At 60.7% G+C, this 56,231-nt stretch carries 56 protein-coding genes (2 of these 56 cut by a window edge); 31 read left to right on the top strand and 25 right to left on the bottom strand.

The features are described from left to right. Nucleotides 1–907: the end of an SbcC/MukB-like Walker B domain-containing protein gene (locus U862_RS0117820; RefSeq protein ID WP_025111654.1), read on the top strand. It extends 2,735 nt beyond the left edge of the window; only the last 907 of its 3,642 coding nucleotides appear in the window; its start codon lies beyond the left edge, outside the window; the stop codon is at nt 905–907. Next, nucleotides 904–1,488 carry a glutathione S-transferase gene (locus tag U862_RS0117815; protein WP_025111653.1) on the top strand — a complete coding sequence of 195 codons (585 nt, stop codon included), beginning with the start codon at nt 904–906 and terminating at the stop codon, nt 1,486–1,488. The genes U862_RS0117820 and U862_RS0117815 overlap by 4 nt, the downstream gene beginning before the upstream one ends. A gap of 71 nt (nt 1,489–1,559) precedes the next feature. Here U862_RS0117815 and U862_RS0117810 read toward each other — a convergent pair whose 3' ends face one another. From U862_RS0117810 to U862_RS0117775, 8 genes are all read right to left on the bottom strand, one after another. Beyond that, nucleotides 1,560–1,817: a hypothetical protein gene (locus U862_RS0117810; RefSeq protein WP_025111652.1), complete on the bottom strand. Its 258-nt coding sequence runs from the start codon at nt 1,815–1,817 to the stop codon at nt 1,560–1,562. Continuing rightward, nucleotides 1,814–2,026 (bottom strand): hypothetical protein, encoded by a 213-nt coding sequence (locus tag U862_RS0117805; RefSeq protein ID WP_025111651.1) that lies wholly within the window; start codon nt 2,024–2,026, stop codon nt 1,814–1,816. Before U862_RS0117805 ends, U862_RS0117810 begins: the two co-directional genes overlap by 4 nt. Before the next feature lie 250 nt (nt 2,027–2,276). Then, nucleotides 2,277–2,456 (bottom strand): hypothetical protein, encoded by a 180-nt coding sequence (locus U862_RS0117800; RefSeq protein WP_025111650.1) that lies wholly within the window; start codon nt 2,454–2,456, stop codon nt 2,277–2,279. A gap of 156 nt (nt 2,457–2,612) precedes the next feature. After that, entirely contained in the window at nt 2,613–3,788 is a 1,176-nt protein-coding gene (locus U862_RS0117795) for a lactonase family protein (RefSeq protein ID WP_025111649.1), read from the bottom strand. Next, on the bottom strand, nt 3,775–4,083 hold the full coding sequence (locus U862_RS0117790; RefSeq protein WP_025111648.1) for a DUF5629 family protein: 309 nt from the start codon (nt 4,081–4,083) through the stop codon (nt 3,775–3,777). Before U862_RS0117790 ends, U862_RS0117795 begins: the two co-directional genes overlap by 14 nt. A 179-nt stretch (nt 4,084–4,262) precedes the next feature. Beyond that, on the bottom strand, nt 4,263–5,843 hold the full coding sequence (locus U862_RS0117785; protein ID WP_025111647.1) for an aldehyde dehydrogenase (NADP(+)): 1,581 nt from the start codon (nt 5,841–5,843) through the stop codon (nt 4,263–4,265). A gap of 9 nt (nt 5,844–5,852) precedes the next feature. Then, nucleotides 5,853–6,845: an AraD1 family protein gene (gene araD1 / locus U862_RS0117780; RefSeq protein ID WP_025111646.1), complete on the bottom strand. Its 993-nt coding sequence runs from the start codon at nt 6,843–6,845 to the stop codon at nt 5,853–5,855. A 132-nt stretch (nt 6,846–6,977) separates the two neighbouring features. Continuing rightward, the gene (locus U862_RS0117775; protein ID WP_025111645.1) at nt 6,978–8,285 is read right to left on the bottom strand and encodes an MFS transporter; all 1,308 of its coding nucleotides are present in this window, start codon (nt 8,283–8,285) and stop codon (nt 6,978–6,980) included. 193 nt (nt 8,286–8,478) lie between these two features. Between U862_RS0117775 and U862_RS0117770 the strand changes: the two genes are divergently transcribed. Together U862_RS0117770 and U862_RS0117765 are read left to right on the top strand one after the other, a co-directional pair. Further along, complete coding sequence (locus tag U862_RS0117770; RefSeq protein ID WP_025111644.1) at nt 8,479–10,215, top strand: IlvD/Edd family dehydratase; 1,737 nt, start codon at nt 8,479–8,481, stop codon at nt 10,213–10,215. 186 nt (nt 10,216–10,401) lie between these two features. Beyond that, nucleotides 10,402–11,121 (top strand): FadR/GntR family transcriptional regulator, encoded by a 720-nt coding sequence (locus U862_RS0117765; protein WP_025111643.1) that lies wholly within the window; start codon nt 10,402–10,404, stop codon nt 11,119–11,121. Between the two features lie 182 nt (nt 11,122–11,303). Here U862_RS0117765 and U862_RS0117760 read toward each other — a convergent pair whose 3' ends face one another. Further along, nucleotides 11,304–13,688 (bottom strand): RND family transporter, encoded by a 2,385-nt coding sequence (locus U862_RS0117760; protein WP_029977709.1) that lies wholly within the window; start codon nt 13,686–13,688, stop codon nt 11,304–11,306. After that, nucleotides 13,685–14,728 carry a YCF48-related protein gene (locus tag U862_RS0117755; RefSeq protein ID WP_025111641.1) on the bottom strand — a complete coding sequence of 348 codons (1,044 nt, stop codon included), beginning with the start codon at nt 14,726–14,728 and terminating at the stop codon, nt 13,685–13,687. Before U862_RS0117755 ends, U862_RS0117760 begins: the two co-directional genes overlap by 4 nt. 853 nt (nt 14,729–15,581) lie before the next feature. On the opposite strand from U862_RS0117755, the gene U862_RS0117750 reads away from it, so the two are divergent. The 7 genes from U862_RS0117750 (at nt 15,582) to U862_RS0117720 (ending at nt 20,915) form a co-directional block, all read left to right on the top strand. Next, nucleotides 15,582–16,172, top strand: coding sequence for an amino acid synthesis family protein (locus tag U862_RS0117750; RefSeq protein WP_025111640.1), 591 nt, complete (start codon nt 15,582–15,584; stop codon nt 16,170–16,172). Between the two features lie 31 nt (nt 16,173–16,203). Beyond that, on the top strand, nt 16,204–17,037 hold the full coding sequence (locus U862_RS0117745) for an alpha/beta fold hydrolase (protein WP_025111639.1): 834 nt from the start codon (nt 16,204–16,206) through the stop codon (nt 17,035–17,037). After that, a complete protein-coding gene (locus tag U862_RS0117740; protein WP_025111638.1) occupies nt 17,034–18,515 on the top strand; it encodes an aldehyde dehydrogenase in 1,482 nt (493 codons plus the stop codon). The genes U862_RS0117745 and U862_RS0117740 overlap by 4 nt, the downstream gene beginning before the upstream one ends. 12 nt (nt 18,516–18,527) lie before the next feature. Further along, nucleotides 18,528–19,013 carry a flavin reductase family protein gene (locus tag U862_RS0117735; protein ID WP_025111637.1) on the top strand — a complete coding sequence of 162 codons (486 nt, stop codon included), beginning with the start codon at nt 18,528–18,530 and terminating at the stop codon, nt 19,011–19,013. A 136-nt stretch (nt 19,014–19,149) separates the two neighbouring features. Next, nucleotides 19,150–19,539: a carboxymuconolactone decarboxylase family protein gene (locus U862_RS0117730; RefSeq protein ID WP_007968634.1), complete on the top strand. Its 390-nt coding sequence runs from the start codon at nt 19,150–19,152 to the stop codon at nt 19,537–19,539. A gap of 58 nt (nt 19,540–19,597) precedes the next feature. Beyond that, entirely contained in the window at nt 19,598–20,350 is a 753-nt protein-coding gene (locus U862_RS0117725; RefSeq protein WP_011334614.1) for a GntR family transcriptional regulator, read from the top strand. Between the two features lies 1 nt (nt 20,351). Then, a complete protein-coding gene (locus U862_RS0117720) occupies nt 20,352–20,915 on the top strand; it encodes an NUDIX hydrolase (protein ID WP_025111636.1) in 564 nt (187 codons plus the stop codon). 57 nt (nt 20,916–20,972) lie between these two features. Here U862_RS0117720 and U862_RS0117715 read toward each other — a convergent pair whose 3' ends face one another. Genes U862_RS0117715 through U862_RS29695 form a run of 4 tightly spaced genes read right to left on the bottom strand, consistent with a single transcriptional unit; the run spans nt 20,973 to nt 22,628 of the window. After that, nucleotides 20,973–21,374 carry a hypothetical protein gene (locus U862_RS0117715; protein ID WP_256214704.1) on the bottom strand — a complete coding sequence of 134 codons (402 nt, stop codon included), beginning with the start codon at nt 21,372–21,374 and terminating at the stop codon, nt 20,973–20,975. 49 nt (nt 21,375–21,423) lie between these two features. Next, nucleotides 21,424–22,122 (bottom strand): hypothetical protein, encoded by a 699-nt coding sequence (locus U862_RS0117710; protein ID WP_025111634.1) that lies wholly within the window; start codon nt 22,120–22,122, stop codon nt 21,424–21,426. After that, on the bottom strand, nt 22,122–22,373 hold the full coding sequence (locus U862_RS0117705; RefSeq protein WP_025111633.1) for a hypothetical protein: 252 nt from the start codon (nt 22,371–22,373) through the stop codon (nt 22,122–22,124). Before U862_RS0117705 ends, U862_RS0117710 begins: the two co-directional genes overlap by 1 nt. A 36-nt stretch (nt 22,374–22,409) precedes the next feature. Next, nucleotides 22,410–22,628, bottom strand: a complete 219-nt coding sequence (locus U862_RS29695) for a PAAR domain-containing protein (RefSeq protein ID WP_081794897.1) — start codon at nt 22,626–22,628, stop codon at nt 22,410–22,412. Between the two features lie 523 nt (nt 22,629–23,151). On the opposite strand from U862_RS29695, the gene U862_RS0117700 reads away from it, so the two are divergent. Further along, the gene (locus U862_RS0117700) at nt 23,152–23,418 is read left to right on the top strand and encodes a hypothetical protein (RefSeq protein ID WP_025111632.1); all 267 of its coding nucleotides are present in this window, start codon (nt 23,152–23,154) and stop codon (nt 23,416–23,418) included. A 117-nt stretch (nt 23,419–23,535) separates the two neighbouring features. Here the strand turns inward: U862_RS0117700 and U862_RS0117695 are convergent, their stop codons facing one another. Beyond that, the gene (locus U862_RS0117695; RefSeq protein ID WP_025111631.1) at nt 23,536–23,829 is read right to left on the bottom strand and encodes a DUF1330 domain-containing protein; all 294 of its coding nucleotides are present in this window, start codon (nt 23,827–23,829) and stop codon (nt 23,536–23,538) included. Between the two features lie 65 nt (nt 23,830–23,894). Between U862_RS0117695 and ribBA the strand changes: the two genes are divergently transcribed. The 5 genes from ribBA (at nt 23,895) to U862_RS0117670 (ending at nt 29,283) form a co-directional block, all read left to right on the top strand. Continuing rightward, nucleotides 23,895–25,004: a bifunctional 3,4-dihydroxy-2-butanone-4-phosphate synthase/GTP cyclohydrolase II gene (ribBA, locus tag U862_RS0117690; protein WP_025111630.1), complete on the top strand. Its 1,110-nt coding sequence runs from the start codon at nt 23,895–23,897 to the stop codon at nt 25,002–25,004. A gap of 322 nt (nt 25,005–25,326) precedes the next feature. Further along, on the top strand, nt 25,327–26,352 hold the full coding sequence (locus tag U862_RS0117685; protein WP_025111629.1) for an ABC transporter substrate-binding protein: 1,026 nt from the start codon (nt 25,327–25,329) through the stop codon (nt 26,350–26,352). Further along, on the top strand, nt 26,337–27,296 hold the full coding sequence (locus U862_RS0117680) for an ABC transporter permease (protein ID WP_115675179.1): 960 nt from the start codon (nt 26,337–26,339) through the stop codon (nt 27,294–27,296). Before U862_RS0117685 ends, U862_RS0117680 begins: the two co-directional genes overlap by 16 nt. 6 nt (nt 27,297–27,302) lie before the next feature. Next, a complete protein-coding gene (locus tag U862_RS0117675) occupies nt 27,303–28,112 on the top strand; it encodes an ABC transporter permease (protein ID WP_025111627.1) in 810 nt (269 codons plus the stop codon). 16 nt (nt 28,113–28,128) lie between these two features. Next, nucleotides 28,129–29,283, top strand: a complete 1,155-nt coding sequence (locus tag U862_RS0117670) for an ABC transporter ATP-binding protein (RefSeq protein ID WP_025111626.1) — start codon at nt 28,129–28,131, stop codon at nt 29,281–29,283. A gap of 559 nt (nt 29,284–29,842) precedes the next feature. Here U862_RS0117670 and map read toward each other — a convergent pair. Further along, the gene (gene map / locus U862_RS0117665) at nt 29,843–30,634 is read right to left on the bottom strand and encodes a type I methionyl aminopeptidase (protein ID WP_025111625.1); all 792 of its coding nucleotides are present in this window, start codon (nt 30,632–30,634) and stop codon (nt 29,843–29,845) included. Beyond that, a complete protein-coding gene (locus U862_RS0117660) occupies nt 30,631–30,858 on the bottom strand; it encodes a ParD-like family protein (protein ID WP_025111624.1) in 228 nt (75 codons plus the stop codon). The genes map and U862_RS0117660 overlap by 4 nt, the downstream gene beginning before the upstream one ends. Before the next feature lie 296 nt (nt 30,859–31,154). On the opposite strand from U862_RS0117660, the gene U862_RS0117655 reads away from it, so the two are divergent. After that, complete coding sequence (locus tag U862_RS0117655) at nt 31,155–32,090, top strand: Ppx/GppA family phosphatase (protein ID WP_025111623.1); 936 nt, start codon at nt 31,155–31,157, stop codon at nt 32,088–32,090. Nucleotides 32,091–32,643: 553 nt separating this feature from the next. On the opposite strand, the gene metE is transcribed toward U862_RS0117655, so the two are convergent. After that, the gene (gene metE, locus U862_RS0117650; RefSeq protein ID WP_025111622.1) at nt 32,644–34,932 is read right to left on the bottom strand and encodes a 5-methyltetrahydropteroyltriglutamate--homocysteine S-methyltransferase; all 2,289 of its coding nucleotides are present in this window, start codon (nt 34,930–34,932) and stop codon (nt 32,644–32,646) included. A 412-nt stretch (nt 34,933–35,344) separates the two neighbouring features. Here metE and U862_RS0117645 point away from each other — a divergent pair, with 412 nt between their 5' ends. The 5 genes from U862_RS0117645 to yecR all read left to right on the top strand — a co-directional run bounded on the left by U862_RS0117645 (nt 35,345) and on the right by yecR (nt 39,867). Further along, the gene (locus U862_RS0117645) at nt 35,345–36,721 is read left to right on the top strand and encodes a cystathionine beta-synthase (RefSeq protein ID WP_025111621.1); all 1,377 of its coding nucleotides are present in this window, start codon (nt 35,345–35,347) and stop codon (nt 36,719–36,721) included. Then, nucleotides 36,718–37,890, top strand: coding sequence for a cystathionine gamma-synthase (locus tag U862_RS0117640; RefSeq protein ID WP_025111620.1), 1,173 nt, complete (start codon nt 36,718–36,720; stop codon nt 37,888–37,890). The genes U862_RS0117645 and U862_RS0117640 overlap by 4 nt, the downstream gene beginning before the upstream one ends. 530 nt (nt 37,891–38,420) lie before the next feature. Next, complete coding sequence (locus U862_RS30910) at nt 38,421–39,026, top strand: hypothetical protein (RefSeq protein WP_025111619.1); 606 nt, start codon at nt 38,421–38,423, stop codon at nt 39,024–39,026. A 185-nt stretch (nt 39,027–39,211) separates the two neighbouring features. Beyond that, entirely contained in the window at nt 39,212–39,526 is a 315-nt protein-coding gene (locus U862_RS0117630) for a hypothetical protein (protein ID WP_025111618.1), read from the top strand. Between the two features lie 32 nt (nt 39,527–39,558). Further along, nucleotides 39,559–39,867: a YecR family lipoprotein gene (gene yecR, locus U862_RS0117625; protein WP_025111617.1), complete on the top strand. Its 309-nt coding sequence runs from the start codon at nt 39,559–39,561 to the stop codon at nt 39,865–39,867. Between the two features lies 1 nt (nt 39,868). On the opposite strand, the gene U862_RS0117620 is transcribed toward yecR, so the two are convergent. Further along, nucleotides 39,869–41,491 carry a hybrid sensor histidine kinase/response regulator gene (locus tag U862_RS0117620; protein ID WP_025111616.1) on the bottom strand — a complete coding sequence of 541 codons (1,623 nt, stop codon included), beginning with the start codon at nt 41,489–41,491 and terminating at the stop codon, nt 39,869–39,871. A 114-nt stretch (nt 41,492–41,605) separates the two neighbouring features. Between U862_RS0117620 and U862_RS0117615 the strand changes: the two genes are divergently transcribed. Then, the gene (locus U862_RS0117615; RefSeq protein WP_025111615.1) at nt 41,606–42,220 is read left to right on the top strand and encodes a response regulator transcription factor; all 615 of its coding nucleotides are present in this window, start codon (nt 41,606–41,608) and stop codon (nt 42,218–42,220) included. A 54-nt stretch (nt 42,221–42,274) separates the two neighbouring features. Beyond that, on the top strand, nt 42,275–42,469 hold the full coding sequence (locus U862_RS0117610; protein ID WP_025111614.1) for a PLDc N-terminal domain-containing protein: 195 nt from the start codon (nt 42,275–42,277) through the stop codon (nt 42,467–42,469). Nucleotides 42,470–42,552: 83 nt separating this feature from the next. Here the strand turns inward: U862_RS0117610 and U862_RS0117605 are convergent, their stop codons facing one another. Continuing rightward, a complete protein-coding gene (locus U862_RS0117605) occupies nt 42,553–43,551 on the bottom strand; it encodes a bile acid:sodium symporter family protein (protein WP_025111613.1) in 999 nt (332 codons plus the stop codon). A gap of 85 nt (nt 43,552–43,636) precedes the next feature. On the opposite strand from U862_RS0117605, the gene U862_RS0117600 reads away from it, so the two are divergent. The 3 genes from U862_RS0117600 to U862_RS0117590 all read left to right on the top strand — a co-directional run bounded on the left by U862_RS0117600 (nt 43,637) and on the right by U862_RS0117590 (nt 47,426). Further along, nucleotides 43,637–44,425 (top strand): helix-turn-helix domain-containing protein, encoded by a 789-nt coding sequence (locus U862_RS0117600; RefSeq protein ID WP_025111612.1) that lies wholly within the window; start codon nt 43,637–43,639, stop codon nt 44,423–44,425. A 139-nt stretch (nt 44,426–44,564) separates the two neighbouring features. Further along, entirely contained in the window at nt 44,565–46,277 is a 1,713-nt protein-coding gene (locus U862_RS0117595) for an amidase (RefSeq protein WP_025111611.1), read from the top strand. A gap of 183 nt (nt 46,278–46,460) precedes the next feature. Further along, on the top strand, nt 46,461–47,426 hold the full coding sequence (locus U862_RS0117590; protein WP_025111610.1) for a TerC family protein: 966 nt from the start codon (nt 46,461–46,463) through the stop codon (nt 47,424–47,426). A gap of 367 nt (nt 47,427–47,793) precedes the next feature. On the opposite strand, the gene U862_RS0117585 is transcribed toward U862_RS0117590, so the two are convergent. Together U862_RS0117585 and U862_RS0117580 are read right to left on the bottom strand one after the other, a co-directional pair. Then, complete coding sequence (locus U862_RS0117585; RefSeq protein ID WP_025111609.1) at nt 47,794–48,894, bottom strand: polyamine ABC transporter substrate-binding protein; 1,101 nt, start codon at nt 48,892–48,894, stop codon at nt 47,794–47,796. 249 nt (nt 48,895–49,143) lie between these two features. Beyond that, complete coding sequence (locus tag U862_RS0117580) at nt 49,144–50,550, bottom strand: cytosine permease (RefSeq protein ID WP_025111608.1); 1,407 nt, start codon at nt 50,548–50,550, stop codon at nt 49,144–49,146. A gap of 324 nt (nt 50,551–50,874) precedes the next feature. On the opposite strand from U862_RS0117580, the gene U862_RS0117575 reads away from it, so the two are divergent. After that, nucleotides 50,875–51,360 (top strand): flavin reductase family protein, encoded by a 486-nt coding sequence (locus U862_RS0117575; protein WP_025111607.1) that lies wholly within the window; start codon nt 50,875–50,877, stop codon nt 51,358–51,360. A 159-nt stretch (nt 51,361–51,519) separates the two neighbouring features. Further along, nucleotides 51,520–52,563 carry an LLM class flavin-dependent oxidoreductase gene (locus tag U862_RS0117570; RefSeq protein WP_025111606.1) on the top strand — a complete coding sequence of 348 codons (1,044 nt, stop codon included), beginning with the start codon at nt 51,520–51,522 and terminating at the stop codon, nt 52,561–52,563. Nucleotides 52,564–52,636: 73 nt separating this feature from the next. Here U862_RS0117570 and U862_RS0117565 read toward each other — a convergent pair whose 3' ends face one another. Continuing rightward, nucleotides 52,637–53,086, bottom strand: coding sequence for a helix-turn-helix domain-containing protein (locus U862_RS0117565; protein ID WP_025111605.1), 450 nt, complete (start codon nt 53,084–53,086; stop codon nt 52,637–52,639). Between the two features lie 174 nt (nt 53,087–53,260). Between U862_RS0117565 and U862_RS0117560 the strand changes: the two genes are divergently transcribed. Next, nucleotides 53,261–54,079, top strand: a complete 819-nt coding sequence (locus U862_RS0117560) for an alpha/beta fold hydrolase (RefSeq protein ID WP_025111604.1) — start codon at nt 53,261–53,263, stop codon at nt 54,077–54,079. A 29-nt stretch (nt 54,080–54,108) separates the two neighbouring features. Here the strand turns inward: U862_RS0117560 and U862_RS0117555 are convergent, their stop codons facing one another. After that, the gene (locus U862_RS0117555; protein ID WP_025111603.1) at nt 54,109–56,136 is read right to left on the bottom strand and encodes an LTA synthase family protein; all 2,028 of its coding nucleotides are present in this window, start codon (nt 56,134–56,136) and stop codon (nt 54,109–54,111) included. A 22-nt stretch (nt 56,137–56,158) separates the two neighbouring features. Beyond that, nucleotides 56,159–56,231: the final stretch of a hypothetical protein gene (locus U862_RS0117550; RefSeq protein ID WP_025111602.1), read on the bottom strand. It continues 539 nt past the right edge of the window; only the last 73 of its 612 coding nucleotides appear in the window; its start codon lies off the right edge, out of view — the gene reads right to left on this strand; it ends in the stop codon at nt 56,159–56,161.

Raw genomic sequence — 56,231 nt, 5'->3', positions numbered from 1 at the left:
AGAGCGTTTGCAAGCGCTGCACAGCGAAGATCAGGATCTGGCCGGCAAAATCGCCGACTGGCGCGCACGTCATCCGGAGCTGGATGACGGCGGTCTCGAAGACCTGCTGCGCGTCGATGATGCTGAGGTCAGCGAACTGCGCCAGCACTTGCAGCACAACGAAAAAGCCATCGAGCAGGCCAAGGTGCTGCTGCAGGAGCGTGATCGCTTGTTGCTCGATCATCAGGCGCAACACAACGGCAACCTCGATGCCGAACAACTCGCCACCGCCCTCGCCGACCTGCAAGACCAGTTCACCGCCAGCGAACAGCAATGCGCCGAATTGCGTGCCGAACAGGTCGAGGATCAGCGCCGGCAAAACGCCAATCAAGCACTGGCGCAGCAGATCGCTGACGCCTACGCCGAGTATCAGCGTTGGGCGCGGCTCAATGCGTTGATCGGCTCGGCCACCGGCGACACCTTCCGCAAGATCGCCCAGGCCTACAACCTCGACCTGCTGGTGCATCACGCCAACGTGCAGCTGCGCCAACTGGTCAAGCGCTATCGCCTGAAACGCGGCGGCAGCATGCTCGGTCTGCTGGTGATGGACACCGAGATGGGCGATGAATTGCGCTCGGTGCATTCGCTGTCCGGTGGCGAGACGTTCCTGGTGTCGCTGGCCCTGGCGCTGGGCTTGGCGTCGATGGCCTCAAGCACGCTGAAGATCGAATCGCTGTTTATCGACGAGGGCTTCGGCAGCCTCGACCCGGAATCCCTGCAACTGGCGATGGACGCCCTCGACGGCTTGCAGGCCCAGGGGCGCAAAGTCGCGGTGATTTCCCACGTGCAGGAAATGCACGAACGGATTCCGGTGCAGATTCAGGTACAGCGCCAAGGCAATGGCCTGAGCACCCTGGAGGTGAAATGAACACGCTGTACTCGTTCCGCCGCTGCCCGTACGCGATGCGCGCGCGGATGGCTCTGCGTTACTCGGGCGTGCCGGTAGACATCATCGAAGTCAGCCTCAAGGCCAAACCGGCCGCGATGCTGGCGATCTCGCCCAAGGGCACGGTGCCGGTGCTGGACGCCGATGGCCGGGTGATCGACGAGAGCCTGGAGATCATGCATTGGGCCTTGGCGCAGCATGATCCGCAGGGCTGGTTAATGGGGGGTGACGCACGGATTGCCGAGTTGATCGCAGCCAACGATCAAGGGTTCAAGGTGCAGTTGAATCGCTACAAGTACGCCGAGCGCTACCCCGAGCAGCCGATGGAGGTTTATCGGGCTGAGGGCGCCTTGTTCTTGCAGAGGCTGGATGAGTTGCTGACGGATCGCGATTACTTGCTGGCCGAGCACTTGAGCCTGGCGGATGTGGCGCTGCTGCCGTTCGTGCGGCAGTTCGCGCATGTCGATCGCGAGTGGTTTGCGCAAACGCCTTACGTGCGTTTGCAGGCGTGGTTGCAGCGTTTGCTCGAATCCGGGCTGTTTACGGCGATCATGAAGAAGTAACCCCGAATTTCTGCTACCGAACACTTTGTGGCGAGGGGATTCATTCCCTCGCCACAAGGTGTTCGCTCAGTCTAAGCCAGTGCGTCACACATCCCCAGTGCCGAGCAATCCACTTCAAACGGCCCAAGAAAATCGACTTCGGCCTTGATCGGCGGGTTACCGGCCAGCAGCCCCTGCGAGTTGGCCCGTTCGATGTTGTGCGCGATGGTGTGATTGGCCTCTATGGCCCGTGCCAGCGCGCCGACCGAGCCCTGACCGAAGCCCAGTAATGCCGCACCATTGGTCATCAGTGCCAGGGCGGCGATGACCCAGAGTCTGTAGCCTTTCATGCTGCGCCCACTCCTGCGAGTTCCGCCCGATCGACCAGCACGCCTTGCGCGCGGTGTTCGAACTGGATGCCGGGGTGTGCGACCTCGATCGGTGCGTCGAAGCTGTGTTGAGTGTGCGAGGCGACGCTGACGAACAGCACCAGGACCAGGTAAAGACCGATGGCCAGGTAGGCGCCGAGCTTGGCTGAGGTGATGATTGAACTGGCCATGATGTTCTCCGTGGGCATGTTTCAGTGCCGTCAGGATCAATCAAAAAAGCCGTAGCAACCACTCAGGGTTTGCCATAGTAAATATCAGCTTCGTTGATCATTAAGCCGATCTATAGGGGTATTACAGAATATTTATGGGAACCGAAAATGCGATATGCAGGAGCGACATCACTTCTCTGGCCGCCGATCGTGACAACGATCATCGACACAAGTGACTTCGCTCCTGCATATCGGATGCAGCGCGGGACGTTCAGTGTTGGATTTTGTGATCCAGAGCAGCGTAGAAGTTGGCGCTCTGTTGCAGGTATTTCTGGGTGTAGCTCTGGGTGTGAGCTTTTTTGCTGTTGATTTCCACGTTGGCACTGGCTGGCAGCGCAACGGTAGCGGAGATGGCGGAAGCGGCGATGACAGAGAAGAGATTGAAGTTCATGGCGGTAACCCTCGTGTTCGGTTGGCTTGCTTGCCCGGTTGGGCCGTGAAGCAAACTTAACGCTCGAGGGCTGATCGCTTGAAATGCTTTGTAGCATTACCGGATATCAGCGCGATTAATACAAAGAGACAGGCCCCGTAAACCGGGGCCTGTGGCTTATTGTCGCACCAGGAACTTGAGGTCGCTCGGGGCGTCCATTGGCAGTTTCTGCACGGTTTTGCCGAGCAGACCGGTCTTGGCATCGCGTTCGACGACGACAATTTCGTTGCTCTTCTGGTTGGCGATCAGCAGGAATTTGCCACTCGGATCGAGGCTGAATTCGCGCGGGTGATCACCTTCCACCGAACGCTTTTGCAGTTCTTTGAGCTGAGCGGTCGCCGGGTCAATGCTGAATACCACCAGTTGATTGGCGGTGCCGCGATTGCTGACGTAGAGGAACTTGCCATCGGCCGAGGCGTGCAGCGCTGCACCGGCCTTGTCCGAAGTCGGCTGACCGGCGGCCAGATCGACCAGTTGAGTTTGCGTCAGCACGCCGTCGTTGTAGTCGAACACCGCGACCTGCGCGCTCATTTCCATGGTCAGCCAGGCGTGCTTGCCGTCCGCGCTGAACAGCAGATGACGCGGGCCGCTGCCGGCAGGCATGGACACCGAAGCGGTTTTCGCCGGAGTCAGCGGCAGGTCCGGGTTGGCTTTCGGGTCGAATTTGTAGATGAAGACCTTGTCCGCGCCCAGGTCGTTGGAGAACACGTAGCGGCCATCCGGCGAGGACACCGTCGAATGCACGTGGTTGGACGCCTGACGCTCCGGGTTGACCCGGCTCGCCGGGTGCGCGCTCATCTGCACCACCGGTTTGAGCTTGCCGTCAGCGCCGACCGGCAACACCGCGAGGGTGCCGCCCGGATCTTCCATCACCGAGTAGTTGCTGACGAACAGGTGGCTGGCATCGCCGCTCAGGCTCGAATGGGTCGGCTCATTGCCCAGGCTCTGCACCTGATTGATCAGGCTCAGGACGTGGGTCTTGGGGTCGATCGAATAGCTGCTGACGCGGCCAACCGGGTCTTTCTGGCCGGGGCCGTTTTCATTGACCACGAACAGCCGATGCTGGTCCTTGGACAGGGTCAGCCACGACGGATTTTCGCTCTTCACCACTTGCAGCGGCTTGGCGGCGATCTGGCCGGTGGCACTGTCGAAATTCATTCGATAGATGCCTTGGCTGGTGCCGGCGGTGTACGAGCCGACCAGCAATTGATAGTTCTCGGCGCTGGCACTGGACAGGCCCATCGCGCCGACGCTGCCGGCCATCAGCAGCGGCCAGAATTTACGCATGTTCATCGGTTTCGTCCTCGTCATCGCTGCCGCCGAAGGCCTCGCTGCAGACCAGGCGGTGCTCGCCGGTGGTTTTGGTATCGCTGGCATAACCAATGATCAACCAGCTCTGCAGGTCATTATCAAAAGTTGCTGCTGCAACCTGCGCCGGCGTGAACTCCCAATGCTTGGCCGCTCGGCCATCCATGCATTCGATGTGCAGGTTGTCATCTTCGTCGAGGGCGAATTCGAAGGCGTGCAAGCCATCGATTTCGACCATATCGCAGTGTTCAAGGACGTCGAGAAGGGTTTGGGCAGTCATGGCAAACAGTCTTTCTTAGGGGGAAAGGGCCAATGATAGCTCAATGTGATCCAGAGGCCTTGCTGGAACCCCTGTGGGAGCGAACCTGCTCGCGAATGCGGTGTGTCAGACCATGAAAGGCTGACTGGCAGAATGCATTCGCGTGCAGGCTCGCTCCCACATGGAATGCTGGCTATCAGTTACAACGCGTCGCGTGAGGGTTTGCCGTCGACCAGACGCTGGATGCGCAACGGGTTGGCGTTTTTCAGCGGTTCGGGGAGCAAGAAGTCCGGGTAGTTCTGGAAGCACACCGGGCGCAGGAAACGGTCGATCGCCAGGGTCCCGACCGATGTGCCGCGTGCATCCGACGTTGCCGGATACGGCCCGCCGTGGACCATCGAATCACACACTTCGACCCCGGTTGGATATCCATTGAGCAAGATCCGCCCGACTTTCTGCTCCAGCAATGGCGTCAGTTCCGGGAAGCGTTCGAAGTCCGCCTGTTCGCCGATGATCGTTGCGGTGAGTTGTCCATGCAGCCCTTGCAACGCCGCGCTGAGCTGGGCCTTGTCCGCCACTTCGACGATCACCGTGGTCGGGCCGAATACTTCTTCCTGCAGCACTTCATCGCCCCCGATCAACAGGCTGACATCCGCTTTGAACAATTGCGGCTGTGCTTGATTGCCCTGCTGCGGGTTGCCTGCCAGATGTTCAATCCCGGAATGCGCCAAGAGCGTGTGCAAGCCGTTGCCGTAGCTGCCGAGTGTGCCGGCGTTGAGCATGGTTTGCGACGGTTGATCGCCGATCAGCCCGGCGACTTGCTGCACGAAGGCGCTGAATTGCGCTGAGCGGATACCGATCACCAGACCGGGATTGGTGCAGAACTGACCGCAGCCTTGCACCACCGACGCGGTCAAATCGCGGGCGATCGATTCCGAACGCGCGGCCAGCGCCTGCGGCAGGACGATCACCGGGTTGATGCTCGACATCTCGGCGAACACCGGAATCGGTTGCGGTCGCGCCGCCGCCATATCGCACAACGCCCGACCGCCTTTGAGCGAACCGGTAAAGCCCACCGCCTGAATCGCCGGATGTTTGACCAGCCATTCGCCGACGCCCCCGCCGTAGATCATGTTGAACACCCCGGCCGGCATCGCGGTTTTTTCCGCCGCGCGAATCAGTGCATCAGCGACCCGTTCTGCTGTAGCCATGTGGCCGCTGTGGGCCTTGAACACCACCGGGCAGCCAGCCGCCAGCGCCGCCGCCGTATCGCCGCCAGCGGTGGAAAACGCCAGCGGAAAGTTGCTCGCACCGAACACCGCCACCGGGCCGAGGCCGATGCGGTACTGGCGCAGGTCCGGGCGCGGAAACGGCTGGCGATCCGGCAGCGGCAGGTCGATTCGTGCGCCGTAGAAATCACCGCGACGCAGGACTTTGGCGAACAGGCGCATCTGGCCGCTGGTACGACCGCGCTCACCCTGAATTCGCGCCGCGGGCAACGCAGTCTCACGGCAAACCACGGCAATGAAGTCGTCGCCCAGCGCATCCAGTTCATCGGCAATTGCGTCGAGAAACTGCGCGCGGCGTTCGGCGCTGAGGCTGCGATACGCCGGGTACGCGGTAGCAGCTGCCTTGGCGGCAGCGTCGACTTCTTCAGCTGTGGCCTGGATGAAATCGTAAGGCAGGTGTTCGCCAGTGGTCGCGTCGACGCTCTGCAGTTTGACGTCGCCCGCTGCACCGCGCTGACCGCCGATGTAGTTGTGGCCGAGAATCTGAGTCATGGGAGCTCCTTAAAGGGTGCCGATGCTGTCGGGCTGAAAAGCCGCTACTGCGGGGGCGATGCCGTTGACCAGAGGTGCGCCGAATTCGGCCTGGGTGATTTCAAACACATCGCCCGGTTGCGTGCGGATGCCATCGGCGAACGACAGGGTCGCGGTGCCGAAGAAGTGAATGTGCACGTCGCCCGGACGCAGGAACTGGCTGTACTTGAAGTGGTGATATTCGAGGTTGGCGAGGCTGTGGCACATGTTGGCTTCGCCGCTGAGGAATTCGTTCTGCCACAGCACTTCGCCGTTGCGCAGGATGCGGCTGCTGCCGGCCAAATGTTGCGGCAGATCACCGGTGCGCAGCTCCGGGCCGTAGCTGCAACTGCGCAGTTTCGAGTGGGCCAGATACAGGTAGTTCTTGCGCTCCATGACGTGGTCAGAGAACTCGTTGCCCACCGCGAAACCGAGGCGATACGGTTTGCCGTCACGGCCGATGACGTAGAGGCCGGCCATTTCCGGTTCCTCACCGGCGTCTTCGGCGAACGGTGGCAGCGCAAACGCCTCGCCCGGGCGTACGACGATGCTGCCGTCGCCCTTGTAGAACCATTCCGGCTGCACACCCGCCTGCCCGGCTGCCGGTTTGCCGCCCTCCACGCCCCATTTGAAGATGCGCATGGTGTCAGTCATTTGTGCTTCGTCAGCGGCGTGCTGGTGCATTTTGTCGCGAGCCGAGGCACTGCCCAAGTGCGTCAGGCCGGTGCCGCTGACCAGCAGGTGCGCCGGGTCCGGATGATCCAATGGCGGCAGGATGCGTCGCGTGCCCAGCAGTTCGGCGTAGTCATGGCTGATGCCGAGGCCGAGGGTTTGCACTTGCTGCTCCAGAGTGCCACCGGCTTCGATGGCGGCCAGGGCCAGGTCACGCACGCTGCGAGCGTCCTGCACTTCGCGCACCAGACCGTGGTCGACCACGCCGACGCGGCGCTCGCCGTTAATCAATTCGAATTGAACCAGATGCATGTTTTTCTCCTATTCCTTCAAAACACCGCCGTTCCCCTGTGGGAGCGAGCCTGCTCGCGAAAGCGGTGTGTCAGTCAGCGAAAAAATTGAATGTGCCGGCCTCTTCGCGAGCAGGCGCGCTCCCACATTGGATTAGCGTGCACTGGCGGCAAATTGGTCTACCGGCAGCACATGCTTGCGCTCAAGCACGCGGTAAACCACGCCGGTCAACACCAGCCCGAACACCATCACCCCGCTGAGGAAATACAAGCCCGAAGCCAGATTCCCGGTGTACTCCTTCAGCGCACCAATCACGAACGGCCCGATGTAGCCGCCGAGGTTGCCCACCGAGTTGATCAAGGCGATCCCCGCCGCCGCACTGGCACCGGCAAAGAACCGCCCGGGCAAGGTCCAGAACACCGCCGTGCAGGAAAACAGCGCGAACGCCACCAGGCACAGCGCCGCCAACTGCGCCACCGGCAACGACAGCCAGGCACTCATGAACAGGCCAATCGCGCCCAGCACATACAGCACCGCCAGGTGCCCATAACGATCATTCATGCGATCGGAACTGCGCGGCACGATCAGCAGGCCGACGATGCCGAAGACATACGGCACCGACGAGACGAAACCGGTGACCAGATCACTGCCGCCGAACTGTTTGATCAGCGTCGGCAGCCACAGGCCGAGGCCATAAATGCTCAGGGTCACCGGCAGATAAAACAGCGCCAGCAGCAACACACGTTTGTCCTTGAGTGCATGCAACGGGTTGCCGTGACGGGTCTGGCCGTATTCCTGCAAGTCTTTTTTCAGCTCGCCGGTCAGCCAGTCTTTCTCGCTCTGATCCATCCACTTTACTTGCTGCGGGCCGTCCGGCAGCCAGCGCAACACCGGCCAGGTCAACAGGATCGCCGGGGTGCCGATGACGATGAACAGCCACTGCCAGCCGTGCAGGCCAAGGATCCCGTCCATGCCCAGCAAGCCGCCGGACACGGGACCGGTGATCATCATCGCGATCGGTTGGGAGAGGATGAACAGGCCGAGGATCTTGCCGCGATGGCGCACCGGGAACCATTGAGTGATGTAGTACAGAACACCGGGAAAGAACCCCGCCTCCGCCGCGCCGAGCAGAAAGCGCATCACATAGAAACTGTGCGGGCCCTGGACGAACGCCATGCCGATGGTGATCGCGCCCCAGGTGATCATGATCCGAGCGAACCAGCGCCGCGCGCCGAAGCGTTCAAGCATCAGGTTGCTGGGGATTTCCAGCAGAAAATAGCCGATGAAAAACAGCCCGGCACCGAGGCCATAGGCCGCATCACCGATGCCGATGTCGGCGCCCATGTGCAGTTTGGCGAAGCCGACGGCGGAGCGATCCACATAGGCGATCAGGTACAGCAGGATCAGGAAAGGAATCAGTTTCAGCGTGATGCGGCGAATAAGCCGCAGTTCCTGGCTCATGGGATCGGTCTCCGATTGTTGTTTTTATAGAACCTCGGGGGACGCCTCTCGCGGAAACCGCCAGGGCCGATCCCTCCGTCGAAAACGACTATATAGTAATACTAATTACCCAACAACACTTCCAAATCGCCGATTTTGAGCTTATGTTTAGCCGTGACTCGCAAACAATAGTCTTACAATAAGAGAATCGATCATGTCTGAGAAGAAACCCACTCTGCGCTCGGCCCAATGGTTTGGCACTGCCGACAAAAACGGCTTTATGTACCGCAGCTGGATGAAGAATCAGGGCATCGCCGACCACCAGTTCCGCGGCAAGCCGATCATCGGCATCTGCAACACCTGGTCGGAACTGACCCCATGCAACGCGCATTTCCGCCAGATCGCGGAGCACGTCAAACGCGGGGTGATCGAGGCCGGTGGCTTCCCGGTGGAATTCCCGGTGTTCTCCAATGGCGAATCGAACCTGCGCCCCACCGCCATGCTCACCCGCAACCTGGCGAGCATGGACGTTGAAGAGGCGATTCGTGGCAACCCGATTGACGGCGTGGTCTTGCTCACCGGTTGCGACAAAACCACTCCGGCGCTGCTGATGGGCGCGGCCAGTTGCGATGTGCCAGCGATCGTCGTCACCGGCGGGCCGATGCTTAACGGCAAGCACAAGGGCAAGGACATCGGTTCCGGCACGGTGGTCTGGCAGCTCAGCGAGCAGGTCAAGGCTGGCACCATCACCCTCGACGACTTCCTCGCGGCCGAGGGCGGCATGTCGCGCTCGGCGGGCACCTGCAACACCATGGGCACCGCGTCGACCATGGCCTGCATGGCTGAAGCACTGGGCGCGTCCTTGCCGCACAACGCGGCGATTCCGGCGGTGGATGCGCGGCGTTATGTGCTGGCACACATGTCCGGCATGCGTGCGGTGGAGATGGTTCGCGAGGATTTGAAACTGTCGAAAATTTTGACCAAAGCAGCCTTCGAGAACGCTATCCGGGTGAACGCCGCCATCGGCGGTTCGACCAACGCGGTGATTCACTTGAAAGCCATCGCCGGTCGCATCGGCGTCGAACTGGATCTGGATGACTGGACGCGCATCGGGCGCGGCATGCCGACCATCGTCGACCTGCAACCGTCCGGGCGTTTTCTGATGGAAGAGTTCTATTACGCCGGTGGTTTGCCGGCGGTGCTGCGCCGTCTCGGCGAGGCCAATCTGCTTCCCAATCCGAATGCGCTGACGGTGAACGGCAAAACACTGGGCGAGAACACCAGGGACGCGCCGATCTATGGCGAAGATGAGGTGATCCGCACCCTCGATAACCCGATCCGCGCGGACGGCGGCATCTGCGTATTGCGCGGCAATCTGGCGCCGCTCGGTGCTGTGCTCAAGCCGTCCGCTGCGACCCCGGAACTGATGCAGCATCGTGGGCGTGCGGTGGTGTTCGAGAACTTCGACATGTACAAGGCGCGGATCAACGATCCGGAGCTGGAGGTGGATGCCAACTCGATTCTGGTGATGAAGAACTGCGGGCCGAAGGGGTATCCGGGCATGGCCGAGGTAGGCAACATGGGCTTGCCGGCCAAACTGCTGGCGCAGGGGGTGACCGACATGGTGCGCATTTCCGATGCGCGGATGAGCGGCACCGCGTACGGCACCGTCGTTTTGCACGTGGCGCCGGAAGCCGCTGCCGGCGGGCCTTTGGCGGCGGTGCAGGAAGGCGACTGGATCGAACTCGACTGCGCCAGTGGGCGGCTGCATCTGGATATTCCGGAGGCCGAACTGGCGGCGCGCATGGCGGATCTGCAGCCACCGCAACAGTTGCTGGTGGGTGGCTATCGTCAGCTGTACATCGACCATGTGCTGCAGGCGGATCAGGGCTGTGACTTTGACTTCCTGGTCGGTTGCCGAGGCGCTGAAGTCCCGCGCCATTCCCACTAATCGCCATTCCCCCTGTGGGAGCGGGCTTGCTCGCGAATGCGGTGTGCCAGTCGAAATATGCATGACTGACACACCGAATTCGCGAGTAAGCCCGCTCCCACATTTGGCGTGTGTATCTGCCTCAAGATTGTGCCGTGCCTGCTATGATGCGCGGCATCTCCATCGCTCAGGATCGCGCCGTTCCCCATGGATTACCGCAAACCTTCCGACCGCAAAAGCATGCACTCGCGCATCGTCCAGGAACTGGGCATGCAGATCGTCTCCGGACGCTTTCTGCCCGACGACAAGCTGCCCGCCGAAGCCTTGTTGTGCGAGGAGTACGCGGTCAGCCGGCCGGTGTTGCGCGAAGCCACGCGGGTGCTGGTGGCCAAGGGGTTGGTGTATTCCAGGCCACGGGTCGGCACGGTGGTCAAACCGCGCCGGGAATGGCACATGCTCGATCCGGACGTGCTGCACTGGCTGATGCAAAGCAGCCCGCAGAATGAATTCTTCAATGTGCTGACCAGCGTGCGCAGCATCATCGAACCGGCCGCTGCCGCCCTCGCCGCCCAGCATGCGACCGAGGCCGATATTGCGGCCATCGGCGAAGCCTATCAACGCATGGAAGCAGCTCCGACCCCGGAAGCCTTGCTGCAGCCGGATCTGGATTTCCACAGCCGCATCGCCGATGCGACCCACAACGATTTGCTGGCGAACCTGTGCAACATGCTCTCGGTGGCGATCGCCGAGGCGTTGAAGCATTCGAACCAGCGACCGAACCTGCATGAGCTGGCGCTGCCACGGCACAAGGCGATTCTCACCGCTATCGAGAATCGGGATGCGTTGGGCGCGCGGCATGCGACGTTGGTGCAGCTGGATGATGCGCGGAGTGCTTTGAGTGTTGTGCTTGGTACTGAACTCTCCTGACACACCGCAATTCCCCTTGTAGGAGTGAGCCTGCTCGCGATAGCGGTCTATCAGGTAGAGAATCACTGACTGACACACCGCTATCGCGAGCAGGCTCACTCCTACAATGGATTGTGTGAAGTTCGCGGGATAAAAAAAGCCGCAACCCGAGGGTTGCGGCTTTGTCGTTTCAGGCCTGCCGATCAGTGGGCAAACAGCGAATTGCCCTTCTGCCCCGCCAGTTTCTCCGGCTTGATCAAGAACTTGGCCAGCGCTGGCAACAGCCACAGCGCACCGAACATGTTCCACAGCAGCATGAAGGTCAGCATCAGGCCCATGTCGGCCTGGAACTTGATCGCCGAGAAGATCCACGTGCACACGCCGATGGCCAGGCACAGACCGGTGAACAGCACCGCTTTACCGGTGGACTTCAAGGTCTGGTAATAGGCCTCCTGCAACGGCAGCCCCGCGCGCAGGAAACTTTCCAGGCGGCTGTAGATGTAGATGCCGTAGTCCACGCCGATCCCCACGCCCAGCGCCACCACCGGCAGGGTCGCGACTTTGACGCCGATGCCCATGAACGCCATCAGCGCGTTGCCCAGCACCGAGGTCAGCACCAGTGGCAGGACGATGCACAGGGTCGCCGCCCACGAGCGGAAGGTGATCATGCACATCACCGCAACACAGATGTACACCAGGATCAGGATGGTCAGTTCGGCCTGCTTGATCACCTCGTTGGTGGCTGCCTCGATCCCGGCGTTACCGGCAGCGAGGATGAATTCCAGACCGTCCTTGTTGTTGGCCTTGGCGAATTCCTGCACCGCATGCACTGCCCGGTCGAGGGTTTCGGCCTTGTGGTCGTTGAGGAAGATCAGCACCGGCGCCAGCGAACAGCTGTTGTTGTACAGGCCGTCGGCGCGGGCGATCGAGTTGTTCAGCACATCCGGGTTGCGCGACAGGGTTTCCCATTTCAGGTTGCCCTCGTTCATGCCCTTGATCATCTGCTTGGACACGGTCACCAGCGAGATCGCCGACTGCACGCCCTCGGTGTTCTGCATCTTCCACATCAGCTCATCGATCGGCGCCATCGCTTCGTAGCGCGAGCAACCTTCGGTGGCGGTCTTGACCATCACTACCAGCACGTCGGAGCTGGTGGAATAGTTGTTGATGATGAAGTTGTTGTCCTTGTTGTAGCGCGAGTCCGGACGCAGCTCCGGCGCGCCCTGGTCGAGGTCGCCGATTTTCAGGTTCTGGCTGTACCAGAGGCCGCCGCCGAAAGCGATCAGCGCCAGAGCAATCGAGATTGGTGCGACTTTCGGGCTGGCGAAGTTCGACAGCATGCGCCAGAACGGGTGTTCGCGATTCGCGTCCTTCTTGCTCTTGGCAATCGCACGCTTGCTGATACCGACATAGGAAATCGCCACCGGCAGCAGGATCAGGTTGGTGAACACGATCACCGCCACGCCGATGGACGCGCCAATCGCCAGTTCGCGGATCACCCCGATGTCGATGATCAGCAGAGTGATGAAGCCCACGGCGTCGGCGAGAATCGCGATCATCCCCGGCAGGAACAATTGCCGGAACGTGCGCCGCGCGGCGGTGAGGGCGTTGTCCGCCTCACTCGATTGCAGGGCGATACCGTTGATCTTTTGCACACCGTGGGAAATGCCGATGGCGAAGATCAGGAACGGCACCAGCATCGAATACGGATCCAGCCCGAAGCCGAAGAAGTGCATCAGCCCGAGTTGCCAGACCACCGCTACCAGCGTGGTGCTCAACACCGCGATGGTGCTGCGCAGGCAGTTGGTGAACCACAGCAGCAGGATCAGGGTGATGACGAAAGCGATGCCGAAGAACATCACCACCATTACCAGACCATCGATCAGGTCACCGACCTTCTTGGCGAAGCCGACGATGTGGATCTTGACGTTAGGGTTCTGCGCTTCGAATTTGTTGCGGATCTTGTCTTCCAGTTCGTGGGAGAACTGACGATAGTCCAGCGCCAGCAGCTTGCCCTGGTCCTGGGGGTCCGGGTAGGACTCCAGCAGCGGGATGTCGACGATGCTCGACTTGAAATCGTTGGACACCAGCCGCCCGACCTGCCCGGATTTGAGGACGTTGTTGCGCAGCATGTCGAGGCTGTCCGGCGAGCCGTCGTAGCTCTGCGGGATCACTTCACCGCCGGCGAAGCCTTCCTCGGTCACTTCGGTCCAGCGCACGCTCGGACTCCACAGCGACTTCAGCCCGGAGCGGTCGACGCCGGAGATGTAGAACACCTCGTCGTTGATCTGACGCAGGGTCTCCATGTACTCCTTGGAGAAGATGTCGCCGTCTTTGGCTTCCACCGAAATGCGCACGGTGTTGCCCAGGTTCGCCAGATCGTTGCGGTGCTCCATCATCTTCTCGATGAACGGATGCTTGAGCGGGATCATTTTTTCGAAACTGGTGGACGGCCGGATCAGCGTGGCCTGCCAGAACAGGAAGACGCTGACCACCAGGCAGATCAGGATCACTGCCGGGCGATTGTTGAAAATCAGACGTTCAAGAAACGTCGCCTTGTCCTGATGATGAGTGCTCAAGGAAGTCATAGCCCCGCCTTCTTATTATTGATCTCGGCGCCGTTTGGCTGCGTGGTGTGAACGCCACCCTGCCCGGTCAGAATCAGATTGCCGTCGCCGGCGGCCGTCACCGAAGACAGCGAAATGCGGTCCGGGCGATTGAAGACGCTGAAGGTTTCGCCGTTGTCGCTGCTGCTGATCACCGAACCGCCGTTGCCAACGATCACGATCGAGCCGTCCGCGAGCAGTGTTGCCCCGGACAGGCCGAACTCCAGCGCGCCGCGCGCGGCCTTCAGTTCGACCTGCTGCCAAGTACTGCCAAAGTCGGTGGAGCGATAGAGGTTGCCGCGCAGGCCGTAGGCCAACAGGGTGTGTGCTTGCGCGGTGCCGATCACGCCGAACAGCGAGCCCTGATACGGGCCCTGGAGTTTTTCCCAGGTCTGGCCCCAGTCGGGAGAGCGGAACATGCTGCCCTGCTCGCCGACGATGAACAGGCCAGCGTCCTTGACCGCAGCGATGGCGTTGAGGTGGAACTGGTCCTGGTTGTCGAGGCGGTCGCTGACGTCCTGCCAGTTTTTGCCGCCATCGGTGGTTTCCAGCAAAGCCCCGTAGGCGCCCACGGCAACGCCATGATTGACGTCCTGGAACCAGACATCGAGCAGCGGTGCTTCGCGTTTGAGGTCTTCGAATTGTTTGCTCCAGGTCAGGCCGCCATCTTCGCTCGCAAGCACCTGCGCGTCGTGCCCCACTGCCCAGCCGTGCTTGTCATCGACAAAGTACACCGCCGTCAGCAGTTGCCGGGTTGGCACCTTGGCCTGGGTCCAGGTCTTTCCCTGGTCGTCGGAATAGAGAATGTGCCCACGATCACCGACCGCCACCAACCGGGTGCCGGCGTGGACGACATCGAGCATCAGGCTTTTTGCGGCTTTGGCCGATTCGGTGGAGTACACCCCGTCGGCTGGCGCTTCGGCGGCCAGTACGGGTGCCGACAAGGCAGCACAGCCCAGCAGAGTGAGTGCTGTGGCCAGCAACGCGGTGTTGCGTAACGCCGGCGGGCGGCAACGACTCATAGACCTTCCCCTATTTATTATTGTTAGGCCGTTCGGCCTTAGGGCGCCGCAAGGGTGCTCGTGGTGACTGATGGGTCACAAGCATAGCCGTGAAACCCGCAGTCCAGAGCGCCTTGGGAAGCTGACTCATCCTATCGGGCTTTGGAAACGTCTGACAATCGGCGCCACGTTATCTTTTGTTAACCGGAAGAAGCCTGTGTAGCCGCTGAATTCCAATGTGGGAGCGAGCCTGCTCGCGAAGGCGCTGTGTCAGCCACCCTATATGTCAACTGACCCACCGCTTTCGGGAGCAAGCCCCCTCCCACATTTGTTAACCGGAAGAAGCCTGTGTAGCCGCTGAATTCCATTGTGGGAGCGAGCCTGCTCGCGAAGGCGCTGTGTCAGCCACCCTATATGTCAACTGACCCACCGCTTTCGGGAGCAAGCCCCCTCCCACATTTGTTAACCGGATGAAGCCTGTGTAGCCGCTGAATTCCAATGTGGGAGCGAGCCTGCTCGCGAAGGCGCTGTGTCAGCCACCCTATATGTCAACTGACCCAACGCTTTCGGGAGCAAGCCACCTCCCACATTTGTTAACCGGAAGAAGCCTGTGTAGCCGCTGAATTCCAATGTGGGAGCGAGCCTGCTCGCGAAGGCGTCGTGTCAGCCAGCATAAATGTCGACTGATGCGCCGCTTTCGGGAGCAAGCCCCCTCCCACAGGGTGTAGTGGTGTCTGTGGGATTTGTGGTGGCGGATCAATACACCGCCATTCGCCGGGTCGATGGGCAAATCTTGCAAGGGGGACTTGCACGATCGGTATTATGGTATACCATCAGACGCAAAGACACTCTCAATTCCCCTACGGAGCAGCTCATGAGTTTCGAAATTCGCAAGATCGTCAGCTATGTCGAAGAAACCTTCATCGAAGGCGGCAAGGCCACTGACAAGCCAGTGACCATGGTCGGCCTGGCCGTGGTGATGAAGAACCCTTGGGTAGGCAACGGCTTTGTCGAGGACCTGAAACCGCAGATCCGCGCCAACTGCTCCGACCTCGGCGCGATGATGGTCGAGCGTCTGGTGGGCATCATCGGCGGCGCCGAGAAGATCGAGGCCTACGGCAAGGCAGCAGTGGTCGGTGCCGACGGCGAAATCGAACACGCCTCGGCGGTGATCCACACCCTGCGCTTTGGCAACCACTACCGCGAAGCGGTCAAGGCCAAGAGCTACCTGAGCTTCACCAACAAGCGCGGCGGCCCGGGCACCTCGATTCAGATCCCGATGATGCACAAGGACGACGAAGGTCAGCGTTCGCACTACATCACCCTGGAAATGCAGATCGAAGACGCGCCGCGTGCCGACGAAATCGTCGTGGTGCTCGGTTGCGCCGACGGTGGTCGCCTGCACCCGCGCATCGGTAACCGTTACATCGATCTGGAAGAACTGGCCGCCGAAAAAGCCCAGTAATCACAATAAAAAGGCATTGCAGGAGCGCTCCATGATTCGGCTCACCGCTGAACTCACCCCGGCTGGCACCAGTTACCTGGCGACCGGCCAAGGCCAGCCCGTGGTCTTGATCCACGGCGTGGGCCTGAATAAAGAAATGTGGGGCGGGCAGATTGTCGGCCTCGCCAGCCAATACCGGGTGATCGCCTACGACATGCTCGGCCATGGCGCCAGCCCGCGACCGGCCAACGGCACCGACCTGCTCGGTTACGCCGATCAGTTGCTGGAGCTGCTCGACCACCTGAAACTGCCGCAGGCAGCGGTGATCGGTTTCTCCATGGGCGGTCTGGTCGCACGAGCGTTTGCCCTGCATTACCCGGAGCGCCTGCAAAGCCTGGTGGTGTTGAACAGCGTGTTCAACCGCAGCGAAGAACAGCGCGCCGGGGTCATCGCTCGTACCGCGCAAGCGGCCGAACACGGCCCGGACGCCAACGCCGAAGCGGCTTTGTCACGCTGGTTCAGCCGCGAGTATCAGGCAGCCAATCCGGCGCAGATCGCCGCGATTCGCCAGACCCTGGCCGGCAATGATCCGCAAGGCTATCTGACGACCTATGAATTGTTCGCCACCCAGGACATGTACCGCGCAGACGACCTGAGCAGCATTCAGGCGCCGACGCTGATCGCCACTGGCGAGCTCGACCCCGGTTCCACTCCGCAAATGGCCGAGCAACTGGCTCGGCGCATCCCCGGTGCGAAGGTTGCGGTGCTGCCCGAGCAACGGCATATGATGCCGGTAGAGTCGCCGCGCCTGGTCAACCAGACGCTGCTGGAATTTCTCGAATTCGCACACTCCCGACAAAACTCTATAAAGGGGATCGTTGCATGACACTCGCACGCTTCCAGATGTGCATCGGCGGAGAATGGGTCGACGCCCTCTCCGGCAAGACCTTCGAAAGCCTCAACCCGGCTTGCGCACAAGCCTGGGCCGAACTGCCTGACGCCGATGAAGCTGACGTCGAACGTGCCGTGCAAGCGGCCCAAACCGCCTTCGACAGCCCGGTCTGGCGTGGCCTGACCGCCACCGCACGCGGCAAACTGCTGCGCCGTCTTGGTGACCTGATCGCCGAAAACAAGGAGCAATTGGCGCAGCTGGAAAGCCGCGACAACGGCAAGCTGATCCGCGAAACCCGTGGTCAGGTCGGTTATCTGCCGGAATTCTTCCACTACACCGCAGGCCTGGCCGACAAGCTTGAAGGCGGCACCCTGCCGCTGGACAAACCCGACCTGTTTGCCTACACCGTGCACGAAGCCATGGGTGTGGTCGCCGCTATCATTCCGTGGAACAGCCCGCTGTACCTGACCGCGATCAAACTCGCCCCGGCCCTCGCCGCCGGCAACACCATCGTGATCAAGCCGTCCGAGCACGCTTCGGCCACCATTCTGGAGCTGGCGCGCCTGGCCCTCGAAGCCGGGATTCCGCCGGGCGTGGTCAACGTCGTCACCGGTTACGGCCCGAGTACCGGCGCCGCCCTCACCCGCCATCCGCTGATCCGTAAAATCGCCTTCACCGGTGGCGCGGCCACGGCCCGGCATGTGGTGCGCAGCAGCGCCGAGAACTTCGCCAAGTTGTCGCTGGAACTGGGCGGCAAGTCGCCGAACATCATCTTTGCCGACGCCGATCTGGACAGCGCGATCAACGGTGCGATTGCCGGGATCTATGCAGCATCGGGTCAGAGCTGCGTGTCCGGCTCACGGCTGCTGGTGCAGGACGACATCTACGACGAGTTCGTCAATCGACTGGTCGTGCGCGCCCAACGCATTCGCATCGGCAACCCGCAGGAAGACAGCAGCGAGATGGGCCCGATGGCCACCGCGCAGCAACTGGCGGTGGTCGAAGGACTGGTGGCCGATGCCATCGCCGAAGGAGCGCGGTTGCGCACCGGCGGCAAGCGTCCGAGCGATCTTGGTGAAGGCTGGTTCTACGAGCCGACACTGTTCGAATGCGACCGCAATTCGATGAAGATCATGCAGGAAGAAGTCTTTGGCCCGGTGGCCTCGGTGATTCGCTTTAAAGATGAAGCCGAAGCGCTGGCCATCGCCAACGACTCGCAGTTCGGCCTCGCCGCCGGCATCTGGACCCGCGACCTGGGCCGTGCCCATCGCCTGGCGCGCGACGTACGCTCGGGGATCATCTGGGTCAACACCTACCGCGCCGTATCGGCCATGGCGCCGATCGGCGGCTTCAAGAACAGTGGCTATGGACGCGAAAGCGGCATCGACTCGGTGCTGGCCTACACCGAACTGAAAACGGTGTGGATCAACCTTTCCCAGGCGCCAATGCCTGATCCGTTTGTGATGCGCTAGGAGTCCTGCGACATGATCGAACCCGGCATTTACAAAGATGTGATGAGCTCGTTTCCGTCCGGGGTCACGGTGGTCACCACCCTCGACCCGGCAGGCGCCATTGTCGGCATCACGGCCAGTGCCTTCAGTGCGCTGTCGATTGATCCGGCACTGGTGCTGTTCTGCCCCAACTACGCCTCCGACACCTACCCGGTACTGCGCGACAGCAAGAAGTTCGCGATCCATTTGCTGTCCGCCGACCAGACCGCCGAGGCCTATGCCTTCGCTGGTAAAGGCAAGGACAAGGCCAGGAATATCGAGTGGCATTTGAGCGAACTCGGTAACCCGATCCTCGCCAAGGCCACGGCGATCATCGAATGTGAGTTGTGGCGCGAATATGACGGCGGCGATCACGCGATCATTGTTGGCGCAGTGAAGAACCTGATTCTGCCGGCGCAACCGGTGACGCCGATGATTTATCACAAGGGCAAGCTCGGGCCGTTGCCGACCCTGGCCTGAAAGATTCACACAAATCCCAGTGTGGGAGCGGGCTTGCTCGCGAAGGCGTCGTGTCAGTCGACCTATATGCTGAATGAGCTACCGCATTCGCGAGCAAGCCCGCTCCCACAAGGGAATTGTGGTGACTGGAGGATTTATGAGTAACGAGAAGTACGAAAAGGGCCTGAAGATCCGCACTCAGGTGCTGGGCGAAGCCTATGTGCAGCGCTCGATCGAGAACGCCGACGACTTCACCCGTCCGTTGCAGGAAATGGTCACCGAATACTGCTGGGGCCATGTCTGGGGGCGTGAGGGTCTGTCGCTCAAGGAGCGCAGCATGATCAACCTGGCGATGATCTCGGCGCTCAACCGTCCGCATGAACTCAAGCTGCATGTGCGCGGCGCCTTGCGTAACGGCCTGAGTCGTGAGCAAATACGCGAAATTCTGCTTCAGGTCGGTATTTATTGCGGCGTCCCGGCAGCCGTGGACAGTTTCCGGCTCGCCCGTGAAGCCTTCGCCGAAGCCGACGCCGAGGCCTCCAGTTAACCCCTCGGCTGTTTGAATGCCCGTCTGGCATGGACAGCCAACTTAAAGAGCGGACCCCATGAAACGCCTGCCACTCGACGACAGCTTCAAGGTCAATCGCAACCCCGTTACCCTGCGCGAAATCGTGCTGGATAAACTGCGAAGCGCCATCATGAACTTCCAGCTTCTGCCAGGCGATCGTCTGGTCGAACGCGATCTGTGCGATCGTCTGGGCGTGAGCCGCACTTCCGTTCGCGAAGCCTTGCGTCACCTGGAATCCGAAGGCCTGGTGGAGTTCGCCGACGCCAAGGGCCCGCGCGTGGCGATCATCACCCTCGCCGACGCGGTCGACATCTATGAGCTGCGCTGCGTACTCGAAGGCCTGATCGTCCAGTTGTTCACCCTGCGCGCCAAGGCCAAAGACATCAAGGCCCTGGAAAAAGCCCTCGACGAGAACCGCAAGGCGCTCAAGGACGGCGAGCTGCAACAGGTGATCGATTCGGTTCAGGGTTTCTACGACGTACTGCTCGAAGGCTCCGGCAACCATGTCGCGGCGACTCAACTACGTCAGTTGCAGGCGCGCATCAGCTACCTGCGGGCGACGTCGGTGTCCCAGGAAAACCGTCGCGGCGCGAGCAACCAGGAAATGGAAAAAATGGTCGAGGCGATCAAGAGCGGCGATCCGCTGGCGGCGCATCAGGCCTGTGTCGATCACGTGCGCGCTGCCGCGGCCGTGGCCCTCGATTACCTCAAGCGCAAACAGGAAGAGACCGGAGCAACGCCACCGATCACCCTGCCCATCGCGCTGAAAGAACCACGCATAGGTCACTGACATGTTCAGCCCGAGCTTTTGCCCGAAATGCGGTGGCGCTGACCTCGGTCAGCAGGTGCCGCCGGGCGATACGCACGAGCGCCTGATGTGCCGCGGCTGCGGCTACATCCACTATGTGAACCCGAAGATCATCGCCGGCTGCATCATCGAGCAGGACGGCAAATACCTCTTGTGCCAACGGGCGATTCCCCCACGCCCAGGCACCTGGACCTTGCCGGCCGGCTTCATGGAAAGCGGCGAAACCACCGAACAGGCCGCCTTGCGCGAAGTCTGGGAAGAAAGCGGCGTACGCGCGGAAATCGTCTCGCCGTACTCGATCTTCAGCGTGCCGAAGATCAGCGAGGTCTACATCATCTTCCGCGCCCTCGCGCTGGAGATCACCGGTCAGTTCGGCCCCGAGACCCTGGACTACAAGTTCTTCGCCCCCGAGGACATTCCGTGGGAGCAGATCTACTACCCGGCGATCCGGCAAATCCTCGAACGCTACATCGAGGAACGCCAGGCCGGGGTCTATGGCATGTACATGGGCAATGACGACAGCGGCAAGATTCATTTCATGCGTTGATTAAATATCACTTGCCAGAGATGCAGAGCTGGGCCCGGGTCCTCGACAGCTGTTCACTCAATCCGGCATCGCACGAATGATATCCGCCAAATCATCTTTGGTGATTTCATTGGCTTTGAGAGCAGCGGAGATGTCTTTCTTGGAGAGCGGGAAACGCTTGAAAATGTCCTTCAAGGTATCGGCATCAATATTGGCGAGCCAAAGAGGATCAATAAAAGAACCGCCATATTCAGGCTTCATTGGGACTTCTTCGTGGGCAATGGCACCTTTGTGATTCAGATACACAACATAACGATCGTGCCCTTCAGGAAAGCTTTTATCGTGATATAGCGTTGTACCCATCGGCAGGACATAGTAATTGTCATCGCCACCTTGCCCTTCGATCAGCAGTGGTTCTTTGGTTTTAATCATCTTCATAGTGTGTCCCTTTGCAGTATCGCCAAAAATCAGAAAAGCCATAAAGACTGCATTTACAAACAAAGCCGCCGTCAGCCAAAAGCCAATTCGCCTATTTGTAAACATTCTTTTTATCATAGTGCGCCTCAGTATTCCCTTCGAGCATGGCTTGTAAATCCGCAGGCATGAAAATCCCGTCCTGAGGTTTGGTCTGCGTGCGCGCAGCTTGCCTTTCCAGGAATGACAATCCACGCATTTCGCTATATTTGGACGGATTCTGCACGATTGGCTTACCCGAAATTTTGGCTGCTGCAATCGTTACAGTCGTGCAGTTATTGGTGGTTGGATGATAATTGGACGGCAATACATAGCGCGCAGACGTTGCTGTCTTTCTTCTCAGTTCCTTTTTCTGGGCGACAATACCGTCGAAGTGAGCGATAACGGCCTCAGCTGTTGCACTATCCAAAAAATAAACAAAGCCAGTTGTTGTGCGCCCCAAGCTGTTCTCACCCGAGATGTACGCTTTGAAGGATGTCCAAACGTTCAGCACTCCCTCCCCTTCGCTATCAAACGTCCCCCAGGTTTTTCCATAGCGCCCAAAGTCATAGGTGATGTCTTTAGAACCAACCACTACGTGTAAAGCAGCATGTCCGAAAGGATGCTCTTCCTCGTCACGGGTGTAAGGGCCACCCACAAGTATCTCCATATATGCACCCGACACGACTACCTGGTTGGTTTTTGTAGTTTTCCCCGATGCGCCTGTACTTTTTGCTGCCTGTGTCGTGCTGGTAGTTTTAGTAGGCTGAACCATTAAAGATGTTCCGTATCTTCAAGTTTCGGGAATTTAATACTGCAACTTCCCCTAAGGATGTTTGCAACATGCACGAAGCCGTTTTCGTCAAGGACACCTGTCATCAACGTTCCATCGGGGAGCATCAGTTCGTACGCCTCGTTGGCGACAGGCTCATCTCTATCGTTCAGCAACTGAAACTCGACAAACGTCTTTTCTTTCAGGAACTGCGAGAAAAAGCTAGTGGGCGCCCCTCCACCGGATTCACCCACGAAGGTATCGGGAGACCCGGCAGTGATCGTCGCTCCTCAGGCTGTCTGCGAGCCTACGTGTGCTACATCTTTTCCCAGACCGAACACGTGAGGAGCACCCGTCGTTATGGGATTACTGCCGTGAACCGGGCAGGAATAGGTGTCTCCTACCAAAGCAACAGGCATTGAGTTAACGAAAATAGGACTCGATCCAGTGGTGATATTTCCGCCGTGACTTCCTGGGTCTCCAAGTCGTGCGACTGGCTTTCCTGCCATCGTTTCTCTCCTTTGAACGTCACAATGGCTGGATAGTAACCGATCCTTGATCACTCCTGAACGAGCAAAATACGAAACGGAACCGGCTTACGGGACTGGTTGCGTTTTCCGGCGTGGCGCTGGTTGACGGCCCTAGCCCCACTCCCTATCCTCGCGCCTGTCACGACTCATTCGTGATCGGGTTTGACGGCCCGTAATCTTCTCACGACGTGCATAGCCTTCTCTGCTCGAGCACTCCTGTGTCCGATGCATTCTTTATGGCGACTGTGCGCGGGGCATCTTCGGGTGCGCCGGTGTCCGTGAGAGCCGGTCCGTCAACCCACGCACAGTTGCCACCCAATTTCGTTTGACGGCGTTTTTGTGGCAGCTCTACTGGATCTTACGGAGCTACACCCATAACGGAATCGACCATAGAACTCATCCCCTACACTCGCCGCGATCGACTCAGACAATTCCTGGTCGACAATATGTCGATAGCGCTGAGAAGAACCTTCACAGGCAATCTTCAGGCAGGTGCTGGCGTATGAATACCCTCATTTCAATGACCCACAACGAAGACAGCATTCCAGTGCTCCTGGTCTCAACACAGGCGCCGCTGGACGTTTTGCACAGCAGCGCGGCGAGCAGGTTTTTGGCAGCTACACAGATGATGGAAAGCCTCGCCAGCCTGGATATTTCAGCTGCCAAGGGTGTCGATGTGCAGCAACTCGCCCACGCAGCAGCGATTTTGCTTCGTGACGGTTGTGATGTAGTGGATGTATTAGGGCGGCAGATTCAAGCACAAGGCTGAGCAAAGAATCACAGCCCTTAACCGCTGATAGCTGCGATCTTCTGATTACGAAAAAGAGCATCAAAAGATCGCAGCCACCATCGATTCGCCAGTTCCTCTGGAGTCGTAAACAAGCGCTTACGGCGCCATCCCTTCAACGATGACAATCTCCGCCCGCGCCCATTCCTCGCGGTAGCTCTTCGCTTCTTGATACGCCGCAGAGTGGTAGCACGCCACTGCCTGCTCGTAGCTGTCGAATTCAATCACCACGCTGCGCTGTGGCGTCTGCCGCCCTTCCATCGCTTCGCTGCGCCCGCCTCTGGCTAAAAACTTCGCGCCGAACTCGGCGAACGCTTTCGGCGCGCGCTGGGTGTATTGGCTGTAGTGATCGGGATCGGTGATGTCCACGTGGGCAATCCAGTACGCCTTCATAGTGACCTCTTGGTTGAATTTGTATTATGGTATACCACAAATTTCATCCACATCGAGAGTCCAGCATGGCCTTCAACAGCATCGAAGAAATCATCGAAGATTATCGCCTCGGCAAAATGGTGCTGCTGGTCGATGACGAAGACCGGGAAAACGAAGGCGACCTGTTACTGGCCGCCGACCGTTGCACGCCCGAGGCGATCAGTTTCATGGCCCGTGAGGCCCGGGGGCTGATTTGCCTGACGTTGACTGACGATCATTGCCAGCGACTGGGGCTGGAGCAAATGGTGCCGAGCAATGGCAGCGTGTTCAGCACCGCATTCACGGTTTCCATCGAAGCGGCGGTCGGCGTGACCACCGGCATTTCCGCCGCCGATCGTGCCTGCACCGTTGCTGCAGCTGTGGCGCCCAATGCTCGCGCAGAAGACCTGGTGCAGCCCGGCCATATCTTTCCGTTGCGCGCCAAGGAAGGTGGCGTGTTGACCCGCGCCGGCCATACCGAGGCCGGTTGCGACCTGGCGCGCCTGGCCGGGTTCACGCCGGCCTCGGTGATCGTCGAAGTGATGAACGATGACGGCACCATGGCCCGTCGCCCGGACCTGGAAGTCTTTGCGCGCAAGCACGGGATCAAGATCGGCACCATCGCCGACCTGATCCACTATCGCCTGAGCACCGAACACACCATCGAGCGCATCGGCGAGCGGGAGCTGCCGACGGTGCATGGCACCTTCCGCCTGATCACCTTCGAAGATCGCATTGAGGGTGGCGTGCACATGGCGATGGTCATGGGCGATCTGCGCCGTGAAGAGCCGACGCTGGTGCGCGTGCATGTGATCGATCCGCTGCGCGATCTGGTCGGTGCCGAGTACAGCGGGCCGACGAACTGGACGTTGTGGGCCGCATTGCAACGGGTCGCGGCCGAAGGGCATGGCGTGGTCGTGGTGCTGGCCAATCATGAGTCATCGCAGGCGTTGCTCGAACGCGTGCCGCAACTGACCCAGCCGCCAAGGCAGTTCAGCCGTTCGCAATCGCGGATCTATTCCGAGGTCGGGACCGGGGCGCAGATTCTGCAGAACCTTGGGGTAGGCAAGCTGCGGCACCTCGGCCCGCCGCTCAAGTATGCAGGGTTGACCGGGTATGACCTGGAAGTGGTCGAGAGCATCCCGTTCACTGAATAACCGAAGCCAAACACAATTCCAACTGTGGGAGGGGGCTTGCTCCCGAAGGCTCCGTATCAGTCGACATCAATGTTGAATGATCGAGCGCATTCGGGAGCAAGCCCCCTCCCACAAGTGTTTTGCATTTCAGATCGGCATCTCACACCCCCAAAAAAAGCACATTCGCCAGATAGCCGGTAAGGCAAAGTGCTTGCACAAAGCTTGGAATACCATAATATGATATTCCATAGACCGGGCGACCTGAAAAACCGTCCAGCTACTGCTCCCGACAGGCGGGCAACAACGCAAGCCCGCTCAAAAACACAACAATGAGGGCGTAAAAATGGTGTTGAACAAAGCTGCAACCGCAATCCTTTTTGCGGGACTGCTGAGCGTGACCGGCCAGGCCGCGATGGCCGCCGAGAGTGTGAACTTTGTCAGCTGGGGCGGTAGCACCCAGGATGCGCAGAAACAGGCCTGGGCCGATCCATTCAGCAAGGCCAGCGGCATCACCGTGGTGCAGGACGGCCCGACCGACTACGGCAAACTCAAGGCCATGGTCGAAAGCGGCAACGTGCAGTGGGACGTGGTTGATGTCGAAGCCGACTTCGCCCTGCGCGCCGCGGCCGAAGGCCTGCTCGAACCCCTCGATTTCAAAGTCATCCAGCGCGACAAGATCGACCCGCGTTTCGTCAGCGACTACGGCGTCGGCTCATTCTTCTTCTCCTTCGTTCTCGGCTATAACGAAGGCAAACTCGGTGCAGCCAAGCCGCAAGACTGGACGGCGCTGTTCGACACCAAGACCTACCCCGGCAAACGCGCCCTGTATAAATGGCCAAGCCCCGGCGTGCTCGAACTGGCGCTGCTGGCTGACGGTGTGCCGGCCGAAAAGCTCTACCCGTTGGACCTCGATCGCGCCTTCAAGAAACTCGACACCATCAAGAAAGATATCGTCTGGTGGGGCGGCGGCGCGCAGTCGCAGCAACTGCTGGCCTCCGGTGAAGCGAGCATGGGCCAGTTCTGGAACGGCCGGATTCACGCCCTGCAGGAAGACGGCGCACCGGTGGGCGTGAGCTGGAAACAGAACCTGGTCATGGCCGACATTCTGGTGATTCCAAAAGGCTCGAAAAACAAGGACGCGGCGATGAAGTTCCTAGCCAATGCCAGCAGCGCCAAAGGCCAGGCCGACTTCTCCAACCTGACCGCCTACGCCCCGGTCAACGTCGACAGTGTGGCGCGCCTGGACTCGGTGCTGGCCCCGAACCTGCCGACTGCCTACGCTAAGGATCAGATCACTCTTGATTTCGCGTACTGGGCCAAGAACGGTCAAGCCATCGCGACACGGTGGAACGAATGGCTGGTCAAATAAAAATGGCGGCCACTGCGTCCCGTCCCTCCTCTGTCGCCGGGAGCGCTACCAGCGCTGCCGGTTCAGCCCACGCAAAACAGGCGGTTGCGATGCAGCAAGCCCCGTCCCTCAGACAACGCTGGCGCGGCGCCGGCAACCTCGCACCGGCGCTGCTGTTCCTCGGCCTGTTCTTTCTCGCGCCGTTGATTGGCTTGCTATTGCGTGGTGTGCTGGAACCGATCCCGGGCCTTGGCAACTATGAACAATTGTTCGCCAACTCAGCGTATGCCCGCGTCCTGCTCAACACCTTTTCGGTGGCCGGGCTGGTGACGCTGTTCAGTCTGCTGCTGGGCTTTCCGCTGGCCTGGGCAATCACGCTGGTGCCACGCGGCTGGGGACGCTGGATCCTCAACATCGTGTTGCTGTCGATGTGGACCAGCCTGCTCGCCCGCACCTATTCGTGGCTGGTATTGCTGCAAGCGTCCGGTGTGATCAACAAGGCGCTGATGGCCTTGGGCATTATCGATCAGCCGCTGGAAATGGTGCACAACCTGACCGGCGTGGTGATCGGCATGAGCTACATCATGATCCCGTTCATCGTGCTGCCGTTACAGGCGACGATGCAGGCCATCGACCCGATGATCCTGCAGGCTGGCTCGATCTGTGGCGCAAGTCCGTGGACCAACTTCTTCCGGGTGTTCCTGCCGCTGTGCCGGCCGGGTCTGGCGTCCGGCGGGTTGATGGTGTTCGTGATGTCGCTCGGTTACTACGTCACCCCGGCGCTGCTGGGCGGAGCGCAGAACATGATGCTGCCGGAGTTCATCATTCAGCAGGTGCAATCGTTCCTCAACTGGGGCCTGGCCAGTGCCGGCGCCGCGTTGCTGATCGCGATCACGCTGGTGCTGTTCTACTTCTACCTGAAGCTTCAGCCGGAATCCCCGGTTGGCGCCAGCAACGCGAGGTAAGCCGAGATGCTCCTGACTCCCAATGCCATGAGCCGGCGGATGCGCTTCGGCCTCTACGCCACCACCGGGCTGATCGGTCTGTTCCTGCTGTTGCCGATCGTGTTCATCGTCCTGCTGTCGTTCGGCTCATCCCAGTGGCTGGTGTTCCCGCCGCCGGGCTGGACGCTGAAATGGTACGGCCAGTTCTTCTCCAATGCCGACTGGATGAACGCTGCAGCGGCCAGCCTCAAGGTCGCCGTACTGACCACGATCTGCGCCGTGGCCCTCGGTTTGCCGACCGCATTCGCCCTGGTACGTGGCCGTTTTCCCGGCCGGGAAATGCTCTACGGCCTGTTCACCCTGCCGATGATCGTGCCGCTGGTGATCATCGCCGTGGCGGTGTACGCGCTGTTCCTCAAGCTCGGTTATACCGGGACGATGTTCGCCTTCGTCGTCAGCCATGTGATCGTCGCGCTGCCGTTCACCATCATCTCGATCATCAACTCGCTGAAACTGTTCGATCAGTCGATTGAGGATGCGGCGGTGATCTGCGGCGCCTCGCGCCTGCAAGCGGTGTTCAAGGTGACCTTCCCGGCGATTCGCCCGGGCATGGTCGCCGGCGCCCTCTTCGCCTTTCTGGTTTCGTGGGACGAAGTGGTGCTCAGCGTGATGATGGCCAGCCCGACCCTGCAAACCCTTCCCGTCAAAATGTGGACCACCCTGCGCCAAGACCTGACACCGGTGATCGCCGTCGCTTCGACGCTGCTGATCGGCTTGTCGGTTTTGGTCATGGTGATCGCCGCCGCATTGCGCCGGCGCAACGAAATCAGCGCTTGAGCGCCAGGAGTACGACATGAGTGCCGTGATCAAAGACGCATCCCAGCAGAACGACAAACCCCTGGTCAGCCTGCGCAACCTGAACAAGCACTACGGCGACTTTGCCGCCGTCGACAATATCTCGCTGGACATCAAGGACGGCGAGTTCCTGACGTTCCTCGGCTCCAGCGGCTCGGGCAAGAGCACCACGCTGTCGATGCTCGCCGGATTCGAAACACCAAGCAGCGGCGAGATCCTGGTCAACGGTCAGTCGCTGGTCAATGTGCCACCGCACAAGCGCGACATCGGCATGGTGTTCCAGCGTTACTCGCTGTTTCCGCATCTGTCGGTGCGCGACAACATCGCCTTCCCGCTGGCGATCCGCAAACTCGCCGCCGCCGAACGGGACAAGCGCGTCGACGCCATGTTGAAACTGGTGCAACTGGAACAGTTCGCTCACCGCCGCCCTTCGCAACTCTCTGGCGGTCAGCAGCAACGGGTTGCCATTGCCCGGGCGCTGGTTTACGAGCCACGCATTCTGTTGATGGACGAACCGCTGGGTGCGTTGGACAAAAAGCTGCGGGAAGACCTGCAGGACGAACTGCGCCAGCTGCACCGACGCCTGGGCATCACCATCGTCTACGTGACCCACGATCAGGAAGAAGCCATGCGTCTGTCGCAGCGCATCGCGATTTTCAGTCACGGCAAGATTGTCGGTCTGGGCAGCGGTTATGACTTGTACCAGAACCCGCCGAATGCGTTTGTCGCATCGTTTCTCGGCAACTCGAACTTCCTCAAGCTCAAGGCACAGGGCAACGCAGCGGCGAGCTTTGAGGGACAGTCGCTGTCGATTCGACTGACTGCCGGGTTGCACACCAATCAGGATGTGCTGCTGATGGTGCGCCCGGAAAAGGCCCTGGCGCTGAGCGTGCAACAGGCAAATGATGAGCCGTTGGCAGCGGGTTGGAATGAAGTGTCGGCGAAGGTCGTGGAAGTGCTGTTCCTGGGAGAAAGCCAGACTTGCAGCGTGGTCACCTCGGGCGGGACTTCGATGACGGTGAAGGCGCTGTCGGCGGCGGGCATGCCGCTCAAGGCCGCAGATGCGGTGCGGGTGCGCTGGGCGACCGCCGATGCCTGCGTGTACACCGAGTGGACTGAAAGCGACCTCAACAAAGCGGCCGGCGCTCACTGAGGGTCTCAATAACACCAAAAACCCACTTGTGGGAGCGGGCTTGCTCGCGAATGCGCTGTGTCATTCGACATCAACAGTGACTGACGCACCGCATTCGCGAGCAAGCCCGCTTGTGTCTAGCTAAGGGAATAAACTCTGGGGTGAGAGGGGTGGATGGAGAATTCGGGGCTGACCGGGATCAAGGGTGGGAGTGGGCTTGCTCACGAAGGCGGTGTGTCATTTGGTGAAGATGGTGGCTGATCCGGCGCCTTCGCGAGCAAGCCCGCTCCCACAGGGGGATCGTCGGTGGATGGAGAATTCGGGGCTATCCGGGATCAAGGGTGGGAGTGGGCTTGCTCACGAAGGCGGTGTGTCATCCGCTGAAGATGTCGGCTGATCCGGCGCCTTCGCGAGCAAGCCCGCTCCCACAGGGGGATAGGCGGTGGATGAAGAATTCGGGGCTGACCGGGATCAAGGATGGGAGTGGGCTTGCTCACGAAGGCGGTGGGTCATTTGGTGAAGATGGTGGCTGATCCGGCGCCTTCGCGAGCAAGCCCGCTCCCACCGTTCTTTGGGGCACTCAGCTAATCGGGGTGAAACCTTCAATGTCGTCCGGCCATGCCGTCAGCACTTCGAAGCCCGTCTCCGTCACCGCTACCATGTGCTCCCACTGCGCCGACAACGAGCCGTCCTTGGTCAGCACGGTCCAGCCGTCCGGCATGTTCTTCACATGGCGTTTGCCGGCATTGAGCATCGGCTCGACAGTGAAGATCATCCCCGCCTTGAGCTTCATGCCCTGATTGGGAAAACCGTAATGCAGTATCTGCGGTTCATCGTGATAGACCTTGCCAATGCCATGGCCGCAGTACTCGCGCACCACGCTGAAACCTTCCTTCTCCGCCAGGCTCTGGATCGCATGGCCGATGTCACCCAGCGTCGCGCCCGGGCGCACCATGCGAATGCCGGCGCACATCGCCTCGTAAGTGGTCTTGATCAGGTGCTGCGCCTCAGGCGTCGTCTCACCCACCACGTACATGCGACTGGTGTCGCCGAACCAGCCGTCCTTGATCACCGCGATGTCGAGGTTGACGATGTCGCCGTCCTGCAACGGTGTGCCCGAGGGAATGCCATGGCACACAACATCGTTGACCGAGGCACAGACGGTTTTCGGGAAGCCGTGATAACCGACGTTGGCCGCAATCGCCTTCTGCACATTGACGATGTAATCGTTGCACAACCGATCCAGCTCATCGGTAGTCACCCCGGCCTTGACGTGCGGTACCAGCATCGCCAGTACTTCGGCGGCCAGCTTGCCGGCAGCGCGCGACTGGGCGATTTCGGCAGGGGTGTTGATCTTGATCTGGTTTCTCATGCGCTGACGGCTTCCTGAGTCAGTTGATGCAGATCCAGCCCGCCGTTCTGTTCGGCGCGGATCAGCAAGCGGCAAATGGCGCTGTGGTCGAGGTTGGGGTGCAGTTCGGCGAGCATGCCGATGCGCATCCAGTGCTCAGCCTGCGCGTTGATCGAGCGGCTGAGTGCGGTGCTGGAGATGCGCAGGTTCTCGTGCATGTCTTCTGAAATCTTTACGATGCCCATATCCGAATCCGATACGAAGTGTATATGGATCGTATATTAGCCAAGTGCCGTCGGCGATTGCAACCTTGCGCAGGGATTGGCAAATCGCAGGCAAAAAAAAGCTGCCAAAAGAGGCAGCAAAAACTTTAAGAACACGCGATTGATTGGGCTCAGCATAGACGCCGGATAATGACAGTGTCGTGACAACCGCAAATTCATTGAACCGCCCCTGCCCCGTCATCAGGATGTCATCAAGACAGCGGCAGAATCCTCGCAAACCGTCTTGCGCCTTCGACGGACGTTTTGCAAGGACTCCCATGAAATCAGACGCCTCGCTGTTTGCCGCCATCGACCTGGGTTCGAACGCGTTTCGAATGATGATCGGCCAGTCGGTTCGCAGCCGAAAGGGCTTCGTGATTCAGGAGGTGAAAACCTTGCGCGAGCCGGTAAGACTGGCCGAGGGTTTCGACGGCGGTGCACTGGACACGATGGCCCTGGATCGTGGCTGGCAGGCGCTGGCACGGTTTGGCAAAAAACTGCGCGGTTTTGAAGCGGGTCGGGTTCGAGCGGTGGCGACCAGCGCCGTACGCGAGGCCGACAATGCGCAATTGTTTCTCGCCAGCGCCGAGCGGCATCTGGGTTTTCCCATTGACGTCATTTGCGGCCATGAAGAGGCGCGCCTGGTGTACGCCGGCGTGACCCACACGCTGGCAGGCGCCGAAGACTTGCGGCTGGTGGTCGACATCGGTGGTGGTTCCACCGAGCTGATTCTGGGCCAGGGTACGCAACCGCTGCTCACTGAAAGCATCGCCATCGGCAGCGGCACGCTGGGCGCACGCTATTTCCCCGACGGACGGATCGCTCCCGGCGCGCTGCAGGAAGCCGAGCGTGTCGCCATCCTGCAATTCGAGAAAGTCGCCCGGCGCTACCGCGCACAGGGCTGGCAGCAGACCATCGGCTCGTCAGGCACCGCACGCATGCTGGCAAAAGTGCTCAAGGCCAATCGGCTCAATGACTTCGGCCAGGACGGCATTACCTATGGCGGCCTGTTGCGCCTGTCGCTCCTGCTGCTGAAAGTGCAGGACGTCCAGCAATTGAAGCTTGCCGGCTTGCAGAAACATCGCCAGAGCATCCTCCCGGGCGGGCTGGTGCTGATGCTGGCGGCGTTCAAGGTGTTCGGCATTTCGCAGATGGTGCCGTCGGAACCCGGGCTGCGCCTAGGCGTACTTCACGGGTTGATGAGCCGCCACTGACACGGTGTGAGCCAGCCTCCCCCAATGGCCACCACCCCCCGTGGGAGCGAGCCTGCTCGCGAAGGCGTCCGATCAGCCAACACCCGTGCTGAATCAACCGGACCCTTCGTGAGCAAGCCCACTCCCACCCTTGATCCCGGCCAGCCGCAGATCCGCCACCCACCGACTATTCCCTGTGGGAGCGGGCTTGCTCGCGAAGGCGTCCGATCAGCCAACACCCGCGCTGAATCAACCGGCCCCTTCGTGAGCAAACTCACTCCCACCCTTGATCCCGGCCAGCCGCAGATCCGCCATCCACCGACTATCCCCTGTGGGAGCGGGCTTGCTAGCGAAAGCGTCCGATCAGCCAACACCCGTGCTGAATCAACCGGCCCCTTCGTGAGCAAGCCCACTCCCACCCTTGATCCCGGCCGCCCGCAGATCCGCCACCCACCGACTATCCCCTGTGGGAGCGGGCTTGCTCGCGAAGGCGAAGTGTCAGTCGACACATCCTTGGCTGATGCACCGAGTTCGCCAGCAGGTTCGCTCCCACACGGGGATTGTGCTCAGGGCTTCAAGCCAGTTCTTTGCGTAGTTGGCGAGCGGCGGTGACCATGTGCACCAGCGCCGCTTCAGTCTCCGGCCAGCCACGAGTTTTCAGGCCGCAGTCCGGGTTGACCCACAGCCGCTCTGCCGGAATCCGCTGGGCGGCCTTGCGCAGCAGGTTGGCCATTTCCGAGGCATCCGGGACGCGTGGCGAGTGGATGTCGTAGACGCCCGGGCCGATCTCGTTCGGGTAGGCGAAGGCTTCGAAAGCATCGAGCAGTTCCATGTCCGAGCGCGAGGTTTCGATGGTGATCACGTCGGCGTCCATCGCGGCGATGGACTCGATCACATCGTTGAACTCGCTGTAGCACATGTGAGTGTGGATCTGGGTTTCGTCACGCACGCCGCAAGCGCACAGGCGGAATACTTCGGTGGCCCAGTCCAGATAGTGCTGCCACTGCGCCCGACGCAATGGCAAACCTTCGCGGAACGCGGCTTCGTCGATCTGCACGATCTTGATCCCGGCGGCTTCCAGATCCACCACCTCATCACGGATCGCCAACGCCAGTTGGCGAGCCTGGATTTCACGGGACACGTCTTCGCGGGGAAACGACCACATCAGCATGGTCACGGGGCCGGTCAGCATGCCTTTCATGACCTTGTTGGTCAGGCCTTGGGCGTAGCGGATCCACTCCACAGTCATGGCCTTCGGACGACTCAGATCGCCAAAGATCACCGCCGGTTTGACGCAGCGCGAACCGTAGCTCTGCACCCAGCCGAAACGAGTGAACACGTAGCCGTCCAGTTGCTCGGCGAAGTACTCGACCATGTCGTTGCGTTCGGCTTCACCATGCACCAGTACATCGAGCCCCAGTTGCTCCTGGATTTCCACGGCGTGGCGGATTTCGCTGTACATGGCTTCGGTGTATTCGGCTTCGCTCAGCTTGCCCTGCTTGAATGACTGGCGCGCCAGACGAATCGAAGCGGTCTGCGGAAACGAACCGATGGTGGTCGTCGGGAACAGTGGCAAGTCGAGCCTGGCGCGTTGTTTGCCGATGCGCCGGGTAAACGGCGACTGGCGCTGGCTGTCTTTGCCCGTGATCGCGGCAACACGCGCCTGGACGGCAGGTTTGTGAATACGGGGGGAAGCGGCGCGAGCCGCCTGAACCGAGCGGCTTTGAGTCAATGCACGCAGCACGTTGGGTGCTTCCGGCTGGTTGACCGCTTGCGTCAGAACAGCCACCTCTTCGCACTTCTGTACGGCGAACGCCAGCCAGCTTTTCAGTTCGGCATCGAGTTGGTCTTCGCGGCCAAGGTCCACCGGGCTGTGCAGCAACGAGCACGATGGCGCGACCCACAGACGATCACCCAGACGCTCATGCGCATGCTGCAAGGTAACGAGGGCGCTTTCCAGATCGCAGCGCCAGACGTTACGACCATTGACCACACCCAGCGACAACACTTTATAGGCCGGCAGACGATCAAGGATGGTCGGGTACTGCTCCGGTGCGCGCACCAGATCAATGTGCAGGCCATCGACCGGCAAATTGGCGGCCAGACCGAGGTTTTCTTCCAGACCACCGAAGTAGGTGGCAACCAGCTTCTTCAGCGGATCACGCTGAATCTGGTTGTAGGCGCGTTCGAAGGCGTTCTTCCAGTCCTGCGGTAGATCGAGTACCAGAATCGGCTCGTCGATCTGTACCCACTCAACACCAAGCGCGGCAAGACGGGCGAAGATCTGCCCGTACAGCGGCAGCAAACGATCCAGCAATTCCAGCTTGTCGAATTCGGCGCCTTTGGCCTTGCCCAGCCACAGGTAAGTCAGCGGGCCGATGATCACTGGCTTGACGTTGTGACCCAATGCCCGGGCCTCTTCGACTTCTTCGAACAACTGTTCCCAGCCAAGCTGAAACTGCTGATCGGCGCTGAATTCCGGGACCAGGTAGTGGTAGTTGGTGTCGAACCACTTGGTCATTTCCTGAGCGTGGGCACCGCCGCAGCAACTGTCGCTGACGCCACGGGCCATGCCGAACAGGGTTTGCAGCGTGGCCTTGCCGTCGTGCGGTCGGAAGCGCTCGGGGATCACGCCGAACATCAGCGAGTGGGTGAGCACCTGGTCGTACCAGGCGAAATCGCCCACCGGCAGCAGTTCGATGCCGGCGTTTTTCTGCAGGTCCCAGTGGGCCTTGCGCAGCTCACGACCCACCTCACGCAGGCCGGCCTCGTTCAGTTCTCCTTTCCAGAACGCCTCTTGCGCCTTCTTCAGTTCGCGGTCGCGACCGATGCGCGGAAATCCGAGGGAATGGGCCAGTGCCATAACAAAAAACTCCAATGTCTTGTTGATGGTGGCCATTGTCGAGATCAAGCCTTGGTGAGACAAACTCATTTTAATCTTGATGATCACAAGTTTCCCTCATGATCGTATGATCGCGGCTTTTCGCCTCGCAACGATTCCGTTCACGCATCACCCAGTGGTGTGCACTGCAGGATATTGATCAGCAGATCAAGCCGTTGATGACCGATACGACGCCCTTTGAATACTCAATGGCGCCTCGATATAAACCCGCCATAACCGGCCCCTTGCAGGCTTCGATTTTGTTCTATGGTTAGATCGAAATGGCTGAATTCACGACTGACTAAAGGTTGCGACAGATCATGTCTGAGCCTATGTTGCACGCGAGCTTTTCCCCGCGAATGGAACGCGATCAACACCACTAAGAGGTGAAGAAATGTCAAAGGAATCACGCCCTGCCGTACTTGGGCTGATCGGCAATACTCCGCTGGTTCAAGTCACTCGCTTCGATACCGGACCGTGCACACTGTTTCTCAAACTCGAATCACAGAACCCTGGCGGCTCGATCAAGGATCGCGTCGGCCTGGCGATGATCGACGCCGCTGAACGCGATGGCCGCCTGCAACCGGGTGGCACCATCGTCGAAGCCACCGCTGGCAACACTGGCCTGGGCCTGGCGCTGGTTGGCCGCGCCAAAGGCTACCGCGTGGTGCTGGTGGTGCCGGACAAAATGTCCACCGAGAAAGTCCTGCACTTGAAAGCCATGGGCGCCGAGGTGCACATCACCCGCTCGGATGTCGGCAAGGGCCACCCCGAGTACTACCAGGACGTCGCCGCACGCCTGGCCAAAGATATTCCCGGCGCCTTCTTCGCCGACCAGTTCAACAACCCCGCCAACCCGCTGGCCCACGAGTGCAGTACCGCACCGGAAATCTGGGCGCAGACCGAGCATGACCTGGATGCGATCGTGGTCGGCGTCGGTTCCGCCGGCACCCTGACCGGCCTCAGCCGCTTCTTCAAGCGTGTACAGCCGGATCTGGAAATGGTCCTGGCCGATCCGGTCGGTTCGGTGATGGCGCAATACAGCCGCGACGGCACGATGCCCAAACCCGGATCGTGGGCAGTGGAAGGCATCGGCGAGGATTTCATTCCGTCGATCACCGATCTGACCAGCGTGCGCCACGCCTACTCGATCAGCGACGAAGAAAGCTTCGACCACGCCCGCCAGTTGCTGCGCGCCGAAGGCATTCTCGGTGGCTCGTCGACCGGCACCCTGCTGGCCGCCGCGCTGCGTTATTGCCGCGAACAGACCGAGCCCAAACGCGTGGTCAGCTTCGTCTGCGACACCGGCACGCGCTATCTGTCGAAGGTCTACAACGATCAGTGGATGACCGATCAGGGCCTGTTGCAACGCAAGGGTTATGGCGACCTGCGCGACCTGATCGCCCGCCGCTTCGAAGACGGTCGAGTGATCAGCGTCGGCCCCGACGACACCCTGCTGACCGCGTTCCAGCGCATGCGCCTGGCAGACGTCTCGCAGCTGCCGGTGCTGGTTGAAGGCAAACAGCTGGTCGGCGTGATCGACGAATCCGACATCCTGCTGGCGGTGCACGAAGACGCCGCACGCTTCAGTCAATCGGTGTCCAGCGTGATGACCGACAAGCTGCAAACCCTCGCGCCCGGCGCCCACCTCGCCGAGCTGGAATCGGTGCTCAGTCGCGGCCTCGTGGCGATCATCGCCGACGCCTCGGGCTTCCACGGCCTGATTACGCGCACCGACATGCTCAACCAATTACGGAGATCCCTCGCATGAGTCAGCACGACGATAAATCCCAAGGCTTCGCGACCCGGGTGATCCACGCCGGGCAAACGCCGGACCCGACCACTGGCGCGCTGATGCCGCCGATCTACGCCAATTCGACGTACCTGCAGGACAGCCCCGGCGTGCACAAGGGCTTCGACTACGGGCGCTCGCACAACCCGACGCGTTTCGCTCTGGAGCGTTGCGTGGCGGATCTGGAGGGCGGCACCCGCGCGTTCGCCTTCGCATCCGGGCTGGCGACGATTTCCACCGTGCTCGAACTGATCGATGCCGGTTCGCACGTCATCTCCGGTAATGACCTGTACGGCGGCACGTTCCGCCTGTTCGACAAGGTGCGCCAGCGCAGTGCCGGGCATCGTTTCAGCTACGTCGATCTGACTGACCTGGCGGCGTTCGAAGCGGCGCTGCAGGACGACACACGCCTGGTCATCGTCGAGTCACCGACCAACCCATTGCTGAGCCTGTCGGACCTCGCCGCTATCGCCCGTATCTGCCGCGCACGCGGAATCATCAGCGTGGCCGACAACACCTTCGCCAGCCCGTATATCCAGCGGCCGCTGGAGTTGGGTTTCGATATCGTGCTGCATTCGACCACCAAGTACCTGAACGGGCACTCGGACGTGATCGGCGGCATTGCGGTGGTTGGGCAGAATGCCGAACTGGCGGAAAAACTCGGCTTCCTGCAAAACGCCGTCGGTGCGATTTCCGGGCCGTTCGACGCGTTCCTGACATTGCGCGGGGTGAAAACCCTGGCGCTGCGCATGGAGCGTCATTGCAGCAACGCGCTGGAACTGGCCAAGTGGCTGGAACAGCAACCGCAGGTCAAACGCGTCTACTATCCGGGCCTGCCGTCGCACCCGCAGCATGAGTTGGCCAAACGGCAGATGCACGGTTTTGGCGGGATGATCTCGGTGGATCTGAACAGTGATCTGGAGGGCGCACGGCGCTTTCTGGAAAACGTGAAGATCTTTGCGCTGGCCGAAAGCCTGGGCGGCGTCGAAAGTCTGATCGAGCATCCGGCGATCATGACCCACGCGACCATTCCAGCTGAAACACGCGCGAAACTGGGCATCGGCGATGGCCTGGTGCGTCTGTCGGTGGGTGTCGAAGACCTCGAAGACCTGCGCACCGATCTGGCACACGCGCTGTCGAAAATCTGATCCTGCAACAACGACAAAGCCCGCAGCAATGCGGGCTTTGGTGTTCGAGTAGGCGGCCAGTGCTGGTCTCTGGCTTACAAGGTTTATCGGGCCTCTCACAGTACAAAGCAACCATGGAAAAAGAGCGGCGCTTTGCTGCCTCACACGGCATAAGGGCTGGATCTCAGCGCGGAGATCTTTCTAACCGTGTACCCTTCGGAACGCGCCCCACGTCCCCTTGCTATCCGCTTGCGCATCAGTCTGCGTCTTCGCCTACACCTTTGAGGCTAGCAAAAGCCTCGTAGCCATGGGCGCCTGTTTTTAGACTGATTTCCTTCAAGCAGTCTTGTGCAAGGAAGTTAACCGACTATCGCTTCCCCGCCCCCGCCACCGGTGCCGCCGTTTTACCGATCTATACTTTTCAGTTCGCTATCGCGGTTTCATGCAATAAGTCGACACCCGTGCGCTTTGCAGTGCGCCCGTGCCAATCGCCAATCTGGTCAACCCCGGGCCAACGAATGCTGTGTGGCTGATGGGTCGTGGAGAAAATCATGAAACACACGCTTTTGTCTGGCGCCATTCTTGCGGTCGCGGCGACCGTCATGCTGCCAACGGCCTGGGCTGCACAGCCGCAGGCGCTGGCTTCCGATGGCGCAGACCATGTGAAGGCTGGGGCGGTCGCCTCCGATGGATCTGATCATGTAGGCGCTGGAGCGGTTGCCTCCGATGGTTCCGATCATGTCGGCGCGGGTGCAGTCGCCTCCGACGGTTCCGATCATGTCGGCGCTGGTGTCGCCTCCGATGGATCTGATCATGTAGGCGCTGGAGCGGTTGCCTCCGACGGTTCCGATCATGTCGGCGCTGGTGCAGTCGCTTCCGATGGCTCTGATCATGTCGGCGCTGGTGCAGTCGCCTCCGACGGTTCCGATCATGTTGGCGCTGGTGCAGTCGCTTCCGACGGTTCCGATCATGTCGGCGCTGGAGCGGTCGCTTCCGATGGCTCCGATCATGTCGGCGCCAATACCCTGGCCTCCGACGGGACCGACAAGGTCGGCGCCAACCGTTATGCCTATTCGCGCGTTGGGGTCGGCTCCGATCGCGTTGCCTCGGCGCTGATGACCGGCAGCTATTCCGACCAGTTCAACAGCCCGCAATAATTGGCATGAGGCGACCCGCCCGGGTCGCCTCACCCACCGCCGCACTAGCACATTTGTGCTAATCGACCGCCCCGCCGCCCGGCGTTATATTCCCTCGCACCCCCCGATGCTCCCCAACATTGCCGCTGTGCAGTGCGCGGGATCGTTGTGCCTGGAAATCAGAACAACACCAAGGAAGAAGCACCATGAAACTGCCTGCAAACCTGTACAAAGTCGCCATCGTCTGCACCCTGCTGGTCGGCGCCAGCGGTTGCCAGACCGCCAAACCCACCGAAGCCAGCATGAAAGAACGCGCCCAGACCGTCATCGGCAAACCGGTGTCGAAAATCGACAACATCCGCAGCGACAGCACCCTCACCTACTACACCGCCTACACCCCGGCCGGCGAGTACAACTGCGAGTTACCCAGCGGCGCCATTGTCGCGGTGGCGAGCATGGGCATCATGAGCCCGCCGCTGTCCTGCCTGCCGAAAGGCGCCTCACCACTGCCAGTTCAGTAATTCATCTTCCCGGAAAAGGACTCCGTCCCATCATGAAAACCCTGATCGCAACTCTCACCCTCACCGCCTTCGCCCTGACGGGCTGCGCCACGCCCAAACAGTGGGAAGCCACTGGTGGCAGCAAGAACGACGGCGTCGTTCAGGTCTCCTATGAACTGGGCCAGTTTGAAAGCGGCCAGACCAGCGCCGCGCAAGGCCTGACGGTCGCGATGGAGCGCTGCAAGACCTGGGGCTACAAGAATGCCGAGGTGACCGGATCGGAGAAAAACATCTGCCGCACCATGGGCCAGTACAACTGCCTGCAAACCACCATCACTCAGGACTACCTCTGCAAGCGTTGATTCAGACCTCGACCGGGTCGGTTTGCCGGTCGCGCAGGGCCCGCAAGGTCGCGCGCAGCTCGGCCGGGCGTACCGGTTTGGACAGGATGGCAATTTGGCGGTCGTGCAAGGCCGCCTGTATTTTTTCAATGTCATGGCCGGTGATGATCATGGCCGGCACCGCGAAGCCGCGCTGACGCCGCACGGCGTCGATGCACTCGATACCGTTGCTGTGCGGGCCGAGGTCATAGTCGGCGACGATGATCTCGCAGTCCGTCAGCAGATCCACGCCCGTCAGCTCCGCCTGCACCACGCAGCCCCAACGCTCGAGCAGCGCCGAGGTTGCCAGCAGCACGTTGCGGTCATCCTCCACCAGACACACCTTCAAACCGGTCAACAGACCGACCTGCCGCGCGTCATCACGACCGGTCGACAACGGCGGCTGCGCAGCGAAAGGCAACCCGAACAAGGTCACCGCCGTTCCCCGCCCAAGCTGCGAGCGCAGCGCGACATCGACACCCACCAACTGCCCCAGACGCTTGACGATCGACAGCCCGAGACCCACGCCTTCGACGTCCTTGTCTCGCACCTGGCGCACCCGGTAGAACTCTTCGAAAACCTTGGGCAAATGCTCTTCGGCGATCCCGTTGCCCTGGTCATAAATCACGATCGCGAGCCCGGTTCCACGCCGACGGACACCCATCAGCACCGGACGATGTGCCCCGTATTTGAAGCAATTGGAGAGCACGTTCTGCACCATGGTCGCGAGCAGCGCCGGATCAGTTCGCACCCAGTAGGGGCAAGGTCGCAAGCGCAGTTCCACGCCTGCCCAACGCGCCGCTTCGGTATTCTGCCGGACCAGATCAGCGAGCCACTCGCCCAGATTGAACACCTGCAGCTTGGGCAGGACGCGTCCGTTGTCGAGGGTGTACAGATCGAGAATCGAGCGGAACAACTGCGAAACGTTGAGCAACGAACGGTCGATGTTGTCGACCAGTTGCCGCTCGTCCGCACCCAGCGGCGATTCGCGCAGGCACGCGGTAAACAGGCCGATAGAGTGAATCGGCTGGCGTAGATCGTGACTGGCCTGAGCCAGAAACCGCGACTTTTCCAGATTAGCCGCGACGGCCTCTTCGGACGCCTTGCGCGTACGCTCCAGCAGCAAGTGCGCGTAGAACGGGATCACCGTGCTGGTGAGCATCAGCATCAACACCATGTACGGTTGCGCCTGCCACACCGGCGTCAGCTGATAAACCGCCATCAACGCCACCAGCGCCAGCCCCGTGGCAATCGCCAGATAGCGCGAGCCGTAGCGCATGCCGTTGCCCAGGTTGACCCAGATGATCACCGCATACAGCGGCAACGCCGCTTCGCCACCGATCACCAGGCCAAAGCAGGTGCCGGTGTAATCGTGGACCATGCCGAAAATCCGCCGCGCCGGATAATGCCCGGGCCAACGCACGATGGCCTGGCGCAGGCCGATCGACGCCAGCAGAAACAGGGCGATGTAAACCACCACCGGCACATAGGTATCGAAGCGCTGACCTGGCAAGACACCGAGCGCGCAGATATACACCATGGCAATACTGGCGATGATAATCCGCAGATTGGCCTGATCCAGCTCGGTGTTTTTCTCGAACTTCATGGGCAACGTCCTTGTGCAACCGTCGTCAGATTCAGCACCCGGCGACAGGCAAACTGCGCCGGCGGTGCTAAGGTGCATGCCGTGAACAACGCCTGATCCAGGGAGGGTCACGCCATGACATGCCGAATCATCATAGCCGACGATCACCCACTGTTTCGCGAGGCCATGCGGCGCACCGTGCAGCGCCTGCTGCCCGAAGCGACGCTCGAGGAAGCCGGAGATCTCGAGGCCGTGCAGGCCTTGCTGCCCGGCGGCAGCGAGCCGGACACGCTGATTCTCGACCTGCGTTTCCCCGGCCTGACGTGCATCAGCCAACTCGCCGACCTGCGCCGAAAGTTGCCGCGCACCACATTGATCGTGGTGTCGATGGTGGACGACGAAGCCCTGATCGGTGAAGTGATGGCGGCCGGCATCGACGGTTTCATCGGCAAGAACATCGCCCCGGACGAAATCGGTGAGGCGATCCTGGCGATCCGGGAAGGCGAAGTGCTGGTGAGGTTCGCCCCTTCAGGGCTATTACCGCTGGAGACCGGCGCCGCCCTCACCCCGCGTCAGCAGGACGTGTTGCGGCTGATCGCCCAAGGCAAGACCAACAAGGAAATCGCCCGGGCGCTGGATATCTCGCCGTTCACCGTGCGCATCCATGTGTCGTCGTTGTTGCGCGCGCTGAACGTGCCGTCGCGGGCAGCCGCCGCCGTGAAGTATTCGGGAGGCAGCGGGACAATTTAAATGAACCCTGCGCGCCGAGGCTCACCTAACTGAGAGACCATCAGGAGGTAGCCCATGCAAATTGAACCCGTCTGGATCGTACTCGCCGTCGTTCTTGTGATCATAGAATTGTGGGCGATCAACAGGGTGCGCAAGAGCGCAGACAAAGGCAGCAACAAGGGCGTGTGGATCATCGCCATCGTCTTCCTGCCGTTGTTTGGCCTGATTGCCTGGGCCTTGGCCGGCCCGAAACATGTAACTCAGGACTGAAAGGCTGTTTCTTGACCATGCCCTAGGCGATCAACTGTGGGAGCGAACCTGCTCGCGAAGGCTGACCGCCGGGCAACACAGCATTAAGGATCGACCTGCGCCATCAACTCCGGCACCGATTCCGGCCGTTTTGCATAACGCTGCGCCAACACCGCGCAGACCATCAATTGAATCTGATGGAACAGCATCAGCGGCAGAATCAACACGCCAATCGTGCTGCCGGCAAACAACACCTGCGCCATCGGCACGCCGGTGGCCAGGCTCTTCTTCGAACCGCAGAACAGAATGGTGATGCGGTCTTCCTGGCTGAAGCCGAACACCTTGCCCAGTAGCGTCGAGGCCAGCAGCACCAGCGCCAGCAGAATGCAGCAGACCACCACCAGACCCAGCAGATCGACGACCGGAATCTGATGCCAGATGCCCTCGTTGACCGCCTCGCTGAATGCGCCGTAGACCACCAGCAGAATCGAACCCTGATCGACGAATTTCAGCCAGTTTTTGTTGCGCCCGACCCATGCGCCGATCCAGCGGCGGGCGATCTGCCCGGCAATGAATGGGAGCAGCAATTGCACGCTGATCTTCAGGATCGCATCCAGTGTCGAGCCGCCATCACCGTGCACGTTCAACAGCAGCGTCACCAGCAACGGCGTGAGGAAAATACCGAACAGGCTCGACGCCGCCGCACTGCAGATCGCCGCCGGAATATTGCCCCGGGCGAGTGAGGTGAAGGCAATCGCCGACTGCACGGTGGCGGGCAACGCGCAGAGGTAGAGCATGCCCATGTACAGCTTGTCGCCGATCAGCGGTGACAGCAGCGGTTTCAACGCCAGCCCGAGGATCGGGAATAGCACGAAGGTCAGGCCGAACACCAACAGGTGCAAGCGCCAGTGGCCAGCACCGGCGATGATCGATTCGCGCGACAGCTTGGCGCCGTGCAGGAAGAACAGCAGTGCGATGGCGATGTTGGTCAGCCAGCCGAACCCGACCGCGACCTGACCGCTGGCTGGCAGAAAACTGGCGAGCAGCACGACGCCGATCAGGGTCAGGGTGAAGTTGTCGGGCAGGAATCTTGGGCGGGTCATGGGTTTGTTCATCCGGGGGTTGCCAGTACGTGACTGCGACTCTAACGTGAGCAGAAATTACCGACTAACGCCGAAGAGCCAGTAGATGCCGCCTAAAGGACACGAGAAAAGCTTCCGGCGCAGCATTCCCGGGCTACCCAGCCTGCCGCGTCCGCTGTACGGGCGCACCGAATCGTTGCCTAATCGCGCACTGACCCGGCGTCACAGCCACCCGTGGGTGCAATTGTCGTACGCGATTCAGGGTGTGCTCGAAGTGCAGACCAGCGCCGGGCGTTTCGTCGCACCACCGGAGCGCGCGGTGTGGATTCCGGCAGGCGTTCCGCATCGTGTGTTCAGCTCGCCGCACACCGAAATGCGCAGCTTGTACATCGATTGCAGCGTGGCCGGCTGGGCGCTTGAACGCTGTCATGTGCTCGGCGTCAGCGACCTGTTGCGCGAGCTGATTCGCGCGTTCAGTCGGGTGCCGGTGGAATACGACCAGAACGGTGCGCATGGTCGGCTGGCCCAGGTGATCCTCGATCAATTGGCCGAGGCGCCGCAGATCGACCTGATGTTGCCACTGCCGCAGGACAGTCGTCTGCGGCAGATCTATCAAAGCCTGGAGCAACATCCGGAACAGCAGACCACACTGCAGCACTGGAGCGAACAATTCGGCATCACCGAAAAAACCCTCAGCCGTTTGTTTTTACGCGACACCGGTCTGACCTTCCGCGCCTGGCGCCAACGCCTGCGCCTGTTGGGCGCGTTGACCCCGCTGGAGCGCGGCGAACGCGTCACCGATGTGGCTCTGGCCTGCGGTTATGACTCGACATCGGCGTTCATCGCTGCCTTCCGGCAGCAGTTTGGCGAGACGCCGGGAGAGTTTTTTCGTTGAGTTTTGTCGATATTTATCGAATTAGCACATGCCATTCGGCAAAGTTCAGGGTAGAGTTTCGCCCATACGTAATTCTTTACACGTTTCGACGATAACCATAATGACCCACCCCTTTAGCGAACCTGTCGGCGGTAACAGCATGATCGAAGTCACTGAAGTCTCCATTGCTCAATTACGCGCGGCGCTCGACGCCGGCCGGACCACCGCGGTTGAACTGGTGCAGGCCTATCTGGCCCGGATCGACGCCTACGATGGCCCGAACACCGCCACGGCGCTGAATGCCGTGGTGGTGCGCAACCCCGAGGCACTGGCTGAAGCCCAGGCCTCAGACGCGCGCCGGGCCAAGGGCGAAACCCTGGGCCCGCTCGACGGCATCCCTTACACCGCCAAGGACAGCTACCTGGTCAAGGGGCTGACCGCTGCTTCCGGCAGCCCGGCGTTTGCCGATCTGGTGGCGCATCGCGACGCGTTCACCATCGAACGCCTGCGCGCCGCCGGGGCAATCTGCCTGGGCAAGACCAACATGCCGCCGATGGCCAATGGCGGCATGCAGCGTGGTGTCTATGGCCGGGCCGAAAGCCCGTACAACGCCGCCTACCTGACGGCGCCGTTCGCCTCCGGTTCGTCCAACGGTGCCGGCACCGCCACCGCCGCGAGCTTCTCGGCCTTCGGTCTGGCGGAAGAAACCTGGTCGAGCGGGCGCGGCCCGGCTTCGAACAACGGTTTGTGCGCCTACACGCCGTCGCGCGGAGTGATTTCGGTGCGCGGCAACTGGCCGCTGACGCCAACCATGGACGTGGTTGTGCCGTACGCGCGAACCATGGCCGACCTGCTCGAAGTGCTCGATGTGGTGGTCGCGCAAGACCCCGACACCCGTGGCGATCTGTGGCGCCTGCAGCCGTGGGTGCCGATTCCGAGCGTCGACTCGGTGCGCCCCGCCTCCTACGCCGAACTGGCAGTGAAGCCCGCCGCACTGGCCGGCAAACGCCTCGGCGTGCCAAAGATGTACATCAACGCCGACCCTGAAGCCGGCACCAGTGAAGCCCCGGGCATCGGTGGCCCGACCGGGCAACGCATCAACACCCGCCCATCGGTGATCGACCTGTGGAAACAGGCCCGCGCCGCTCTGGAAGCGGCCGGCGCCGAAGTCATCGAAGTGGATTTCCCGCTGGTCTCCAACTGCGAAGGCGACCGCCCCGGCGCACCGACCGTGTTCAATCGCGGCATCGTCTCCAAGGAGTTTCTGCACCACGAGCTGTGGGACCTGTCGGCCTGGGCCTTCGACGATTTCCTGCGCGCCAACGGGGATCCGAAGCTCAACCGTCTGGCCGACGTCGACGGGCCGAAGATCTTCCCGCACGACCCCGGCACCCTGCCCAACCGTGAAGGCGATCTGGCCGCCGGTATGGACGAATACGTGCGCATGGCCCAGCGCGGCATCACCCCGTGGGACCAGATCCCGACCCTGCCGGACGGCCTGCGCGGCCTGGAAAAGACCCGCAAGCTCGACCTGGAAGACTGGATGGACACGCTCAAACTCGACGCGGTGCTGTTCCCGACCAACGCCGACGTTGGCCCGGCGGATGCCGATATCAATCCGGAATCGGCGGACATTGCCTGGAGCAACGGCATCTGGGTCGCCAACGGCAACCTGGCGATCCGTCACCTGGGCGTACCGACCGTCACCGTGCCGATGGGCATCATGGCGGACATCGGCATGCCGGTCGGCCTGACCTTCGCCGGTCGCGCCTATGATGACTCGAATCTGCTGCGCCTGGCCTCCGCATTTGAAGCCACCGGCTCGAAGCGTCAGGTACCGCCGCGCACGCCGGCACTGAATTCCGACAAGTAACAACACAGGACGGGATTGGGGCCGCAAAGGTCTCGATCCCGTCCTCTAACGCACTTCCCGCCTGCGCTCACCTCCAACACTTCGTTTTTCCCGAACTGATGCTCAGGAATAAGCGATTTTTCTTGCGCACAATCTCCCCGCTAGCATGGCCTCGTCCAAACCCGCTCGGACAAGGAGAACGCCATGTCGCCCCTGAATATCGGCGAACCGTGGATGTGGGGCGCCTTTATCGTCTTCGTCCTCGCCATGCTTGCACTGGACCTGTTCGTCTTCGGCGGACGCAAGGCGCATCGAGTGTCGGTGCGGGAAGCATCATGCTGGGTGATCGCCTGGTGCGCGCTGGCCATGGCGTTCGCTGGATTGCTCTGGTGGTACTTGAACGGCGAGTTCGGCGCTGAAATCGCTCAGCGCAAGACCCTGGAATTCCTCACCGGGTATCTGATCGAGCAATCGCTGTCGATCGACAACATGTTCGTCTTCGTGATGATCTTCAGCTACTTCGCCGTGCCGCCGGAACTGCAACGCCGGGTGCTGCTGTATGGCGTGCTTGGGGCGATTGTGATGCGTGCGGCGATGATCTTCGCCGGCGTGTGGCTGGTGTCGCAGTTCGAATGGCTGCTGTATGCCTTCGGGGTGTTCTTGATCATCACCGGGATCAAGATGCTGATGTTCGCCGAGCAGCAACCGGACCTCGACAACAACCCGTTGCTGCGCTGGGTGCGTGGGCATTTGCGGATCACCAAGGGCTTTCATGGCGAACGCTTTTTCGTCCGGCTGAACGGCGTGCGCTGGGCGACGCCGATGTTCCTGGTGCTGGTGCTGATCGAGGCCAGCGACCTGATGTTCGCGGTCGACAGCATCCCGGCGATCTTCGCCGTCACCACCGACCCGTTCATTGTCTTCACCTCGAACATCTTCGCGATCATGGGCCTGCGGGCGCTGTACTTTCTGTTGGCGGACATGGCCGACCGCTTTCATCTGCTCAAGTACGGACTGGCGATCGTACTGGTGTTCATCGGCGGCAAGATGACATTGATGCCCTGGATTCACATGCCGGTGGAATGGTCGCTGGCGGTGGTGGGCGGGGTGATTCTGGGATCGGTGGTGTTGAGCCTGATCGTCACCCGTAAGGAAAACGTCCAACTGTAGGAGTGGGCCTGCTCGCGAAGGCAGTGTGTCATTTGGTGAAGATGGTGGCTGAACCGGCGCCTTCGCGAGCAAGCCCGCTCCCACAGGGGGATCGTTGGTGGAGGGAGAATTCGGGGCTATCCGGGATCAAGGGTGGGAGTGGGCTTGCTCACGAAGGCGGTGGGTCATTTGGTGAAGATGGTGGCTGATCCGGCGCCTTCGCGAGCAAGCCCGCTCCCACAGGGGGATAGGCGGTGGATGGAGAATTCAGGGCTGACCGGGATCAAGGGTGGGAGTGGGCTTGCTCACGAAGGCGGTGGGTCATCCGGTGAAGATGTCGGCTGATCGGACGCCTTTGCGAGCAGGCTCATTCCTGTAGGGGAACGGTTTACTTGTCGGATTTGATGCTGGTCCACACCCGGGTGCGTACACGTTCGAGCTTCTGCGGTAGTGGCTGGACGACGTACAGGGTTTTCAGCGCTTCGCTGGTCGGCGTCAGGTTCGGGTTGCCGGTGATGTCCTTGTTGACCAGCGACATCGAGTCCTTATTCACGTTCGGATAACCGAGGAAGTCGCTGATTGGCGCAATCACTTTCGGGTCGAGCAGCGTGTTGAGGAATTCATGCGCCTCTTCGACATTCTTCGCGCTCTTTGGAATCGCGAAAGTATCGAACCAGATCGGCGCGCCCTCCTTCGGCAGACGCCAGTCGACCACCACGCCGTTGCCCGCCTCTTTGGCGCGATTGCCGAACTGATAGAAGCTGCCGGAGTAACCGATGGCCACGCAAATGTCGCCGTTGGCGATGTCGGTCATGTACTTGGCCGAGTTGAAGTAGGTGACATAAGGGCGAATTTTCAGCATCAGATCCTTGGCCTTTTCATAGTCGGCAGGGTTCTGGCTGTTCGGGTCGAGGCCGAGGTAATGCAGGGCCAGCGGCAGAATCTCCGACGGCGAATCGAGCATCGCCACGCCGCAGGATTTGAGTTTCTCCATGTTCTGCGGCTTGAACACCAGATCCCAACTGTCCACCGGTGCGTTGTCGCCCAATGCAGCCTTGACCTTGGCCGGGTTGAAGCCGATCAGCACGGTGCCGTACATGTAGGGCACGCCGTACTGGTTTCCGGGGTCGTTGGCATCCAGCAGCTTGAGCAGCGCCGGGTCCTGGTGGCTCCAGTTCGGCAGCTTCGACTTGTCGAGTTTCTGGAACACGCCAGCCTTGATCTGGGTGTCGATGAACTGGTTCGACGGCACCACCAGGTCGTAGCCGGAGTTGCCGGTGAGCAACTTGGCTTCCAGCGATTCGTTGGTGTCGAAGGTGTCCCAGGTCACTTTGATGCCGGTCTTCGTGGCGAAATCCTTGGGCACGGACGGCAGGATGTAATCCGCCCAGTTGTACACCCGCAGCTCGCGCTGTTCGGCGTGCACCGCGCTGGCCAGCAGCGTCAGCCCACACACGGTGGCACCCAGAATGCGTTTGATCGTGACCATGGTTGTTTCCCCGGATTGCGACGTGAGATCGATGGTTTTTATGTTCTGTACACGGCAGCGGCTGTAAAGGTAGCCAAGGGCAAGGAAGGTCCAGCGTTTCGTTGTAGCGTTGATTCTTGCCGACAGCGGGGTCGCGGCACAGTGGGTGATGGGCCAAAAGGGGATCGAAATGGCCAATTTGAATGACCGCCGGAATGCGGAAACTAAAATGCCCGGCGCAGTGCCGGGCATTTCAAAGGGGAGACGAACTCAGTCGGTGTAACCCAACCGCGCCGCCCTGCTCCGTTGAGTCTGCCCACGAGTGGCGAGGCAGTAATACAGCGGCACCGTCACCACCAGGCCGAACAGCCACGACAGGTCCGCACCGTCCACCAGGTTGGCGTATGGCCCGGCGTACAACGAGGTATTGGCGAATGGCAGCTGCACGATGATGCCGATGAAATAGGCAATGATCGCGTGCAGGTTGAAGCGCCCGTAAATCCCGCCGTCAGCACGGAAGATCGAAGTGATGTCATACACGCCGCGCTTGATCAGGTAGAAGTCGATCAGGTTGATCGACGCCCACGGCACCAGCACCAGCAGCAACGCAAGAATCAGCCCTATGAACTGCGAAATGAAATCCGCCGAGGCCCCCAGCGCGACCACACAGCAGCCCGCCAACACCACGCTCGACAGCAGCACGCGCACCTTGATGCTTGGCGTCCACTGGCTGGCAAACGTCTGGATCGAGGTGATGATCGACAGCACCGCGCCGTACAGATTCAAGGCGTTATGGCTGATGATATTGAGCAGGAACAGCACCATCAGAATCGGCCCCAGCCACCCGGTGGACTGCCTGACCGCCGCCATCGCCTCGGTGCCTTCAGGCGTTGCCAGCACCGCCACGGCGCCGAAACTGAACGACAGAATCGTGCCCAGCGTCGCGCCCAGGTAAGTCGCGAAAAACGGCTTGGCGATACCGATGTCCGCCGGCAGGTAACGCGAATAGTCGGACACGTATGGCGAGAAGCTGATCTGCCAGATGATCCCCAGCGACACCGTCGCCAGCCAGCCCGACAGGTTGAAGCTACCGCGCGTCAGAAAGTCCGCTGGCAAATCGTGCGCAAAGATGTAAATGAAACCGGCGAGCAGCGCGCTGCCCATCACCCAGGTGCCGATGCGGTTGAGCGTGTGGATGAAGTTGTAGCCGATCACACCAATCGCCGTGGCCGCCAGCGCACCCGTCAGAATGCTCAGCGGCGCGGGCACCGACGGCGCAATGCCGACAATCGATTTGCCGGCAAGGACGATGTTGGAAATGAAGAAACCAATGTAGATGAGCGCCGCGAAGAACACGATCAACAGCGCGCCATAACGCCCGAACTGGCCGCGACTCTGGACCATTTGCGGAATGCCCATGCGCGGGCCTTGCGCCGACGCCAGGGCAATCACTACCCCGCCGATCAGGTGCCCCAGCGCAATTGCCAGCAACCCCCAGAGCAAATCGAGATGAAACACCTGAACCACCATGGCGCCGGTGACGATGGGCAGTGGCGCGATGTTGGTGCTGAACCACAAGGTGAAAAGGTCGCGGGCCTTCCCGTGGCGTTCCGCGAGTGGGACGTAGTCGACCGTATGATTCTCGATCAACGGATCTTGCCGGGACATCTGGGACATATGCATGAACTCGAGTTTGTCTGTTCTTATCTTTGTATGAAGCCAAACCGGGGGAGCTCTGTGGCCGCCCCTCAGATGCAGACCATATTATGGTATTCCAAACATTTCACAAGACTGATCCGTAGTTTGCAGCGCTATCTGATACGCCATCCTCACTGATACCGCGGCCTGCAGGCCAGCCAGAAGTCCAATAAACGCTGAGTTTCCGACGAAACAACTACGTTTATCGGTTCAGCCCGAAAGCCCTTGCAAAGAAAAAATACTGGTATACCATCAGACCAACAAACACATAAAAATAGCGTTACAACACCCGAGGACCGTCCAATGATCGATGCCGCCATCTACAAACAAGTCATGGGCTCGTTCCCGTCCGGCGTAACCGTTATCACCACGCTGGACGATGACGGTCAGATTGTCGGCCTGACCGCGAGTGCGTTCAGCTCACTGTCGATGGACCCGGCGCTGGTGCTGTTCTGCCCCAACTACAGCTCTGACTCCTACCCCGTGCTGATCAAGAACAAACGCTTCGCGATCCACGTCCTGTCCGGTGGTCAGCAAAGCGAAGCCTATGCCTTCGCCCGTAAAGGCAAGGACAAGGCGCAAGGCATCGAGTGGACATTGAGCGAACTGGGCAACCCGATCCTGGCCAACGCGACGGCTATCATCGAGTGTGAGTTGTGGCGCGAATACGAAGGCGGCGACCACGCGATCATGGTTGGCGCGGTGCAGAACCTGATCGTGCCCGAGCAGCACAGCGGACCGTTGGTGTACTGCCACGGCAAGATGGGCGCCCTGCCGGTTCTGGCCTGAGCAAAATTTCAGCTCCACAAAAATCCACTGTGGGAGGGAGCTTGCTCCCGAAGGCGATGTGTCAGCCACCAGAGATTTCGATTGATCCACCGCTTTCGGGAGCAAGCCCCCTCCCACACAGTTTTGTAGCCTCAACAATAAAAGATCCGAGGAAGCGTCATGAAATTTTCCCTGTTCATCCACATGGAACGCTGGGACGAAAGCGTCAGTCACCGCCAACTGTTCGAAGACCTGACCGAACTGACCCTGATGGCCGAAGCCGGTGGTTTCAGCACTGTGTGGATCGGCGAACACCACGCCATGGAATACACCATCTCGCCGAGCCCGATGCCGCTGCTGGCCTACCTCGCCGCCAAAACCACGACCATTCACCTGGGCGCCGGCACCATCATCGCGCCGTTCTGGCACCCGCTGCGAGTGGCCGGTGAATGCGCCCTGCTCGACGTCATCAGCAACGGGCGCATGGAAGTTGGCCTGGCGCGTGGCGCCTATCAAGTCGAGTTCGATCGCATGGCCGGTGGCATGCCCGCCTCCAGCGGTGGCCAGGCCCTACGAGAGATGGTTCCGGTGGTCCGCGCCCTGTGGCAAGGCGATTACGCCCACGACGGCGACATCTGGAAATTCCCGACCTCGACCAGCGTGCCGAAGCCGATTCAGAAGCCAAACCCACCGATGTGGATCGCCGCCCGCGACCCCGACTCGCACAACTTCGCCGTGGCCAACGGCTGCAACGTGATGGTCACGCCGTTGATGAAGGGCGACGAAGAAGTGGTCGACCTGAAGAACAAATTCCAGACCGCCCTGGGCAACAACCCCGACGTCCCGCGTCCGCAACTGATGGTGCTGCGCCACACCCACGTGCACACCGCCGATGACCCGGACGGCTGGAAAGTCGGCGCCAAGGCGATCTCACGCTTCTATCGCACCTTCGATGCGTGGTTCGGTAACAAGCAAACCCCGGTCAACGGCTTCCTGGCCCCGAGCCCGGAAGAGAAATTCGCTGGCCGTCCGGAGTTTGAACTGGAGAGTCTGCACAAGACCGCGATGATCGGCACGCCCGAAGAAATCATCCCGCGGATCAAGTACTACCAGGAACTGGGGGTGGACGAGTTCAGCTTCTGGTGTGACAACAGCTTGCCGCATGCGGAGAAGAAAAAATCGCTGGCGCTGTTCATCCAACATGTGGTGCCGGCGTTTCGCTAAGGACTCTGCGGGTTGAGATCGAGCAAGCAAACGCCCCGACAATGTTTCGGGGCGTTTGCGTTCAACGCTTCGGTCAGTGCACAACGCCCAGTTGCGTCGCCACCTCTTGCGGTGCCAGCAGACGGCCGTCGGCCGAACGCAATTCCAGCTTCCTGATCGGCTGACGCTGCTGCGCATCGACCATCACCGAACCCGCCTCCCCCGGCGCGTACATGTGCTCGCCACCCCATTGCGATAGCGCAACAATCACCGTCTGCAAGGCTTTGCCGCGCTCGGTCAGCACGTATTCCTTATAGGCACCGCCATCGGCGGCCGGCACCGTTTGCAGAATCCCCTGCTCCACCAGGCCCTTGAGCCGGGCACTGAGCATGTTCTTGGCGATTTCGAGGTTCTTCTGGAAATCACTGAAGCGACGAATGCCCTCCAGCGCATCGCGGATGATCAGCAGCGACCACCAGTCGCCGATCAGGTCCAGCGTGCGGGCGACCGGGCAAGCGTTGCCGTGCAGGCTTTTGCGCTTCACAGGGGGTATCTCCTTCAATCCTGGCGTGTGGTTGCATCTTACAACTGTGCTCGCGCAAAAGAACCCCACGCCGACAGCGCAGCACCTGCATACAAGTGGCGACGTTCGATTGCGCGGATAGTCAATCCTGCTTTCAAAGTCCCTCCCGAACGCCCACTCAAGCAAGGAGTTTCCATGAGCACATTCACCACCGACGACGGCACCGAGATCTATTTCAAGGATTGGGGCAGCGGCAAACCCGTGCTGTTCAGCCATGGCTGGCCGCTGGACGCCGACATGTGGGAATACCAGATGGAGTACCTGAGCAGTCGCGGCTACCGCACAATTGCCTTCGACCGCCGCGGTTTCGGGCGCTCCGATCAACCGTGGAACGGCTACGACTACGACACCTTTGCCGATGACATCGCGCAGCTGATCCAGCACCTGGACCTGCGCGAGGTCACGTTGGTCGGCTTCTCCATGGGCGGCGGCGACGTCAGCCGCTACATCGCCCGCCACGGCAGCGAACGCGTTGCCGGTCTGGTGCTGCTGGGCGCGGTGACGCCGCTGTTCGGCAAAAAAGTCGACTACCCGCAAGGCGTCGACACGGCGGTGTTTGACGGGATCAAGGCCGGCCTGCTCAAGGATCGCGCGCAATTCATCGCCGACTTCGCCGCGCCGTTCTACGGCACCCATCAGGGCCAGACTGTCTCCGACGGCGTGCTGACGCAAACCCTGAACGTCGCCCTGCTGGCCTCGTTGAAAGGCACCGTGGATTGCGTCACTGCGTTCTCGGAAACCGACTTCCGCCCGGACATGGCGAAAATCGACGTACCGACCCTGGTGATCCACGGTGACGGCGATCAGATCGTGCCGTTCGAAACCACCGGCAAGCAGGCGGCGGCGCTGATCAAAGGCGCCGAGCTGAAAGTCTACGCCGGCGCACCTCATGGCTTTGCCGTGACGCATGCCCAGGCACTGAATGAAGACCTGCTGGGCTTCCTGAACCGCTAACACGCCGCGCTGACCGGGCGCCCGCCTGGTCAGCGCACGTTGCGATACAGCATCAGCCGCGCGCTCTCGTGCAGCCCCCGCGTCAATTCCAGTAGACGCTGGAACTCCTGCGGGTTGTGCTCCGCCACGTTATCCAGCGGCGTATTCGATGCCAGGTCATGCAGCGTCGGTAAACTGCCGTCATGCTCCATCTGCAGCAGGAAATCCTTAGTCACCCCGCCAATCAACGGGAACGTCCCCTCGCGCAACACCAGCGGCACCACACGCTCACCTTCCGGTGCAGGTTGCTGGACATCGCGGCCCATTGCGCCGTTGCGAAACGGTATGCCGGCCATCCCCGCCACGGTCGGCAACAGATCTGCCAGCCCCACCGCGTCCTCGATAACCCTGGGCGCCAGCAGCCCCGGTGCGTGAATCAGCATCGGCACATGATTGCTTTCCAGACCCAATAGCTCGAACGCGGGCGGCATGTGCGGGATCTGACTGATGCGCGTGTTGTGGTCGCCGAAGAACACAAAAATCGTGTTGTCGTAATAGCCACCCGCCCTGGCCAGCTCCATCAACTTGCCGATGTTGAAATCCAGCAGGCGCACCGCGTTGTACTGCTCGACGCTGCGCGAACCGGCGGCCTGCACCTGTTCCAGCGACAGATTGCTGATCTGAAAACCGTCGTTATCCTTGGGAATGGTGAACGGCCGATGGTTGCCCGAGGTTTGCACGTAGGCAAAGAACGGTCGGTCCTTCGGCAGATCGCGCAAGATCCGGTCGCTCTCCTTGAACAGATCCAGATCGGAAATCCCCCACACGTCCACCAGCGGCGAACGCCAGTCGCTCTCCTGATACAAGCGCACGCCATCGATGCTTTGCTGGATCAGCGCATTGATATTGGCCCAGCCGGCATTGCCGCCGATCATGTAGAGCTTCTGGTAATCGCTGAACGCATTGATCAGCGTGTGCTGGCGGGTGATCAGCGGATGGCGCGTCGCGGTTTCGCGACGGGTAACGTCCGGCACCCCGGTGATACTCGCCCACACGGTTTTCGCAGTGCCGGTGACCGGCACATAAAAGTGCTTGAAGAACCAGCTGCGGGCCGCCAATTGATCGAGGTTCGGCGTCGGGTTCAGCGGGTTGCCGTAGGCGCCGACGGCGCTGGTGCCGAGCGATTCGAGCATGACGAACATCACGTTCGGCGTGCCCTTCAGCTGATACGGCTGCACGGCTTGCTGACGCTCGAAAGTCAGGGTCTGCGCATTAGGCTGGTCCACTCCCAGATACCGCGCCACCACCGGGTAATGTTCGCGCACTTGCTGCTCATCGAACTGCGCCTGCCCGGCCTTGAGCGTGTCGTACAGGAACAGCACCGGGTTCAGGCCCACCGCGGCGATCTGGCCGTTGCCGGAAAAAAACGCATCGCTCCAGCGCAGCGGCACCGGATTTTCCAGATTGAGATTTTCCACCCGGCCGAGCAATGCCAGCAGCACCGCGACCACACCCAACCCTGCACCCAGTGCCAGCGACGAACGACGGATGACCTTGGGTTCACGGGCCAGCGTCAGACGCTCCAGCGCTAGAAAGCCGTAGAACCACAGGCCCAGTGTCGCCAGCCAGCCAAGGGCGATCCACACCACCGGATAGGTTTCCCACACCATCTGCTGCGAGATCTGCGCGTCGTCCAGAAAACGCAGCACCGTAGCGTTGATCCGCACGCCGAGGTAGGCGTAATGGCCGAAATCGATGATGTACAGCAGGCCCACCGCACCGAGCGCCAGCAACCAGTAAACCCGCACCAGCACGCGCAACCAAGGCAGGCGCGTGAGGTTCCAGCGTGGCAGCCAGGCCAGCAGCGCCAACGGCAATATCAGCAACACCGCCAGACGCAGATCGAGGCGCAAGCCGATGCCCAGGGTTTCGCGCAGCGCCGGATTATCGATGAACTCGCCGGGCGCGATCCCGGAAAATCCCAGCACGAATACCAGCCTGAGCACAGCAAACAACAAGAACGCCAAACCTGCCGCACCCACGCCGTAGCGCAGGCGGCGCGATTGCAACCAGCCCATCATTGACCTCTGTGTCATTGGTTCAGATAGAAGATGTCGGGGCCGCCGGTACAGGTCGCAGCAAACGCCAGACCTCGCGCAGGCACAGCGTCGCA

The organism is Pseudomonas sp. H1h, from assembly GCF_000633255.1.
Taxonomy (GTDB): Bacteria; Pseudomonadota; Gammaproteobacteria; order Pseudomonadales; family Pseudomonadaceae; genus Aquipseudomonas.
This window is presented reverse-complemented; position numbering and strand designations above follow the sequence as displayed.

Excerpts from the sequence above, each read along its gene's own strand:
- U862_RS0117815 (WP_025111653.1), top strand. The coding sequence starts at position 904 with ATGAACACGCTGTACTCGTTCCGCCGCTGCCCGTACGCGATGCGCGCG.
- U862_RS0117810 (WP_025111652.1), bottom strand. The coding sequence starts at position 1,817 with ATGAAAGGCTACAGACTCTGGGTCATCGCCGCCCTGGCACTGATGACC.
- U862_RS0117805 (WP_025111651.1), bottom strand. The coding sequence starts at position 2,026 with ATGGCCAGTTCAATCATCACCTCAGCCAAGCTCGGCGCCTACCTGGCC.
- U862_RS0117800 (WP_025111650.1), bottom strand. The coding sequence starts at position 2,456 with ATGAACTTCAATCTCTTCTCTGTCATCGCCGCTTCCGCCATCTCCGCT.
- U862_RS0117795 (WP_025111649.1), bottom strand. The coding sequence starts at position 3,788 with ATGAACATGCGTAAATTCTGGCCGCTGCTGATGGCCGGCAGCGTCGGC.
- U862_RS0117790 (WP_025111648.1), bottom strand. The coding sequence starts at position 4,083 with ATGACTGCCCAAACCCTTCTCGACGTCCTTGAACACTGCGATATGGTC.
- U862_RS0117785 (WP_025111647.1), bottom strand. The coding sequence starts at position 5,843 with ATGACTCAGATTCTCGGCCACAACTACATCGGCGGTCAGCGCGGTGCA.
- araD1 (WP_025111646.1), bottom strand. The coding sequence starts at position 6,845 with ATGCATCTGGTTCAATTCGAATTGATTAACGGCGAGCGCCGCGTCGGC.
- U862_RS0117775 (WP_025111645.1), bottom strand. The coding sequence starts at position 8,285 with ATGAGCCAGGAACTGCGGCTTATTCGCCGCATCACGCTGAAACTGATT.
- U862_RS0117770 (WP_025111644.1), top strand. The coding sequence starts at position 8,479 with ATGTCTGAGAAGAAACCCACTCTGCGCTCGGCCCAATGGTTTGGCACT.
- U862_RS0117765 (WP_025111643.1), top strand. The coding sequence starts at position 10,402 with ATGGATTACCGCAAACCTTCCGACCGCAAAAGCATGCACTCGCGCATC.
- U862_RS0117760 (WP_029977709.1), bottom strand. The coding sequence starts at position 13,688 with ATGACTTCCTTGAGCACTCATCATCAGGACAAGGCGACGTTTCTTGAA.
- U862_RS0117755 (WP_025111641.1), bottom strand. The coding sequence starts at position 14,728 with ATGAGTCGTTGCCGCCCGCCGGCGTTACGCAACACCGCGTTGCTGGCC.
- U862_RS0117750 (WP_025111640.1), top strand. The coding sequence starts at position 15,582 with ATGAGTTTCGAAATTCGCAAGATCGTCAGCTATGTCGAAGAAACCTTC.
- U862_RS0117745 (WP_025111639.1), top strand. The coding sequence starts at position 16,204 with ATGATTCGGCTCACCGCTGAACTCACCCCGGCTGGCACCAGTTACCTG.
- U862_RS0117740 (WP_025111638.1), top strand. The coding sequence starts at position 17,034 with ATGACACTCGCACGCTTCCAGATGTGCATCGGCGGAGAATGGGTCGAC.
- U862_RS0117735 (WP_025111637.1), top strand. The coding sequence starts at position 18,528 with ATGATCGAACCCGGCATTTACAAAGATGTGATGAGCTCGTTTCCGTCC.
- U862_RS0117730 (WP_007968634.1), top strand. The coding sequence starts at position 19,150 with ATGAGTAACGAGAAGTACGAAAAGGGCCTGAAGATCCGCACTCAGGTG.
- U862_RS0117725 (WP_011334614.1), top strand. The coding sequence starts at position 19,598 with ATGAAACGCCTGCCACTCGACGACAGCTTCAAGGTCAATCGCAACCCC.
- U862_RS0117720 (WP_025111636.1), top strand. The coding sequence starts at position 20,352 with ATGTTCAGCCCGAGCTTTTGCCCGAAATGCGGTGGCGCTGACCTCGGT.
- U862_RS0117715 (WP_256214704.1), bottom strand. The coding sequence starts at position 21,374 with ATGGCTTTTCTGATTTTTGGCGATACTGCAAAGGGACACACTATGAAG.
- U862_RS0117710 (WP_025111634.1), bottom strand. The coding sequence starts at position 22,122 with ATGGTTCAGCCTACTAAAACTACCAGCACGACACAGGCAGCAAAAAGT.
- U862_RS29695 (WP_081794897.1), bottom strand. The coding sequence starts at position 22,628 with ATGGCAGGAAAGCCAGTCGCACGACTTGGAGACCCAGGAAGTCACGGC.
- U862_RS0117700 (WP_025111632.1), top strand. The coding sequence starts at position 23,152 with ATGAATACCCTCATTTCAATGACCCACAACGAAGACAGCATTCCAGTG.
- U862_RS0117695 (WP_025111631.1), bottom strand. The coding sequence starts at position 23,829 with ATGAAGGCGTACTGGATTGCCCACGTGGACATCACCGATCCCGATCAC.
- ribBA (WP_025111630.1), top strand. The coding sequence starts at position 23,895 with ATGGCCTTCAACAGCATCGAAGAAATCATCGAAGATTATCGCCTCGGC.
- U862_RS0117685 (WP_025111629.1), top strand. The coding sequence starts at position 25,327 with ATGGTGTTGAACAAAGCTGCAACCGCAATCCTTTTTGCGGGACTGCTG.
- U862_RS0117680 (WP_115675179.1), top strand. The coding sequence starts at position 26,337 with ATGGCTGGTCAAATAAAAATGGCGGCCACTGCGTCCCGTCCCTCCTCT.
- U862_RS0117675 (WP_025111627.1), top strand. The coding sequence starts at position 27,303 with ATGCTCCTGACTCCCAATGCCATGAGCCGGCGGATGCGCTTCGGCCTC.
- U862_RS0117670 (WP_025111626.1), top strand. The coding sequence starts at position 28,129 with ATGAGTGCCGTGATCAAAGACGCATCCCAGCAGAACGACAAACCCCTG.
- map (WP_025111625.1), bottom strand. The coding sequence starts at position 30,634 with ATGAGAAACCAGATCAAGATCAACACCCCTGCCGAAATCGCCCAGTCG.
- U862_RS0117660 (WP_025111624.1), bottom strand. The coding sequence starts at position 30,858 with ATGGGCATCGTAAAGATTTCAGAAGACATGCACGAGAACCTGCGCATC.
- U862_RS0117655 (WP_025111623.1), top strand. The coding sequence starts at position 31,155 with ATGAAATCAGACGCCTCGCTGTTTGCCGCCATCGACCTGGGTTCGAAC.
- metE (WP_025111622.1), bottom strand. The coding sequence starts at position 34,932 with ATGGCACTGGCCCATTCCCTCGGATTTCCGCGCATCGGTCGCGACCGC.
- U862_RS0117645 (WP_025111621.1), top strand. The coding sequence starts at position 35,345 with ATGTCAAAGGAATCACGCCCTGCCGTACTTGGGCTGATCGGCAATACT.
- U862_RS0117640 (WP_025111620.1), top strand. The coding sequence starts at position 36,718 with ATGAGTCAGCACGACGATAAATCCCAAGGCTTCGCGACCCGGGTGATC.
- U862_RS30910 (WP_025111619.1), top strand. The coding sequence starts at position 38,421 with ATGAAACACACGCTTTTGTCTGGCGCCATTCTTGCGGTCGCGGCGACC.
- U862_RS0117630 (WP_025111618.1), top strand. The coding sequence starts at position 39,212 with ATGAAACTGCCTGCAAACCTGTACAAAGTCGCCATCGTCTGCACCCTG.
- yecR (WP_025111617.1), top strand. The coding sequence starts at position 39,559 with ATGAAAACCCTGATCGCAACTCTCACCCTCACCGCCTTCGCCCTGACG.
- U862_RS0117620 (WP_025111616.1), bottom strand. The coding sequence starts at position 41,491 with ATGAAGTTCGAGAAAAACACCGAGCTGGATCAGGCCAATCTGCGGATT.
- U862_RS0117615 (WP_025111615.1), top strand. The coding sequence starts at position 41,606 with ATGACATGCCGAATCATCATAGCCGACGATCACCCACTGTTTCGCGAG.
- U862_RS0117610 (WP_025111614.1), top strand. The coding sequence starts at position 42,275 with ATGCAAATTGAACCCGTCTGGATCGTACTCGCCGTCGTTCTTGTGATC.
- U862_RS0117605 (WP_025111613.1), bottom strand. The coding sequence starts at position 43,551 with ATGACCCGCCCAAGATTCCTGCCCGACAACTTCACCCTGACCCTGATC.
- U862_RS0117600 (WP_025111612.1), top strand. The coding sequence starts at position 43,637 with ATGCCGCCTAAAGGACACGAGAAAAGCTTCCGGCGCAGCATTCCCGGG.
- U862_RS0117595 (WP_025111611.1), top strand. The coding sequence starts at position 44,565 with ATGATCGAAGTCACTGAAGTCTCCATTGCTCAATTACGCGCGGCGCTC.
- U862_RS0117590 (WP_025111610.1), top strand. The coding sequence starts at position 46,461 with ATGTCGCCCCTGAATATCGGCGAACCGTGGATGTGGGGCGCCTTTATC.
- U862_RS0117585 (WP_025111609.1), bottom strand. The coding sequence starts at position 48,894 with ATGGTCACGATCAAACGCATTCTGGGTGCCACCGTGTGTGGGCTGACG.
- U862_RS0117580 (WP_025111608.1), bottom strand. The coding sequence starts at position 50,550 with ATGTCCCAGATGTCCCGGCAAGATCCGTTGATCGAGAATCATACGGTC.
- U862_RS0117575 (WP_025111607.1), top strand. The coding sequence starts at position 50,875 with ATGATCGATGCCGCCATCTACAAACAAGTCATGGGCTCGTTCCCGTCC.
- U862_RS0117570 (WP_025111606.1), top strand. The coding sequence starts at position 51,520 with ATGAAATTTTCCCTGTTCATCCACATGGAACGCTGGGACGAAAGCGTC.
- U862_RS0117560 (WP_025111604.1), top strand. The coding sequence starts at position 53,261 with ATGAGCACATTCACCACCGACGACGGCACCGAGATCTATTTCAAGGAT.
- U862_RS0117555 (WP_025111603.1), bottom strand. The coding sequence starts at position 56,136 with ATGGGCTGGTTGCAATCGCGCCGCCTGCGCTACGGCGTGGGTGCGGCA.